Below are 44,117 nucleotides of genomic sequence, written 5' to 3' on the forward strand. Positions count from 1 at the left end.
GTTGACCGCCTTGGCCAGGTCGGCCCCGGGCAGGATGACGTTGGCGGACTTGCCGCCGAGTTCCAGGGCGACGCGCTTGACGGCCGCTCCGGCCGTCGCGCCGATCTGCTTGCCGACCGCCGTGGAGCCGGTGAAGGAGACCAGGTCGACGCCCTCGTGCTCGGCGAGCGCCTGCCCGGCGACCGGACCCAGGCCGGTGACCAGGTTGAACACCCCCGCGGGCACGCCCGCCTCGTGCACGGCCTCGGCGAAGAGCTGCGCCGTCAGCGGGGTGTCCTCGGCGGGCTTGAGGACGACCGTGCAGCCCGCGGCGAGTGCGGGTGCCACCTTGGCGACGATCTGGTGCAGCGGGTAGTTCCAGGGGGTGATCGCGCCGACCACACCGACCGGCTCCAGCAGCACGGTGGAGTTGCCGGCCTTCTCCTCGAAAGAGTAGGAGGCGGCGAGTTCGGCGTACGAACCGGCGACCGCGATCGGCACCCCCGCGTGCACCATCTGCGAGAAGCCGAGCGGCGACCCGAGTTCCGCGGTGACGGTTTCGGCGATCTCGTCCTTGCGCGCCACGAGTACGTCGCGCAGGGCGGCGATACGTGCGGCACGCTCGGCGGGCGGCGTGGCGGCCCAGCCGGGGAGTGCGGTACGGGCCGCGCGTACGGCCGCGTCGACGTCCTCGGCGGTGCCGGCCGGCACCTGGCCGATGACCTGTTCATCGGCCGGGTTCACCACCGCGATGGTGTCCTGACCGGCGGGGGGCCGCCAGTCCCCGTCGATGTACATCCCGTCATGGACCTTCATCGCATGCCTCCCGAGCCGCCGTGGTCGTCCGCGCTACAAACTAGCGCTGTTAGTTTTCCGGCGCCAGTGCCCCTTCCCCTGGGCACGCTCCCCTCTTCCTCTGGGCAAGCTCCCTCAGATGATGCCGAAGAGGATTCCGGCGCCGAGGACCACCAGCGAGGTGAGCGCCGCCCATTTCACGGTGAACCGCGTGTGGTCGCCGAACTCGACCTTGGCCATGCCGACCAGGACGTACACGGCGGGGACGAGGGGGCTGGACATGTGGAGCGCCTGCCCCACCAGGGAGGCGCGGGCGATCTCCAGCGAGGAGACGCCGTGCGCGGCGCCGGCCTCGGCCAGGACCGGCAGGACGCCGAAGTAGAAGCCGTCGTTCGACATGAAGTAGGTGAGCGGCAGGCTCAGCAGGCCGGTGATGATCGCCATGTGCGGGCCCATCCCCTCGGGGATGGCGCCGACCAGCCAGTCCGCCATGTGCTCGACCATGCCGGTGCCGGTGAGGACTCCGGTGAAGACCGCGGCGGCGAAGACCATGCCGGCGACGTTGAGGACGTTGTCGGCGTGAGCGGCGATACGGGCCTTCTGGTCCGGCATGTGCGGGAAGTTGACCGTGAGGGCGAGGGCCGCGCCGATGAGGAACAGCACCGGGATGGGCAGCAGTTCCAGGATCATCGCGGTGAGCAGTGCGACGGTCAGACCGGCGTTGAACCAGTAGAGCTTGGGCCGCAGGGTGGCGCGGTGCGGGTCGAGGCCCTGGAAGCCCTCGTCATCGGCGGGTGCCGCGTCGGTGCCGGTGCCAGCACCCCCAGTGCTCTTCTTCGTACGGTCGTCGGACCCGCCGCCCGCACCGACCAGTACCTGCTCGGTGACCGGCTCCCGCTCGCTCTCCAGCGCCTCGTCGAGGGTGAGCACGCCGAGCCGCCTGCGCTCACGCAGGCCGAGGACATAGGCGAGGACGAAGACGAAGAGCAGCCCGACGGCGAGCGCGGGGATCATCGGGACGAAGATGTCGCCGGCGTCGAGCTTGAGGGCGGTGGCGGCGCGCGCGGTGGGGCCGCCCCAGGGCAGCGTGTTCATCACGCCGTTGGCCGTGGCGGCGACTCCTGTCATCACCACAAGGCTCATCTTCAGGCGCTTGTACAGCGGGTACATCGCCGAGACCGTGATCATGAAGGTGGTGGAGCCGTCCCCGTCCAGCGACACGATCGCGGCGAGGACGGCCGTGCCGACGACGACGCGCATCGGGTCGGCCTTGCAGAAGCGCAGGATGCCCCGGACGATCGGGTCGAACAGGCCGACGTCGATCATCACGCCGAAGTAGACGATGGCGAACATGAGCATCGCCGCGGTGGGCGCGAGGGTGCCCACGCCTTCCAGCACGTAGTCGCCGAGCTTGGCTCCTTGTCCCACGAACACGCAGAAGAGTGCGGGAATGAGCACGAGTGCCGCGATCGGCGACATCTTCTTCATCATGATCAGGACCAGGAAGGTCGCGATCATGGCAAAGCCGAGGATGGTCAGCAATTGGGGTACCTCACGTTCGCCGTTGAACCCTTGAACACCCACCAGGGCTGGCGGTTTCGACGACGTTAGGTCGGCGAAGTCGGCGTTAACAAGGTGTTGACGCGTGAGCAATAAGAGCAAAACCCCAGGTCAGGGCAGAGGTGTCACCTCGACGGGAAATCCGTTGAGGACGGCCGTGCCCGACAGGGGGTCCAGCCTGCTGCCGTCGAGCAGCTGGTTGACGTTGACGCCCGGACTCGCCGCGGCGACCTTCATCCGGGTCCCGGGCCGGCTGTGACCCCAGCCGTGCGGGAGGCTCACCACTCCGGTGCGTACGGTGTCCGTCACCTCCACCGGCACGTCGAGCGCGCCGCCGTCCGCCGTGATCCGCGCGGTCGCGCCGTCGGCGAGGCCGAGCCGGGCGGCGTCCTCGGGGTGCACCTGGAGGGTGCAGCGGTTGGTGCCGCTGTTGAGGGTGGGGACGTTGTGCAGCCAGCTGTTGTTGGAGCGCAGATGGCGGCGGCCGACGAGAACGAGCGCGGCGGCCCGCTCGTCCAGGGCGCGCCGCAGCCTGGGCAGGTCGGCGGCGATCGGCTCGGGGAAGAGTTCGATCCGCCCGCTGCGGGTCTTGAGGACCTGTGGGACGCGCGGCATGAGCGGGCCCAGGTCGATGCCGTGGGGGTGGGCCAGGACCCGGTCGAGGGTGAGGCCCTGGGGGTCCCCGCCGAAGCCGTCGCCGTACGGCCCGAGGCGCAGCATCAGGTCGAGCCGGCGCTCGGGGCCGGTGCGGCCGGTGAGCTGCCCGGCGAGTTCCTTCGGATCCCGGCCGTGCACGGGCGAGAGCGGGTCGGCGACTGCCTTGGCGAGCGTGCTGTCGATCACCATCGCATCGACGGTGGACGGCTCGGCGCCGTGCATGCCGCCGACGGCGAGCACCAGCCGCGCCAGGATCTCGCTCTCGTCGAGCCTGCCCTCCTCCAGGGGGACCGCGGGCCGGCTGAAGCGGACCTGGTTGCGTACGGCGAACGCGCTGAAGGCGAAGTCGTAGTGCGCGCTCTGCGAGGGCGGCGGCGGGGGCAGCACGACATCCGCTCGGCACGAGGTCTCGTTGAGGTAGGGATCGACGCTGACCATGAAGTCGAGCCGGGCGAGCGCCGCGTCGAGGCGGTCGCCGTCGGGCGCGGACAGCACCGGGTTGGCCGCCAGCGAAATGACCGCGCGGATCCGGCCCTCCCCCGGGGTCTCGATCTCCTCGGCGAGGGCGGCCATGGGCAGTTCGCCCTTGGCCTCGGGGTGGCCGCTGACGCGGCTGTGCCAGCGGCCGAGGGCGAAGCCCTTGCCGGGACCGGCGGGGCGCGGGGCGCGGTCGGTGGCGGCGAGGGGGAAGAGGGCGCCGCCGGGGCGGTCGAGATTGCCGGTGAGGACGTTGAGGACGTCCACCAGCCAGTTGGCGAGGGTGCCGTACTCGACGGTGGAACTGCCGATCCGGCCGTACACGGCGGCGGTCGGGGCGGCCGCGAGTTCGCGGGCGAGCGTACGGATCTCGCCGGCCGGGATGTCGCAGGCCTCGGCGACGGCCTCGGGGGTGAAGGGCTGTATCGCTTCCCGGAGTGCGTCCAGGCCCTCGATGTGCTGTTCGAGGTGCTCACCGGGATCGGTGAGCTTCTCGACGAAGAGCACCTGGGCCAGGGCGGCCAGCAGCAGGGCGTCGGCGCCGGGCCGGATGGCCAGGTGCTGGTCGGCCAGTTTCGCCGTCCGGGTGCGGCGCGGATCGACGACGACCAGTTTGCCGCCGCGGCGGCGCAGCGCCTTGAGCTTGCCAGGGAAGTCGGCGGCGGTGCACAGGCTGCCGTTGGACTCCATCGGGTTGGCTCCGAGGAGGAGGAGATGGTCCGTACGGTCCAGGTCGGGCACCGGGATGGCGACGGGGCTGCCGAAGAGCAGCCCGCTGGAGACGTGCTTGGGCATCTGGTCGAGCGTGCTGGCGGTGAAGAGGTTGCGGGTGCGCAGCAGGGAGAGCAGCACGGGCGGGTACAGCGCGCCGGCCATGGTGTGGACATTGGGGTTGCCGAGCAGGACGCCGACGGCGTTCGGCCCGTCCTGTTCGATCAGCGGCCGCAGTCCCGCGGCGACGGCGTCGAACGCCTCGTCCCAGGTCGCCTCCCGGAGCCTGCCGTCCTTGCGCACGAGCGGGGTGCGCAACCGGTCGGGGTCCCCGTCCAGCTCACCGAAGGAAGCACCCTTCGGGCAGATGAAGCCGCGGCTGAAGACGTCGTCCCGGTCCCCGCGGGCGCTGGTGATCCGCGTGCCCTCGATGGTGAGCGTGAGTCCGCAGGTCGCTTCGCAGAGCGGACAGACACGCAGGGCGGTGCGGGCTGGAGCGTGATCGGACATCGGGCCCTCCCGGGGCGGCGGCATCGGTGGCGCGCGAGCACTGCGCAGCATACCGACCGGTAGGCACGTTGGGGAGACCGGTGGCGCCCGCAGGTTGCGTGCCGCACCGGAACCCGGGCGCACCGGAACCCCGCGCGCACCGGAACCGTCACAGCGGCACGTCACCGTTGACGTGGCAGCCCAGGAATCCTACGGTCATTCATAGGATTTCTTCGAAAGCGGCAGGAGCACGCGATGGGCACTGGTGGCACGGGCACCGAGCAGGCGAGGAAGACGGCGGAGGGACTGGCGTACTCCTCCGGTTTCGGCAACGAACACAGCTCGGAAGCCGTACCCGGCGCCCTGCCGCACGGCCGTAATTCCCCCCAGCGCGCCCCCCTCGGGCTGTACGCCGAGCAGCTGAGCGGCTCGGCCTTCACCGAGCCCCGCGCGCACAACCGCCGCTCGTGGCTCTACCGGATCCGCCCCTCGGCGGCGCACCCGGCCTTCGTACGGACGGACAACGGCGCCCTGCGCACGGCGCCCTTCACCGAGACCGTCCCGGACCCGAACCGCCTGCGCTGGAACCCCATGCCCGAGCCCGCGCCCGGCACCGACTTCCTGGCCGGCCTGTGGACGCTCGGCGGCAACGGCGACGCCACCCAGCGCACCGGAATGGCGATTCACCTCTACTGCGCCAACACTTCCATGACGGAACGGGTGTTCAGCGACTCGGACGGAGAGCTGCTGATCGTCCCCGAGCGCGGCGGACTGCTGCTGCGCACCGAATTCGGGCTGCTGCGCGCCGAGCCCGGTCACATCGCGCTGATCCCGCGCGGCGTCCGCTTCCGCGTCGAACTGCTGGACGAGACGGCCCGCGGGTACGTCTGCGAGAACTACGGGCAGCCCTTCGCCCTCCCCGACCTGGGCCCGATCGGCGCCAACGGCCTCGCCCACGCCCGGGATTTCCTCGCGCCGGTCGCGGCGTACGAGGAGACCGAGGGACCGGTGGAGGTGGTCAACAAGTTCTGCGGCAACCTCTGGACCGCGACCTACGACCACTCGCCCCTCGACGTCGTCGCGTGGCACGGCAACCATCTGCCATACGTCTATGACCTGCGCCGCTTCAATGTGCTGGGCACCATCAGCTACGACCACCCGGACCCGTCGATCTTCACGGTCCTCACGTCGCCGTCCGACACCCCCGGCCTCGCGGGCGTCGACTTCGTCGTCTTCGCGCCCCGCTGGCTGGTCGGCGAGGACACCTTCCGGCCGCCGTACTTCCACCGCAATGTGATGAGCGAGTACATGGGCCTGATCGAGGGCGCGTACGACGCCAAGGCGGAGGGCTTCCTCCCGGGCGGCGGCTCGCTGCACAACATGATGTCGGCGCACGGGCCGGACCGTGAGACCTTCGACCGGGCGAGCGCGGCCGACCTCGTGCCGCAGAAGATCGACGACGGTCTCGCCTTCATGTTCGAGACGCGCTGGCCGGTGACGGCGACCGGGCAGGCGGCGACCGCGGCCCATCTGCAGCGGGGGTACGACGACGTGTGGCAGGGTCTCCAGCGCCACTTCCGCTCGTAAGCACATCAGCAGGTACGCACGTACGTACGGAGAAGACGCCGTGACCGCCTTTGCCCCGGACTCGCTGGTCCTGAACCGGAAGCTCCCCCTCTGGTATCAGGTCTCGCAGTCGCTGCGCGCCTCGATACTGGGCCGCACAGCGGACGCCTCGCTGCGCCTGCCCACCGAGGAGCAGCTCGCCGAGCACTACGGGGTCAGCGTGCTCACCATGCGCCAGGCCCTCAAGGAACTGGAGGCGGAGGGCCTGATCAGCCGGCACCGGCGGCGCGGCACCTTCATCGAGCCGGGCGCCCAGCGCGGCGCCCCGGTACGGCTGCTGGGCTCGGTGGACGCCATCGTGGCCCAGCAGTCGGGCGAGCACACCACCGTGCTGGACCACGGCCCGGTCCCGGTGCCGGGCGATCTCGCCGAGCACTTCCCCGGGCTGGCCGAGGTGGTCACGTACCGGCGGCTGCGCCGCGACGGTGACAGCGGCGAGCCGACCAACTGGGCCGAGAACGCGGTCCGCCCCGATCTGGCCGCCGCCATCGACCTCGCCGACCTGGAGCGCTGGCCGATGACGAAGGTACTGCGGGACGCGGTCGGCGTACGGATCAGCCGGATCACCGACACCGTCGAGGCGCGGCTGGCGGACCCGCAGACGGCGGAGTTGCTTCAGGTGCCGCTGCTGAGCCCGATCCTGCACTACACCGGCGTGACGTACGACGCGGAGGGGAAGGTCGTCGATGTCGCCCGCATCCGCTACCGGGGCGACCGGTTCTCCTTCACCGTCACCATGGACGCTCACTGACCTCGGGTCGGCTCGCGTGGATACGATGCGGGACGCCGGGGGGAAGGACCCGGTACGCGGCACCACGGGGAGGGCGGCACGGTGACGGCACGGCACGCAGCAGGTGACGGTGCCCCGCTGCTCGACGATCTGATGCCGTGGTCCGTGGCTCCCCTGCGCCTCGGCCGCTCCTGGCCCGTGGCCCCGGACGCCGCTTCCCTGCGGGCCCGGTGGGCCCGGCTCGTCCGCGCCGAAGGGGCGGACCGCGAGCGGCTCTTCGGCCCGAGCAGGGCGCGTACGCCGTACAGTGCCGTGGCGGCGCTGCCCGGACAGCCGACCTCCACCGGCCGGTTCGCCCGCGAGAGCGGACCCTGCCCGGAACCGGTCCGGGTGCTGCACATGCCGTTCGACGAGCAGTGGCTGCTCCCCGATCACCGGCTGATCGACGCCGCCCGGCCCGAGCTGTGGCGGGTCGCGGACGACCGGCAGCTCTTCGCCGTCGAGCCCGGATACCTGCCCCGGGCCGGCGGACCCGCGCTGCTGGCCACCGCGCTGCTGCCGCAGGGCCGCTCCCCCGCCGGCCGGCCGGGCCGCATCCGGCCGCTCCACCGCCGTCCCGGCGGCCTCGAACCGAATCTCGCGCCCGGCCTGCTGCCGCTGCTCAGCGGCCGGTACGGGCAGGAGGTCACCCCCGAGGACGTGTTCGCCTGGGCCCTCGCGGCGGCCCGGGCCACCCCCGAGGGCTGCGCCGTCCCGCTGCCGGCCGACGGCGAACTCTGGCTGCGCGGAGTCGGGCTGGGTCACCGGATGCTGGCGCTTCAGTTGCGCGGGGCGCGCGGCGGGGAGCGGCCGCGGATGCCGGGCGGCCGGCGGCCGTACGTACGGGCCGCGATCCCGGCGCGGCCGGTGGAGCTGCTGTACGACCGGGAGGAGGAGGTGCTCCGGCTGGGCGAGGGACGCATCTCTCCGGTGCCCGCGGGTGCCTGGGACTTCCATGTGTCCGGGGTACGGGTCCTCCAGGCGTGGTTCGAGCGCCGCACCGAGCGGGGCGAGCCGGGCACGCTGGAGGCGGTACGGCCCGCCGCCTGGCCCCAGGAGTGGACTTCCGAGCTGCTGGAGCTGATCACGGTGCTCGCGCTGCTGCACGAACTGAGGCCGCAGCAGGAGTCGTTGACGGATGGCCCGGGCATCAGCCGGGCGGAGCTGCGGCGCGCCGGCGTCCTGCCGGTACCGCCCGCCGCGCGGCGGCCCGCGTCCGTACTCGACCACCACGAGGAAGGCCCGGAAGGCCAGTGCGCGCTGCTGTGAGCGGGCGAGGTGACAAAGGTGCCCCTTACACGGTAGGCACGCTGTCATGAACAGCCAGTCCGCGCCGCAGCCCCTCCCGCTCGACGGGATCACCGTCGTCGCCGTCGAGCAGGCCGTCTCCGCGCCCTTCGCCACCCGCCAGCTCGCCGACCTCGGCGCTCGCGTCATCAAGATCGAGCGCCCGGACGGCGGCGATTTCGCCCGGGGCTACGACACGGCGGCCCGTGGACTGGCCTCGCACTTCGTCTGGGCCAACCGGGGCAAGGAGTCGCTCGCGGTGGACCTCAAGGATCCGCGCGGCCTCGACGTCGTCCGCCAACTCGTCGCGGACGCAGATGTGTTCGTACAGAATCTCGCGCAGGGCGCGGCCGCCCGGCTCGGTCTGGACGCCGCGACGCTGTGCGCCCGGCATCCCCGGCTGATCGCGGTGGACATCTCCGGCTACGGCGCGGGCGGCCCGTACGCCCACAAGCGCGCGTACGACATGCTCGTCCAGTGCGAGGCGGGCCTGGTGTCGGTGACCGGGACTCCGGAGCAGCCGGTGAAGGCCGGTATCCCGGCGGCCGACATCGCCGCCGCGATGTACGCGTTCTCCGGGGTGCTGGCCGCCCTGCTGCGGCGCGGGGTGACCGGCCTCGGCGGGCCGGTCGAGATCTCCATGCTGGACGCGCTCGCCGAGTGGATGGGGCACCCGCTGCACCATGTGATGCACGGGGGTGAACCACCGGCGCGCACCGGGGTCGCGCACGCCGTCATCGCGCCGTACGACGCCTACCCGACGAGCGACGGCGGACAGGTGCTGCTGTCGGTGCAGAACGACCGGGAGTGGCGCCGGCTCGCCGAACAGGTGCTGTCCCAGCCGGAGTTGGCGGTCGATCCGATATACGCGACCAACGCCGCCCGTACCGCGAACCGGGAGAAGACCGACGCGGCGGTGGGTCGGGCCCTGGCCACGATGAGCACGGAGGAGGCGATCATGCGGCTGGAGGGGGCGGGGATCGCCTGCGCCCGGCTGAACTCGGTCGCCGATCTGGCCGCGCATCCGCAGCTCGCGGCCCAGGACCGCTGGCGGGAGGTGGAGTCACCGGCCGGGCCGCTGCGGGCCCTGCTGCCGCCGATCGGACTGCCGGGCGGCGCGGCACCGCGCATGGGCGCGATTCCCGCGCTCGGCGAGCACACCGACGCGCTGCTGCACGCCCTGGGGATGACGGACGAGCGGATCGCAGCGCTGCGCCGGGACGGCGTGGTCGCCTGAGCGCGTGGCGGGTACGGAGCCTCCGGCCGGGGGCATCCGTACGCCGCTTACGCGGAACGGGTCAGCCGCGGCTGCCGAACAGCGAACGGCGCAGGCGCCGCAGCGGCGCGAAGAGCGAGACACGCGCACTCTTGCTCCGGCGGGTGTGCGCGATATCGCGCGTGGTGAGCTCCCGCATCAGCAGCGTCGCCTCCGCCGCCTCGCGCTGGGGTACGGCAGGGCCGCCCAGCACCGCGAGATGGCGGTCGAGACGCGAACTGGTCGCGCTGCTCCCACACGTGACAGCAGGCACACGCGGCCTGCTGCGCATTGCTATTTGTTCCATGTCACTCCCCACCCGTACGAGGGCACCCGGCCCGGGCAGGTTAACCCTATCGCCCCGCAGTGACACTCGTGTATCCCGGGACCCCGATTGACCACCTCTGTACGGAGGTTGACGTTCTGGCCGCGAATCCAGCTGATCCCAGGGCGAGTTGGACAGAAGATCCCTCCCGCAACACCAATCACAGAAATAGTCACCCGCATCACCAATCCGACCGCCCCTCAGCGTCGAATGCCTGGCATCGGAGCACGACCAGCACTCGCGCGAAGGACGTACGGGATGACAGCCATACCCAGGCGCCGACCGGGGCTCAGGAGCATCGCCGCGCTCACCTGTGGTGCGCTGGCCGCCGGAGGGCTCGTAGCCGCCGGAGTGGCCGCACTGGAACCGGGGGCCGCCGAGGCCTCCAGCCACCGGGAGGCGCCGCTGATCTCGGGGCAGCCGCAGTACGACAACACGGACGTGTACGCCTTTGTCAGCCCTGACAAGGCCGACACGACGACGATCGTCGCCAACTGGCTGCCGTTCCAGGAGCCGGCCGGCGGGCCGAACTTCTTCAAGTTCGCCGACGACGCCCAGTACGACGTGCACATCGACAGCGACGGCGACGCCCAGGGTGATCTGCTGTACCGGTGGACGTTCCGGGACCATGTGAAGAACGGCGACACGTTCCTCTTCAACACCGGCCCCGTCACCGCGCTCGACGACCCGGACCTCAACGTCACGCAGACCTACGACATCGATCTGGTGCGGCTGAAGAACCAGCATGTGATCTCCACCACGAAGATCGCCGACGACCTGCCGGTCGCCCCTTCGAATGTGGGCAAGGCGTCCATGCCGGACTATCGGACGCTGCGCGACCAGGCCGTGCGTGAACTCCCCAGCGGGGCAAAGGCGTTCGCGGGCCAGGCCGACGATCCCTTCTTCCTCGACCTGCGGGTCTTCGACCTGCTGTACGGCGCGGACCTCTCGGAGGTCGGCCGCGACACCCTGGCCGGCTACAACGTCAACACCATCGCCCTGCAGGTGCCGACCGAGCACATTCGCCAGTCGGCGGAGCAGCCCGTCGTCGGCATCTGGTCGACGACCCAGCGCAGGAACGCGCAGGGTGACTTCACCCAGGTGTCGCGGCTCGGCATGCCGCTGGTCAACGAAGTCGTGCTGCCGATCAGGGACAAGGACAAGTTCAACGCGTCCGTGCCGTTGAACGACGGCGACTTCCTGCCGTCGGTCACCAACCCCGAACTGCCGAAGCTGATCGAGGCCATCTACAAGATCGAGGCCCCGGCCGAGCCGCGGGACGACCTGGTCTCCGTCTTCCTGACCGGCGTCGACAAGCTCAACAAGCCGCCGCACGTCACGCCCGCGGAGATGCTGCGGCTCAACACCGCCATCACGCCGGCCTCGGAGCCCAAGCGGCTGGGTGTGCTGGACGGGGACAACGCCGGCTTCCCCAACGGGCGCCGGCTGACGGACGACGTGCTGGACATCGCGCTCCAGGCCGTGGAGGGCGAGCTGCTCGGCCAGAAGAACGACCTGGGCGACGCGGTGAACGAGAACGACCAGAAGTTCGAGCGGAGCTTCCCCTATGTGGCGCTCCCGACGTCGGGCTCCCGTGGCCCGCTGGCGAAGGAGAGCAAGGCGCAGGAGGGCGGACGCAACCTGCTCAACGGCGGTGCGTCGGTGGCCGGTTCCAGCCGCGACGACAGCAGCACGGTGCTGCTCGCCTCGGCGGGAGCGGGCGCGGGAGGTGTCCTGCTGGTGGGCCTCGGCCTCGCGTGGTGGCGAAACCGCCGCCGGAGCATGCACTACTGACGGCTCGCAGGGGGCCGGCCGGGGCGGCCGGCCCCCTCGCCGTACGTCCACACGAAAGGAAAGGGCAGTCGCATGTCCCTGCGAGGGGAACCACGAACAAACACGGCGGCACCGAATGAACACACGGCCGGCGAAGCCGGCGCGGGCGGGGCCAGCGGGACCGGCACAGCGAGCGGGGCCTGCGAAGCCCGCGCGGGCGGCGGACCGGGCGAGGCCCCCGGACCGGGGGGACCTGGCCGGGCCACCAGGACCACCGGGACTGGCAGAGCCGACGAGCCGGGCAGCGCAGACGGACCTGGCGAACCCGGCGGGACCGGCAGCACCGGCACAGCGAGCGGGGCCTGCGAAGCCCGCGCGGGCGGCGGACCGGTCGAGGCCCGCGAGCCCGGCGGGGCCGGCGGACCGGGGGAACCTCTCCCGGCCACCGGGACTGGCGGGGCCGGCGCGGGCGGCGGAGCGGGCGGGGCCCGCGGACCGGGGGGGCCTGTCCGGGCCACCACAACCACCGGAGCCGACGAGCCGGGCAGCGCAGACGGAACCGGCGAGCCCGGCGAGACCGGCGCGGCGAGCGGGGCCTCCGGAGCCCGCGCGGGCGGCGGACCAGGCGGGGGCCGCGGGGCTGGCGGGGCTGGCGAGCCCGGCGGGGACCGCGAGCCCGGCGCGGGCGGCGGACCGGGGGAACCTCTCCCGGCCACCGGGACTGGCGGGGCCGGCGGAACGCGCGCGCCTCGCGCAGCTGGGCGGGGGCGGCGGGTGGGTGGGGTGTTGTTGCTCGCCGGTGCGATCGCGCTCGCGCTCACCGCGACCGCCCTCGCGGTCGGCGGACCCGACCCCGCCCGGCCCCCCGCCCGCACCGCGCCCGCCGCCGACGCCCCGCTCGACCGGCTCGGCGCCGACGATCTGGCCCGGGGCGTCAGGGACCTCCAGGCGCATCTGCGGGCACAGCCCAAGGACGCCCGTGCGTGGGCCGCGCTCGGCACCGCGTATGTCGAGCAGGCCAGGACGGGTGGTGACCCGACCCGCTATCCGCAGGCGGAGCAGGCCCTCGCCCGCTCGCTGGAGCTTCAGCCGCGCGACAACGACGCGGCCTTCGCCGGGCGCGCCGCACTCGCCGCCGCCCGGCACGACTTCCGCGGCGCGCTGCGGGACGCCGGACGCGCGCTGGCGGTCAACCCGTACAGCGAGCGCGCGCTGGCCTCCCGGATCGACGCCCTCGTCGAACTGGGCAGCTACCCCAAGGCGCTGGCCGCCGCGAAGGAGGCCGACGGCCGCCGGCCGGGCATTCCCGTCTTCACGCGCTACGCGTACGCACTGGAGCTGAGCGGCGACACCAAGGGGGCTCGCGGGGTACTCACGCGGGCCCTCGACTCGGCCGCGACCCGCGCCGACACGGCGTATGTGGCATCTGCCCTCGGCCAGCTGGAGTGGAGCCAGGGCCAGTACGACACCGCCCTGCGGCACTTCGCGACCGCCCTGCGCGCGGACCCCGGCCACCTGCCCGCCCTGGAGGGCCGGGCGCGCGCACAGGCGGCGCGCGGTGACACCGGGGCCGCCCGCGAGGGCCTGGAGGCGGTCGTGGCCCGCCACCCGCTGCCCGGGCAGCTCGTGGCGCTGGGCGAGCTGTACGAGGCGGAGGGGCGTACGGCCGACGCGCGCGCCCAGTATGAACTGATCGGCACCTGGACCGCGCTGGCCCGTGCCAACGGCGTGAACACCGATCTCGACACCGCCCTCGCCCTGGCCGACCACGGCGACCGGGCCGAGGCGCTGCGCGCGGCCCGCGCGGAGTGGGGCAAGCGGCACACCGTCCACACGGCGGACGCGCTGGCCTGGGCGCTGCACGTCAACGGCCGTTCGGCGCAGGCGCTCGCGTACGTCGAGCGGTCCGCGCCGCCCGGCAGCCGCAACGCGGTGTTCCTCTACCACCGGGGGATGATCGAGCGGGCCGCCGGCCAGGACCGGGCCGCCGTCCGCTCGCTCACCGCGGCGCTGGACATCAACCCGGCCTTCTCGCCGACCGGTTCGCGCGCGGCCCGCGCCGCGCTCACCTCGCTGGAGGCGTCGTGAGGGGGTGGCGCGCGCGTGCCGTCGGCGCCGCCGTGCTGGTGGCCGGGGCGGCGCTCGCGGTGCTGCCCGCGGGGACGGCCGCCGCGCATCCGCTGGGGAACTTCACCGTCAACCGGTACGACGGACTGGTCGTCGCGCCCGGCGAGCTGAGGGTCGATCACGTCGAGGACCTGGCGGAGATCCCGGCGGCACAGGCGCGCACGCGGATCGACCGGGACGGGGACCAGGAGATGTCCCCGGCCGAGCTGTCCGTCTGGGCCGGCGAGCGGTGCCGGGACGCGGCGCGCGGCAGCCGGCTGACGGTGGACGGGCGCGGCACCGCGCTCACGCCCGGCACGGGCAGTGCCCGGGTGCGCCCCGGGCAGGCCGGTCTGCCGACGCTCCGGGTGGAGTGCCGGCTGACGGCCGTGTTGCCGGGGGGCCGGCACACGATCGGATTCCTGGCGGCGGACGACCTGGTTCCGGGGTGGCGGGAGATCACGGCGCGCGGCGACCGTATGACACTGGCGGACTCCGACGTCCCGCGGTCGTCGGTCTCGCGGCGGCTGTCTCAGTACCCGGAGGAGCAGCTGTCCTCACCGCCGGACCGCAAGACGGCCGGGCTGTCGGTGGCCCCGGGCGGCCCCGCGCTGGCGACGCAGGACAGCGGAACGGGTCCGGCCCCGGCGTCGGTACTCCCGCGTGGCGCGGACCGCTGGACACAGGCGCTGACCGGTCTGGTGGACCGGCACGAACTGACCGCCGGATTCGCCGCACTGGCGCTGGCGGCCGCGCTCCTGCTCGGCGCGCTGCACGCGCTCGCGCCGGGCCACGGCAAGACCCTGATGGCGGCGGCCGCGGCGGCCGGCGGCCGGAACTCGCTGCGCGACGTCCTCGCCCTGGGCGCCTCGGTGACGGTCACCCACACCCTCGGCGTCTTCGCCCTGGGCGCGCTCATCGCTGCGGGCTCGGCGGCGGCGCCGTCGGTGGTGGCCTGGCTGGGCGTGGCCAGCGGCGCGCTGGTGGCGGCGGCGGGCGGAGTCCTGGTCCGCAGGGCCTGGCACAACCGGTCCAGCGGCCACACCCACGACCACGCGCACGCCTTCGGCGGGGGCCACTCGCACGGCCTGGCCGCCTGGCGCGGCCACGCGCACCCGCACACCCACGGAACCCCGGCACCCCACGCCGCAGAGCCTGACCACGCCCGCGGCCCCGGGGCCGAGCACAACCGCAGGCCCGCAGACGACCCAGGGCACGAGCCTGGCCTCAGGCATACGCACGTCCTCACGCCCAGGCACGAACACCGCCTCGGCCTGGGGCCGGAGCACGGGGACGGGCCCGAGCGCGGGGCCGGGGAACAGCACAAGCACGGCTCCAAGCACCGGCCCGAGGCCGGGCACGAACACCGCGTCGGCCTCGAACAAGTACACGGGCACGAGCACGAGCACGAGCACCACCGCGGCGCGGAGCGCGGGCCCAGGGACGACCATGAGGACCGGCCCGAGCGCGGAGACGGGGAACAGCACAAGCACGGCTCCAAGCACCGGCCCGAGGCCGGGCACGAACACCGCCTCGGGCGGGTGCGCGGGCACGGCCACACTCACGGGCCGGAGGCCGGGCAGGAGCACCGGCTCGGGGACGAGCGCGCGCACAAGCCCGGGCACTCCCACGGGCCCTTGCCCAGGCAAGGGCACGGGCCGGAGGCCGGACACGAGGAGCCCGGACACGGGCCGGAGGCCGAGCAGGAGCCCGGGCCGGCGGCCGGGCGTGGGGCGCGCGGGCACCGCCAGCCGCACGCGCACCCCCGCCGCACGCCCCGCAGGGTCCGGCTTCGGGGGACCGTGTTGCTCGGGTTCGCCGGGGGGCTGGTGCCCAGCCCCTCCGCCGTCGTCGTGCTCGTCGGGGCCGCGGCCCTGGGGCGCGCCTGGTTCGGCTTCCTGCTCGTGATCGCGTACGGCGCCGGGCTCGCCCTCACCCTCTCCGCCGCCGGCTTCGCCGTCGTACGGCTCGGCGCCCGCGCGACCCGGCGTCTCACCGAGCGCAGGCGCCGTGACGGACGCCTGCTCGCGGTCGCCCACCGCCTCGCCCCGCTCGGCACCGCGTTCGTCGTGCTGGTTGTCGGGTGCGGTTTGGCGCTCAGGGGGGCGGCAACCGCCCTTGGGTGAGCTAGCTTGGGGTCATCGCGCTGTTGCGGATTGGGGGCTCGCCCGTGAGCGGACTGCCGGGCAATGAGCGTGTGGTGGCGGGCCGGTACCGATTGCTCACCCCACTCGGCCAGGGCGGCATGGGCGTCGTCTGGCGGGCCCGTGACGAGGTGCTGGGCCGCGAGGTCGCCGTCAAGGAGGTCCGTGCCCCGGCCGGCCTGGCGGCCTCCGACGAGCAGCGGATGTACGCCCGGCTGGAGCGCGAGGCGTGGGCCACGGCCCGTATCTCGCACCGCAACGTGGTCACCGTCTACGACGTGGCGACCGAGGACGGCCGCCCCTGGATCGTGATGGAGCTGGTGCGCGGGCTCGCGCTCTCCGAGGTGCTGGAGGCGGAGGGCCCCATGGCACCGCCGCGCGCCGCGCTCATCGGCGCCGAGGTGCTCGCCGCGCTGCGCGCCGCGCACGAGGCGGGCGTACTGCACCGGGACGTCAAGCCGGGCAATGTGCTGGTCGCCAACGACGGACGGGTGGTGCTCACCGACTTCGGCATCGCGACGGTGGAGGGCAGCTCCGCGCTCACGATGACCGGCGAGGTGGTCGGCTCTCCCGAGTTCCTCGCCCCGGAGCGCGCGCTGGGCCGCAGACCCGGCCCCGAGTCGGATCTGTGGTCGCTCGGTGTACTGCTGTACGCGGCGGTGGAGGGCAGTTCGCCGTTCCGTCACGACACCCCGCTGAGCACGCTGCGGGCCGTGGTCGACGACGAACTGCCGCCGCCGCGCCGGGCCGGGCCGCTCACCCCCGTACTCGAGGGACTGCTGCGCAAGGACCCGGCGGACCGGCTGCCGGCCGACGAGGCCGAGCGGATGCTGCGGGTCGTCGGGGCCGGCGGCGCCCCGCGGGCCACTCCCCCACCGCCCTCCCCTGGTCCGTACGGGCCGACGGTCACGGCCGCGACGCCTCCGGAGAACACCCCCCGGCTCCCGCCGCCCCTGCCGTACGGGGCCGGCGGACCGGCCACCACGCGCGCCACCACGAACAGCACCACCGCCGCGCAGGACCGCTCCCGGCGCGCCGCCCTCGTTCTCGCCGCCGGGGTGCTCGCGCTGCTCCTGGCGGTCGGCGGCATCGCCTGGGTGCTGGTCAACGGCATGGGCGGTGACGGCAACAGCGGTGGTACGACGGGGACTTCGGGCCGTACGACCGGCGGGACGCCCGGCGGCGCCGACACCGGGAGCACGACCGCGGGCACACCGAGCGATTCGGGCGACCCGGGCGGTACGGGCGGCACGCCCAGCGGCACCGGCACCCCCACGGACGGCGGCGGCCACACGTCCAGCCCGCCGCCCGCGCAGACGGTGGAGGTGCGTCTCCTGGCCGTACGCGGCAGTTACACGGGGGCCTGTCCACCGCCGGAGGCGGAGGCCCCGGCCTTCACGGCGACGATCACGGTGGGCCGTACGCCCGCCACGGTGGAGTACCGCTGGGCGACCAGAAGCGGTGAGACGTCGGACGGTGGCTGGAAGACACTCCCCTTCGCGGCGGGCGGTGGCCGGACGCAGCAGGTGAACTACACCGAGCTGACGTACAAGGAGGGGGAGGCGCACCGCGACGAGATCTGGGTGGAGACCCGGAAGCCGGTCAAGGCGAAGTCCGACGCGGTGGAGTTCACGGTGACCTGTGCGGAGGAGACCCCGACGGGCGGGGCCCCCTCGTCTTCCTACTCGCCGGACGCGGTCACCCCACAGCCGTGAGGACGGGCAGGTAGCCGCCCGACTGTCCGGCCGAGGTGGGGTGGTAGGACTCGGCGATGTTCAGCCAGTTGACGCTGTGCAGCCAGGCACTGCCGGAGCAGATCTCGTGCCCGGTGAAGGTGGGGACGACGTCGCCGAAGGTGAAGCCGTGGTCGGCGGCGCGCTTGGCGGTGGCGCTGTTGAGATGGTCGGCGGCGCTGTTGATGGCGGCGCGTTCCCTTTCGGTGAGCCCGGCGACGCAGGTGCCGCTGAGCTTGTAGAAGCGGGGGTATCCGAGGACGACGACGTGGGCCGCGGGTGCCTTGGACCGGATCGCCGAGTAGACCTGGTCGAGCTTGCCGGGCAGCGTCGTGTCGACGTACCGGCGGGCTTCGTTGATGCGGTTGATGCAGTTGGTCTCGGACTGCAGGACGCAGGTGGTCATCACGTCGGAGAATCCGGCGTCGTTGCCGCCGATGGTGATGCTGACGAGGTCGGTCGCGGCGCTGAGCGGGCCGAGTTGCCCGGCGAGAACATCACCCGTACGAGCGCCGGAGCAAGCGGTGAAGTGGAAGCTGGAGGGTGAGTGGGCGGCTGCCCAACGGGCCGGATAGGCCCGGGTGGTGCGCTTGCAGTTGCCGCTCGCGCTGTCGTAGTTTCCGGCGCCGAGACCGGAGGAGTACGAGTCGCCGAGCGCCACATAGGGCCCGGGAGCGGCCTGTTGAGCTGCTTGCGCCGGGCCCGCCCCAGTGAGGGCCGCAACGCCGGCGAGGAGGAGTGAGGATGAGAATGCCGCGAATCGGGACAGTTTCATGGAACCTCCCTTAGCAGGATCTCTGCCACATCTGTCGTACCAAGACCCATGCAGTACGGGAAGTGTCCATGCCAAAACACGCGGAGCCAGTAACCCTCGGAATGCCCCTCAGTGACGGGCCGATGACGTCTCGTCAACTCTCAGCGGGCTCCACATGTCGTTCACATCTTGACGACCGCTCACACTCTGCGCGACATTGAAGCCCGGCATCAGGCGCGTCGGGGGGCAAAGTCGCCAATGCAGACGATCAGTGGCAAGTCAGGGCCAGCAGGGCGTCACGCCCTGCCGCTGCCCGCGCTCCTGCTCGCGCTCGCCGGAGCCGGCACTCACCTCTTCTTCCTTCAGGCTCTTCTTCCTTCCGGCGCTTCACACGCCCATGAAGGAGGGGTCAAAAACACAGAAAAGACAGAAACGTGAGACCTCGGGGCAGGTCTTGCCATACAGTCCCAATCATCAATACCGTCGTACATCCACCCGCATCGGACCATCATGCAAAGCGGCTCAGGGGAGGGCTCTAGCGTCGCGATGGGATCCGGGGCGGGGCGGCAGGGGGGTGCCGTGTCCGGTCACCGACGTACGCCACGTCGTGGGCCGCGCGGCCGTTTTCGCCAGCTCACCCGAACCGTACGGTGTGCCATGCCGTCATGACCGGGGTGAGAAACCCCCCTTTCGAACCGGACACTCATCCGGACTGCCCGGGGGCGGGCAGTCCACCGGACGAGAGGGAAAAGACTCATGAGCTCATTCCTTCGCCCTGCGGTTCCGGGGCCAGATCCGTTCGTCCTGACGTCGCCGCTGGGCGGCCGCTCCTCCGAGACCGTGATCGGCCGAATACCCGGCCAGTACCGCCCGGTCTCCTCCCACCTCGCCATCACGCCACCGGTGAGCGTCGTGATTCCCGCCATGAACGAGGCGGAGAATCTTCCGTACGTGTTCAAGACCCTGCCCGACTGGATCCACGAAGTCGTCCTCGTCGACGGGAATTCGACGGACGACACAGTGCAGGTCGCAAGAGACCACTGGCCTGACGTCAAGGTCGTGAAGCAGCGCGGAAAAGGCAAGGGCGATGCGCTGATCAGCGGATTCGCCGCCTGCACGGGCGACATCATCGTGATGGTCGACGCGGACGGTTCGGCGGACGGCGGCGAGATCGTCTCCTACGTCTCCGCACTCGTCGGCGGAGCCGACTTCGCCAAGGGCTCCCGTTTCGCCAACGGCGGCGGTACGGACGACATGACACCGGTCCGCAAGCTGGGCAACCGGGTGCTGTGCGCGGTGGTCAACGCCAAGTTCGGCGCGCGCTACACCGATCTGTGCTACGGCTACAACGCGTTCTGGCGGCACTGCCTCGACAAGATCTCGCTCGACTGCACCGGGTTCGAGGTCGAGACGCTCATGAACATCCGCGTCGTCAAGGCCGGGCTGAGAGTCCAGGAGATCCCCAGCCACGAGTACCTGCGGATCCACGGCGTCAGCAACCTGCGCGCCGTACGCGACGGACTGCGCGTCCTCAGGGTCATCCTCAGGGAACAGGGGAACCGCCGCCGGCGCGGGCGGCTCACCCCGGCGATCGCCGTCAACGCGGGCAGCGCGGGCCGAGGAGAGCTGTCTTGACGGACGCCGGCGGTGCGGACATCTCCGTGGTGATCTGCGTCTACACCGAGGACCGCTGGGAGGACATCCTCGCGGCGGTCTCCTCGGTGCGGTGCCAGTCCCGGCCGGCGCTCGAGACGCTGGTGGTGGTGGACCACAATCCGGCACTGCTGGAGCGGCTCGGCAGGGAGTACGCCGGAGGGACGGTGCGGGTGCTCGCCAACGCCGGTCCGCGCGGCCTGTCCGCGGGCCGTAACACCGGTATCGCCGCCGCCAGGGGCTCGATCGTCGCGTTCCTCGACGACGACGCGGTCGCCGAGCGCGACTGGCTCCGCCACTTCGCCGCCGCGTACGCGGATCCCCGCGTGATGGCGGTCGGCGGCCGGACCGTGCCGGTCTGGGCCTCGCGCCGCAGACCGGCCTGGTTCCCCGAGGAGTTCGACTGGGTCGTCGGCTGTACGTACCGGGGGCTGCCGGAAGGCAAGGTGCGGGTCCGCAACGTACTCGGCGGGAACGCCTCCTTCCGGAAGGCGGCCTTCGACGCGGCCGGTGGCTTCGCGACGGGCATCGGCCGGGACGGCGACAGACGGCCGCTGGGCGGCGAGGAGACCGAGCTGTGCATCCGGCTCGGCAGGGCGCTCCCGCACGCGGTGCTGCTGATCGACGACCGGGCGGTCATCCACCACAAGGTGCCGCCGGCGCGGGAGCGGTTCGGCTACTTCCGCACCCGGGCCTACGCGGAAGGCCTGTCCAAGGCGCTCGTGACCCGCAGTGTGGGCGCGGACAAGGGACTCGAGTCCGAGCGCCGCTACACCACGCGGGTGCTCCCCGCGGGCGTGGCGCGCGGCCTGCGCGACGCCGTGCTCGGCCGCCCCGGCGGCGCGGGCCGGGCGGGCGCGATCGTCACGGGGGTGGCGGCCGCGGCGGCCGGCTATCTGCTGGGCAGCGCCCGCGCCCGCCGGGAAGGCACGACCTTCACGGCGGAGCCCATCGCACTGCGCGAGGCGCCGCACGGGGTGGCGCGGGAGCTCCCGGCACGGGAGCTCCGGTCTCCGGCCGGAGGGATCCGCGAGCGGGAGGGCGACGCCGCATGACGGTGCCCGTGCCGGTGCTGATGTATCACTCCGTCGCCCACGACCCCGCGCCCGCGACCCGCGGGCTCTCCGTCGCCCCGGAGGCGTTCGCCGAGCAGATGGACCTGCTCGGCGAACGGGGCTTCACCCCACTCACCACAGCCCAACTGGCCAACGCCTGGCGCTCCTTCGAAGCGCTGCCGCCGCGGCCCGTGCTGATCACCTTCGACGACGGCTACGAGGGCGTGCACCGGCACGCCCTCCCCGCCCTCGCCAAGCACGGCTTCGCCTCGACCCTCTTCGTCTCCACCGGCTGGCTGCGCGGCCCCGACGACTGCGGCGGCGCGCTCGACACCATGCTCGACTGGCACCAGGTACGCGAACTCGCCGCGGCCGGCGCGGAGATCGGCGGCCACAGCCACACCCATCCGCAGCTGGACCAGCTCGCGGACCACCGGCTGGACTTCGAGGTCCGGCGATGCCGGGAGATCATCGCCGAGCGGCTCGGCGAACCCCCGGCGTCGTTCGCCTACCCGTACGGCTACTCCAGCCGGCGGGTCCGGCGTACCGTACGCGCCGCCGGGTACGCCCAGGCGCTCGCAGTGGGCAACGCTCTCGCGCGGCGCCGCCAGGGCCCGTACGCGCTGGAGCGGCTGACGGTCCGGCGCCGCACCGGCATCGAGGAGTTCGAGCGGCTGGTCGAGGGCCGGGCGATCACCCGGAACTTCGCCCGCGACCGGGCCCTCACCAAGGGGTACGCCCTGGTCCGCGCGGTCCGCCGGGCCCGGCCGGCCCGCCCGCGGCCGGAGGAGTGATCCCACGAAACCTGGGTGCAAAGGATCACGCCGTGCCGGATCATGGGCGCCATGTCTGCCAACCCTCATGACGCGCTGCCGATCCGGCTCAACGTCGACGACAGCGATTCACCGTCCGATGTCGTCGACGCGCTGTTTCTCGGCCGCTTCGCGACGGGCGAGCAGCCGTACTCCCACAGCTCCTCGATCGACCGGGTCAGGTCCGGTGCGACGCTGCTGCCGCCGGCCGCGAAGGTGCTGCGTTCGGCGCGCGACGACGACCGCAGCGCCACCCTCGCCGAGGGCGAGGGCTGGACCCTGCTCGTCTCGCGCTGGAACCGCGGCGCCGATGTGACGGTGACCGCGGTCAGCGACATCCTGGCCGAGACGGTGCTGAAGCAGGCGACCGACGGCGCGCAGGACGAGCCCGAGCCGCAGCCCGAGAACGTCACCATGGGCTTCTGGTACGTCTCGCCGCGTCGCGGCCCGCACCGCACCACCCGGCAGATCGCCGCGGGTACCTGGGCCGAGGTCCGGCCCAACTACACCGCGCCGGTGGCCGAGGCGATGGACCGGCTGATGAAGGTCACCCCCGACGACATCGCGGGCCGGCTGCTCCTGCTGCACGGCCCGCCGGGCACCGGCAAGACCTCGGCGCTGCGCACGCTGGCGCGCTCGTGGCGCGACTGGTGCCAGGTCGACTGCGTACTGGACCCGGAACGGCTGTTCAACGACGTCGGCTATCTGATGGACATCGCGATCGGGGAGGACGACGGTACGGCGAAGGGCCGTTGGCGTCTGCTGCTCCTCGAGGACTGCGACGAACTGATCCGCGGCGAGGCCAAGCACACCGCGGGCCAGGCCCTGTCCCGGCTGCTGAACCTCACCGACGGGCTGCTCGGGCAGGGCCGCAACGTCCTGGTGGGGGTCACGACCAACGAGGACCTGGAACGTCTCCACCCGGCGGTCGTCCGCCCGGGCCGCTGCCTGGCCCGGATCGAGGTCGGCTCGCTGACGCACCGCGAGTCGGTGGACTGGCTCGGCACGGACGAGGGCATCGGCCGCGAAGGCGCGACCCTGGCGGAGCTGTACGCCCTCCGCCGCGGCACGGGCCCGGCCTCGGTCCCGTCCCAGAACCCGGGAGCGGACGCGGGCCTGTACCTCTGAGCCGCGCCGCCAGCAGCCCGCGACGCGAACCGCGCACCGCCCGCGGCCGAAAACCGCGGCCTGCCCCACGGTCCGAAGCGGCCCGCCCGAGTCCACGGCGCACGGCGCAACGCGCCGCCGACGGCGGTCCGGGGCCGGGCCCACGGTCCGGGGGCCGTAACGCGCGGCGGGCGCGGCCGGAGACCGGCGGTCTACCCCACGGTCCGAAGCGGGCCCGCCCGAGTCCGGACGCACCGCGCAACGCGCCGCGCAGCGGGCAGCCCGAGGGCCGGGCCCACGGTCCGGGCCCGAGTCCGGTACGCACGGCGCAACACGCCGCGCAGCGGACGCGCTGGGGGCCGGGGGCTTGGCCCCGGTTCGGGAAGGTTGGGGTCCCCCCGGACGGAGTCTGGGGGAAGGGTAGGGGAACTTCCCCCCGGCCCTCACCTCGCGTATGCCGCCCGCAGCGCGTCCTCCACCGCCGCCCGCGCCGCGTCCCGGTCGAGTCCGAGGCGTACCGCACGCTCCGCGTACGCCCGCGCCGCGGCCGCCGCCTCGCGGTCCGCCGCGTCGCCCGCCGCCGCGACGAACGTTCCGTTCCGGCCGCGCGTCTCGATCACCCCGTCCGCCTCCAGCGCGCGGTACGCCTTGGCCACCGTGTTGGCCGCGAGACCGAGTTCCTCGGCCAGCCCGCGCACGGTCGGCAGCTTGTAGCCGACGGGAAGCCTGCCCGAGCGCGCCTGCCCGGCGATCTGGGTACGCAGTTGCTCGTACGGAGCGGTCCCGGCGGCTGGGTCAATGGAGATCTTCAAGGTCACAGGCCGATTCTCCCCCACCTCCCGATAATGAGGGGCGACCTTGGCCGGCTCGCGCGTAACGTGCGGCCCATGACTGTGATCGTCCGTGACTTCCGCCCCGCCGACGCCGAAGGGGTGGTCCGGGTACGACGCGCCGCCCTCCCGTTCATGGTGACCACCCTCGAAGGCATCGCCTTCGACGTCGCGAGCGCCAACCCCGCCAAGCGGTACCGGCTCCTGGTCGCCGAGGAGGACGGCGAGGTGATCGGCACGGCGCAGGCCGGCATCGCGTACGACAGCAATGAGCCGGGCCAGTCCTTCGTCAATCCGTACGTCCATCCGGAGCGCCGCGGCCGGGGCGCGGGCTCGCTGATCCTGCGTACCGCCGAGGAGTACCTCGCAGCGGCCGGAGCCACCGCCGTGTACTCCTGGGTGCTGGACGAGCCGCCCTTCCGGGCCTTCGCCGAGCGCCGCGGCTACCGCCCGAGCCGCCCGGCCCACTTCCTGCGGCTCGACCTGGCGAACGGCACGCTGCCGCCGCTGCCCGAGCCGCCGCCGGGTGTGGAGCTGCGTACCGCCGCGGACTTCGCCGACGACCCGCGCCCCCTCTTCGAGGCCGACGCCGAGACCACCTCCGACGAGCCCAGCGACGTGGGCGCGGAGTTCACGGACTACGCGGACTGGCTCAGCCACACCTGGAACAACCCGTCCCTGGACCGCGAACTGACCTCGGTCGTCGTGGTGGACGGGGAGGTGGCCGCGTTCAGCGCCGCGGAGACCGACGGTCTCACCCGCTACTCGTCGGCCATGACCGGCACCCGCCGCGCCTTCCGCGGCCGGGGCCTGGCCAAGCTCGCCAAGAACACCTCCCTGCACCGGGCCAGGGCGGCCGGCTACACGGAGGCGTTCACCGGCAACGATGCGGACAACGGTCCGATGCTCGCGATCAACAAGTGGTTCGGCTACACGATCTCGGCGACCGAGGTCCGGCACGTCAAGCAGCTGGGCGGTGACAGCCGATGACCACTGGGCTGACCGTCGCTCTGGTCAAGGCCGGGCGTACGAAGATCCGTTACCCGGCCACCCTGATCGCGGACGACGGCGACCGCGTCACGGTCCGCGCCCCGTGGGCCGCCGAAGACACGCGGGACTTCGGCTTCGTCCGGTTCGAGCCGGGCGATGTGTTCACCGAGCACTTCTGGCGCGCGCGGTGGTACGCGGTGAAGGAGGTCCGCTCGGGGGACGGGACGCTGAAGGGCTGGTACTGCGACGTGACCCGGCCCGCCGTCGTCCGCGGCGACGAGCTGGTGGTCGAGGACCTGGACCTCGACCTGTGGGTGTCGGCGGACCGGTCGTCCGTCCTGCGCCTGGACGAGGACGAGTTCGAGGCGAGCGGCCTGACCGCCCGCGACCCGGAGGCGGCGGAGCAGGCCCGCCGCGCCCTCGACGCCCTCGAACTCCTGGCACGGCAGGACGGCTTCGACCAGCTGCTCAGCTGAGCCGGGCGGGCAGGGCTCAGATCACCTCGCCCTGCTCCCCCGCTCCGGGTCGTACGCGACGGCGTCCCCGTCCTCGTGCCAGTGCACCACGAACCGGTCACCGGCGCGGTACGCGTCGAGCCCCGCACGGCAGTACACGACGATGTCGTCCGGGACCAGGGCGATGACCCCGACCACGGGCGAGCCGGTGACGAACACCCGCCCACAGCCGCGTCGGTCACGGCCTGCACGGCGGTCACGTCTGCCGCGGTGGCGGGGCGGATGTCGTCGGTCATGCGGCTACGCTACGACGGCGTCGCAGGACCAGCTTCTTCAGCCAGGGCCAGGCCAGCAGGACCACGATCACCGCGTAGACGGTCACCGAGAAGGACGTGTTGACCAGGCCCGTCACGCTGCCGTCGCTGATCTGCAGCGCGCGCCGCAGCTGCTGTTCGGCGGCCGGGCCGAGGATGACGCCGATGACCGCCGGCAGCACCGGCAGTCCGTACCGCCGCATCCCGAACCCCAGCAGGCCGATGAGCAGCAGGATCACCAGGTCCAGGGCCTCGCCGCCGACCGCGTACGCGCCGACCGCCGCGAAGAAGAGGATGCCCGCGTAGAGGTAGGGGCGCGGGATGCGCAGCAGCTTCGCCCACAGGGGGGCCAGCGGCAGGTTGAGGGCAAGCAGCAGCACCATGCCGACGAAGAGGGAGGCGATCAGTCCCCACACCAGGTCGGGTTCGCGGGAGAAGAGCAGCGGGCCGGGCTGGATTCCGTACTGCTGGAAGGCGGCGAGCATGACCGCCGCGACCGCGGTGGTCGGCAGGCCCAGGGTCAGCATGGAGACGAGGGTTCCGGCGGCCGAGGCCGACGCCGCGGACTCCGGGCCCGCGACGCCTTCGATCGCTCCGCGCCCGAACTCGTCTTTGTGCTTGGACAGCCGCTTCTCGGTGACGTACGACAGGAAGGTCGGGATCTCCGCGCCGCCGGCCGGGATCGCGCCGAACGGGAAGCCGATGAAGGGGCCGCGGAGCCAGGACTTCCAGGTGCGCCGGACGTCGGACCTGCCGAGCCAGGGGCGGCCGACCGGGATCGCTTCCCCGGTCGAGCGGCGCAGGTGCGCGGCGACCCACAGCGCCTCGCCGATCGCGAAGAGGCCGACCGCGACGATCACCACGTCGATGCCGTCGGCGAGTTGGAGCGAGCCGAAGGTGAGGCGCTGCTGTCCGGTCATCTGGTCGAGGCCGACGAGGCCGATGGTGAGGCCGATGAGCAGGGAGGCGGCGCCGCGGATGCGGGAGGAGCCGAGGACGGAGGTGACGGCGATGAATGCCAGCACCATGATGGCGAAGTAGTCGGGCGCTCCGATGTCGACGGCGAGCGAGGCGACGGTGGGGGCGAGCGCGACCAGCAGGATGGTGCCGATCATGCCGCCCGCGAAGTGGCCGATGGCGGCGGCCGCGAGGGCTTGCGCGCCACGTCCGGCGCGGGCCATCGGATTGCCTTCGATGGCGGCGACGACGGCCGCGCTCTCGCCGGGGGTGTTGAGCAGGATGGAGGTGGTGGAGCCGCCGAACATGGCGCCGTAGTAGATGCCGGCGAACATGATGAACGCGCCGGTGGGTTCGAGACCGTACGTCACCGGCAGCAGCAGGGCCACCGCCATGGCGGGGCCGATGCCGGGCAGGACGCCGATGGCCGTACCGAGGAGGACGCCGAGCGCGGCCCAGAGCAGGTTGACGGGGGTGAGGGCGGTACCGAAGCCGTCGAGCAGGGAGTTCAAGGAGTCCATGTCACAGCGCTCCCATCAGCGGGCCGCCGGGGAGCGGGACACCGAGCAGGTTGTTGAAGACGACATAGGTGAGCAGGGAGAGCCCGGCCGCGATGAGCGGGTCGCGGTCCATGCGGCGACTGCCGAGGGCATACGCGGAGCCCCAGAAGAGCAGCGCCCCGGAGACCGGGAAGCCGAGCGGGCCGATGAGGACGGCGTTGCCGAGGAAGACTCCGGCGAGCAGCAGGACGGTCCGCCAGTCACCGGGCTCGGAGAGGTCGATGTCCTCGCCGCCCTCGGCCTCGCCGCGGCCGCCGCGCAGGACGTCGACGGCGAGCAGTGCGGCGACGAGCAGGAGCGCGACGGCGACGACGACCGGGACTGTCTTGGGGCCGACGGGGCCGCGCTGGGCGATGTCGACGGTCATGGTGAGGGCGTCGGTGAGGACGAGGACGCCGAGCACCAGCAGCAGGACGCTGACGCCGAGTTCGGAGTGTTCGCGCAGCCATGAGGTGTGGCGCGGGGCGGGGGTCTTGTCTGCGGTCGCGTCGATGGCGCCGGTGGGGCCGGTGGTGGCGCCGGCCGCGCCCGTCGCGTCGATGCCGCCGGTCGCGCCGGTCGCGCCGATGCCGCCGGTCGAGTCGGGGGTCACAGTCCCAGCTCCTTCAGTACCGTGTCGACACGCATGTCCTGGTCGGCCAGGAAGTCGCCGAACTCGTCTCCCGTGAGGAAGGCGTCGTCCCAGCCGTTCTTCTTCAGCGACTCCTTCCACTGCGGTGAGCCGTGGAGCTCTTCGACGAGCGCGATGAGCTTGTCCCGCTCCGCATCGGAGAGTCCGGGCGGCGCGACGATGCCGCGCCAGTTGGTGAACTCGGTGTCGAGCCCCGCCTCGCGGAGGGTGGGGGCGTCGAGTCCGGGGACGCGTTCGGGCCCGGTGACCGCGAGCAGCCGCAGCTCCCCCGACCTGATCTGGTCGAGGTACTCGCCGACGCCCGAAACGCCGAAGGCGACCTTGTTGCCGAGGATGGAGGCGAGGAGTTCACCGCCGCCGTCGAAGGGGATGTAGTTGACGGTCTTGGGGGCGATCCCGGCCGCCTGCGCCATCAGCATGGGGGCGAGGTGGTCGGGTCCGCCGGGTGAGGACCCGCCGCCGACGGGGAGCTTGCCGGGGTTCTTCTTCCAGGCGTCGAGCAGCTGCCCGATGGTCCGGTAGGGGGAGTCCTTCGAGACCACCACGATGTCCTGCTCCTCGGTGAGCCGGGCGATCGGGGTGGTGTCCGACAGGGTCTTGGGCGCCTTGTTGGTGTGGACGGCGCCGACGACACCGAGCCCCATGGACATGGCGAGCTTGCCGTTGCCGTGCTCGCCGACGAGGCGGGCCAGTCCGACGGTGCCGCCGGCGCCGGGCAGGTTGAACACCTCGATGTTGTGGGTGAGGCCGGCGTCCTCGGCGTTCTTGGCGGCGGTACGGGCCGTGATGTCGTACCCGCCGCCGGGAGTGTTCGGGACCATGAAACGCAGGCCGGGGATCTGCGTGCCGGTGCCGGCGCCGCTGCCTGTGGTGAGCAGCGGTGGTCCGACGAGCACGAGCAGCGCCGCCCCGAGCAGGGCGAGGGGAGTGCGCAGGCGCACGTGTGCCACCACCTGTTCGTACGGGAGAGTGTGTGAGGTGGCCCACATGTTGCCTGGGTGTTGAGAAGCTGTCTCTCTTCCGCAATCAACGGACGTTGTGGTCGTTGTGGTCGCGCCTTAGCCTGTCGCGGTGACAAAGGTGCTGGTGGTGGACGACGACTTCATGGTCGCCAGGCTGCACAGCCGCTATGTGTCCGCGACGGAGGGGTTCACGGTCGTCGGGGTGGCCCACAGCGGCGGCGAAGCGCTGCGCGCGGCGGCCCAGGTGCGCCCCGATCTCGTACTCCTGGACGTCTATCTGCCCGATATGGACGGGATCGAGGTACTGCGCGAGCTGCGCGCGGCGGAAGAGCGGGAGGGCAGGCCCAGTGTCGACGCGCTGTTCATCACCGCCGCCCGGGACGCCGGGGTCATCCGGGCGGCGCTGCGGGCCGGGGCCCTGCACTACCTGATCAAGCCGTTCAACCAGGCCGCCCTCCAGGAGCAGCTGCGGCACGTCGCCTCACTGCGCTCGCGGCTGGACTCCCTGGGCGAAGCGCGCCAGGAGGACGTCGACCAGATCTTCGGGACGCGGCCGCCGGGCTCGCGTGAGCTGCCGAAGGGCCTCGCGGCGCACACGGCGGTCCTGGTAGAGCGCACGCTGCGCGAGCACGCGGACGGCCTCTCGGCTTCGGAGTGCGCGGAGGCGGGAGCGCTGTCGCGGGTGAGCGCGCGCCGCTACCTGGAGTACTTCGCGGACACGGGCCGGGCCGAGGTGCGGCTGCGGTACGGGGGGACGGGGCGCCCGGAGCGCCGCTACCGCTGGATCGGCTGAACGCCCGCCTGCCCGCCGCTCGCGCTACGGTTCCTGCCATGCCCCGATCCATGTCCCGATCCACGCAAGCCGAACGGTCCCCGGTCACCGCGGACGACGTCGGCCACGCCGTCCGGCTCGCTGTCACCACGCTCCGGGAGGCGCCTGCGGCGGCCTGGGACGACACGGCCGGCTCGTTGGAGTGGACGTGCTGGGAGACCGTCGAGCACCTCAGCGACGATCTCTTCGCGTACGCGGTGCAACTGGGCCCCCGTACCCCGCCGTTGACCGGCGAAGTCCCCTTCGTATGGGAGAGCCGGCGGCCCGGCGGCCCGGCGAACTCCATCCACGCGGACCGATCGGCGGGGCCGGAGGGGCTGTTGCAGGTCCTGGAGGCGAGCGGCGCGCTGCTGGTCGCGATGGTGCGTACGACACCGCCGCATGTCCGCGCGTACCACGGCCACGGCATCTCGGACCCGGAGGGCTTCGCCGCGATGGGGATCGTGGAGACCTTGGTGCACACGCACGACCTGGCCGAGGGACTCGGCCTGACCTGGACCCCGCCCGCCGGCCTGTGCGCGAGGGTGCTCGCCCGCCTGTTCCCGGACGCCCCGGCTGGCACACCCCCGTGGCCCACCCTGCTGTGGGCGACCGGCCGCACCGAACTGCCCGGCCACGCGCGCCTGACGACGTGGCGGTGGTACGGGGAACCTCGGCCGGACGGCGGTCCCCGATGACGTGAGGCCCGACGTCCTCGGGACCCGTGGCGGTGGGGCCGCGGGGCGGCCGTCCGTCACCGCGCCCGCTCGAACACCGATATGGTTCCGACCAGTTGTGTGCGAGGCAGCAGAGCGCTACGGGAGTCGGGAACGTGCAGACGGGTGCGGGGACGGGTGCGGGGATGTTCCAGCCGCTTCAGGACGACGATCCGCGCACCGCCGGGGAATACATCCTTCAGGCGCGGCTCGGCGCCGGGGGCATGGGACGTGTCTACCTCTCCCACACACCCGGCGGAAGGGCCGTCGCCGTGAAGGTGATCCGCCCCGAACTCGCCGACGACCGCGACTTCCGCGACCGGTTCCGGCAGGAGGTCGCCAACGCCCGCCGCGTCCAGGGCGTGTGCACCGTACCCGTCCTCGACAGCGACGTCGAAGGGCCCATGCCCTGGCTCGCCACCGCCTATATTCCGGGCCCCTCCCTGGCTGAGGCCGTCAAGGAGAACGGGCCGCTGCCCAAGGAGACGGTACTGCTGCTGACAGCGGGTGTGGCCGAGGCGCTCCAGGACATCCACCGCGCCGGGATCGTGCACCGCGACCTCAAGCCGTCGAATGTGCTGCTCGCTCTCGACGGGCCCCGCGTCATCGACTTCGGGGTGGCGCGCGCCGTGGACGCCACCTCCCTCACCCACACCGGATCCGCCATCGGGACACCCGCCTTCATGGCGCCCGAGCAGGCACTCGGCGGGGAGATCACCGGAGCGGCCGACGTGTTCGCGCTCGGCCAGATCACCGCCTTCGCCGCCACCGGCGTGGGCGCCTTCGGCGACGGGCCCTCACACGGGGTGCTGTACCGCATCGTGCACGAGGAGCCGCAGCTCGGCGAACTCCCGGATTATCTCGTCGAGTTGGTGGCCGGATGTCTGCCCAAGGAGCCGGCCCGGCGGCTGACCCCGGCCGACGTCATACGCCTGTGCGCTGCCGCCGACCCGAAGGGGCTGCGCCGCGTCGAGAGCTGGCTGCCCGCGTCGGTGGCGGGGCAGCTCGCGCAGCACGCGGTGCGCGAGCCGCAGCCACGGCCGTCCGTGCCGCAGCCGTCCGGGGCGCAGACGATGGCCCTGCGAGTCCCCCGCCAGGGCGCCGTGAGTCAGCGAGACGCTTCCCGTGGGCCGGGCGTAACCGGCGGTGAGTTCGGTGCACCGGCCCCTCCCGCTCCCGCCGCCCCGGGCGTCGGCGGCCACCCCGGCGGCGCGTTCGCCGGAACGGCCGCGCCCGGTGCTGCGGCCCCCCACGCGGGCGTCGCAGGCGCCGCGCTCTACTCCGCGCCGACCGGTCCCGCCGCCGCGCGGCCTGCACCGCGGCGTCGTACCAAGCAGTGGGGGCTGGTCGCCGGTGGGGCGGTCGTCCTGACCGCGGTCACCGTGACCGGCGCCCTGTTCCTGTCCGGCGTCCTGCGCCCCAGTGAGCCGGCGGATGGCGCGAGTGGACCGGCCGGCCAGCCCTCGAGCCCCACGGCGGAGCCGCAACCGACCGGTTCCGGCCGGCCGTCCGCATCGCCGTCGAAGAAGCCCACGGCGAAGGCGCGCCCTTCCTCATCCCCGACCCGCACTGCCCCGCCCGCCTCCGCCGAACCGGCCACGTCCCAGACGTCGGACGCCTCCCGCAAGCCGACCGCGCCGGCCGCCGCCCAGCCGACGAGCGTCACCTACACCGGCATTCGCATGACGGCGAGCCGCGACCTGTACCTGGGAGACCGCCCCGTACGCGCCAAGGCCGACACGGGCACCACCGACGAGGACTTCACCTACAGCGTCTACTCCTCCGGCGCCGTGGTGGCGCCCGGCTCCACCAGCCGGAGCCAGCTGACCCGCTTGGCTCCCCGCGCCGCGGGGACGTCGGATGCGTGCCTCGCACAGACCGGCAGTGAGAAGTACGTGTGGGTGAGAGACCTCGCTGTCGGCGACCGGATGTGCGTGATCAGCGGAACCGGCCACGTGGGCCTCATCACCTTCCGCGGCACGGCACCCTCGCCGGACACCACGGACCACATCACGGTCGACGTCAAGATCTGGCGCAACGCGGTGGACCCGGTGGGCGGCTGAACCAGCCGGTCCCCGATCAGCCGTACCCCTCACCCCTGAGACAGTGCGGTGGCCCGTGGAACGGTGAGAAAGGCGTGGGCAGCGACGTACGGCTACGGTGTACGCCGCACCTGGTCCCACTCTCGGCGACATGCCATGATCCCGCCACCAGGGAAGGGGGAGGCATGCTTCCGTACGTCGGCATTGCTGTCGGCTTGATTGCGCTGCATGCGGGTTTCTTTGGATCGGCAGCACTCCGCTGGGGATGGCTGCTGCCCTGGGAGCGTCGGCACATCCTCCGCACGCGTCTGTACGGCTGGGGAGAGCTGACGATTGCTGCCGCGCTTATCGTCTATTGGTTCGGCGGCGTGCTCCCCAGGAACACAGCCATTCGCGACGGGGCCATCGCGGTCGCGTTGCTTGGCTTTCTACTGACCATGCAAGCGCGCCGCGCGCCGCACAGCCGCGAGAGGCGGGCGGGCGGTGACATCAACGGCTGACACCAACAGCGGCGGATCGGTACGGCCCTCGGCGACCTGTCACCTCCCACGCACAGCGAGTTGCCGCGGGCCCCTGCGGGAGCTAGGGGCTGTCCCGTTCGGCCAGCAAGCCGTCAGGGCCCATCGTGTAGAACTGGGGCGGCCCCATCGCTTCCCCGGCCCTCCGCAACTCCACTTCCTTCTCGGCGGGGTCGGGACCGTTCGGGTCCCGCACGCGAAAACCATGGAGCTCGATGCTGTCCGCGTCAACGTCCCCGGGCTCCGGCATGCCCTCCTGGACGAAGCCGCAGAGTGCCCGCAGCGCGTCTTCGCCAAGCTCCAGAGGATGGAAGGGCAGGGCGTACGGCTCCTCTTCCTCACCCGGCCACGGAATGACGTCCGGCGGACGGTCCCCGGCCCAGTAGGGAAGTTCGAAAGGGAGCGGTTCCCCGATGTTCTCGATGATCCCGTAATCCGGTGACAGGCTCAGAGACCGGATGAGACGTCCGTCCTCCCATACAGCGAACGCCAACCAGTCGACCACGCTGTGCATGGCGTGCAGGACCAACCGTCGGCCGGCACTCGCCGCGACGAGGTGCCCGGGGAGCTGTGACGGGGAATCGATCATCAGGCGCCGATCGCAGACGATCTCTACGCCGGGCCAGCTCGCCGCATAGGCCGTTCCATCCGGTGGATACACGCCCTCGTACAGGTCCGAGCCATCACTCTCCTCGATCTCGCAGCTCGGATTAAGACGCCGCATCATGACGGACGTCTGCTCCAAGTCCGCCGCTCCCACCTGCCGCAGTAGGCCGGGCACATCGCCGTCGGCGTACACGAGCAGACCGGTCTTGGCTCCCAAGGCCCCTCCCCAAAAGCAATGCTCAATTCGTCGCTGCACCGTCGTTCGACCTGCGAAACCCAGGTCGCCAAGATTCCCGGCAACGCCGAGGCCGGACCGTACCGCTGTCCCTGCTGCGGGTTTATCACCTTGGCTGAGCGTGGGGCGAGGACGAGCACGATGCCGACGAGGTCCGCGGCGGTCCGAACCACGACCTGAGCTTGCGGCAGGCCCGCCAGAACTTCAAGGCGATCGGGGCGTGCAACGAGTACTGCGCGCAGTTCGTACGCGACCCGTCGCCCGAGGAGCACCCTGACAGCGGAACGCCGTTCGGAACGGGCACCCTCTACTCGTGGTCGTGACATCAACGGCTGACATGTCATCTCGGGGTGAAACGACGGGCTATATGCGCTTCCAGGAGATGCACCGCCATCTCGTGACGCCGCTGGAAGGCCAGGTGGAGTGGGTTAGACCGTCTCGGGACGGCTGTTCGGGGTCTGCACCGTAAGCGAGGAGGACTGCGGTACACGCAGCTTCCAGGGGCTGACCGGACAGCGAGCAGCCGGCCCGCACGTTGGCGGGCAACAGGGGAGCCACACGGGGAGCCACCCGAGGCGACAACCGGCGGATTCTCCTGGACGACTACGGACGACCGCATGCCTGAAGTCCGAGGTCCGGGGCGGGCGATCGGCGCCCTACCTACCTGAGGGCCGTCTTACCGTCGTCTTAAAGGGACCATAAGGATCTCCTTCACCCCGTTCCAGCAGGCTGTTTCGGGGTTTCGGGCGGCTAGCTTGCTGATCGTCGGGGCGGGTTCCGGTCCGTCGGTGCCGTTCTTCGGGGGGCGGCGCCGGCGGAGCGGATTCCGTCCCGCCTCACCGCACTTGTGCCGCCGTTGAAGGAGAACCCCCATGACCGCTCGCCGCACGGCCACCGGCATCGCCGCTCTCGGCTTCGCGCCGCTCGCGCTCGCCGGCCTCGCTGCCGGGCCCGCCGCCGCCCACGGGTCGATGACCGACCCGGTCAGCCGGGTGTCGGCCTGTTTCGCGGAGGGGCCGGAGAGCCCGAAGTCGGCGGCGTGCAAGGCGGCCGTCGCGGCGAGCGGAGCGCAGGCGTTCTACGACTGGAACGAGGTCAACATCGCCAATGCCGCGGGCAGTCACAAGTCGCTGATTCCGGACGGCAAGCTCTGCTCCGCGGGCCGGGACAAGTACAAGGGGCTGGATCTGCCGCGGGCCGACTGGCCGTCGAGCAAGCTGTCCTCGGGCGCGCACACCTTCCGCTACAAGGCGACCGCCCCGCACAAGGGGTCCTTCGAGCTGTACGTCACGAAGGACGGCTACGACCCGTCGAAGCCGCTGAAGTGGTCCGACCTGGAGTCGCAGCCCTTCGCGAAGGCCACCAACCCGAAGCTGGAGAACGGTGCGTACGTCTTCGACGGGACCGTTCCGGCGAAGTCCGGCCGGCACCTGATCTACAGCATCTGGCAGCGGTCGGACAGCCCGGAGGCCTTCTACACCTGCTCCGACGTGGTGTTCGGCAAGGACACCGGCGGGTCGGGTTCCGGGGGTGGCTCCGGTGAGAGCGGTGAGGCCGCCCCGGCGCCGGTGCCGACTGCCTCCGCCCCCACCGAGGAGCAGATCGAGGACGGCACCGACGACTCCACCGTGGACCACGGCGGCCACGGCGGCGACGAGCACGGCAACAGTGCCGAGCCGAGCGCTCCCGCCACGGACGCGACCGAGAAGGCGGCGACCGGCAACCAGCCGGCCGCCAACGGTCCCGCCACCCCGGCCGCCGACGGCGAGAACCTCGCCAAGACCGGCGGCGACAGCACCACCCCCGTACTCGCGATCGGTGGCGCGGCCGCCCTCGCCGTCGGGGCCGCGGTGCTGTTCGCCTCGGTCCGCCGGAAGGCCGTCACGGGCGGGCGTCACACCCGCTGAGGCACCGGCCTTCCGGCTCCGGACCGCCTGCGCGTCAGTCGAAGACCGACGCGCAGGTGGTCCGCTTCGCGTGCGCGGGATCCAGGGCGTTGGCCGTCTCGTGGAAGGCGATCCGGTCCATCAGCCCGATCGCGACGTGTTCCGAGAAGTCGACCGGGCACAGGTCCTGCAGCAGGACGTTGCGTACGCCGGGGCCGTCGAGGAACTGGCTGCGGTACGGGGTGACGACCTGGTCGTACTTCGTCGCGATGACGGTGTAGCGCACGCCGGGTACGGTGTCGCCGCCCTCGTTGAGCTTGGTGAGGAAGGCGGAGCCCGCCACCTGGTCGGCGAGTGCGGGGGTGGCGGTGCTGAGGAGATCCTCCGCGCCGGGGAAGTACGGGAGCAGTTTCGTCAGGCCCATCAGGGTGGTGCCGTGGTTGTCGGGGGCCAGGCCGATGAGCGCGTTGACCTCGTCGGCACCCCCCAGGAACTTGAGGTAGTAGCGCGGCATCATGCCGCCCTGGGAGTGGCCGACGAGGTCCGCCTCGGCAGCGCCGGTGGCGGCGAGCACTCTGTCCACGAACGCGTCGAGCTCCTCGGCAGACTTGTCGATGGGGCCGAGGCCGTGGAAGAACGGCACGCCGGGCAGTTGACCGTAGTCGAGGGAGTAGACGCAGTACCCGCGGTGCACGAGGTACGGGGCGAGGCCGAGCCAGTTGTCGATGGAGTTGCCGAAGGTGCCGTGCACCAGGACGACGGGCCGGGGATGGGCGGCGGAGGGCTTGCAGGAGTAGTTGTTCCAGCCGCTGCTGGGCGCGGCGGCGGCCCCTGCGGTCGCGGGGGCGGCGGTGACGGCGGCGAAGGCCAGGAGCAGGGCGGCCAGGGGTCTGAGCACTCGTTTCCAGGGCAGCATCGTGTGATCTCCTTGCGGCTCAAGGGGAATTGCGATGGGGGATTCGCCCTGTGATCCGGATCACAAGAATGCTGTGCACACGTCAAATTACGCGCGAGTAGTAAAAGTGTGAAGTTACGCGTCGGTAAAAATCCTGCCGCCCCGCCGGACCGTCACCAGCTGGGCCGCACAGGCCCGTTGGGGGCGACCCGCAGCAGGTCGTCGCACAGTGCGCGCGCCCGCCGCTCACCGAGCAGCTCGACCCACGGCCGTACGGCATCGGCCGCCGCGGCCTCCGCCGCCCGGGTGCACTCGCGGCCGAGGTCGGTGAGGACGACCAGCCGGGCGCGCGCGTCGTCCGGGTGCGGGCGGCGCTCCACGTACCCCTTGCGCACGAGCTCGTCAACGAGCTGTCCCGCTGCCTGCTTGGTCACCCCGAGGTGCTCGGCCAGGGCGGTTGCGGTCGCACCGGCGGGGGCGAGCAGCGCGAAGGCGAAGCCGTGGGCCGGGCGAAGGCCTTCGTGGCCACGGGCTACGACGCCTTCGTGGATCCGCCGGGTGAGTTCGCCCGCGGCGGCGAGCAGGGCGGCGGAGAGGTCCATGGAGTCGTGATCGTTCACGGGTACAGCTTGACACCAAGGTCAAGTAGCTTGAGCATGTAGTCAAGCTACTTGTCTACATCAGGAGAGACCTTGCCCGTTGTCCGCACATCCGATGCCGTCGTCCATGAGGTCCACGGCGCCCGGTTCCTCTCGTACGCCACACCCGCCGCCGGCAGCAAGGAGCTGTGCGCCTGGCGGGGCGAGATCCCGGCGGGGACCTCCTCGCCGGTGCACACCGTTACACGCGAGGAGATCTTCCACGTGCTCAGCGGCGTGGTGGAGGTCACCCTCGCGGGCCGCACCGAACCGCTCACTCCCGGCGACACCGCCGTCATCAACGCGGGCGTGCCGGTGCAGATCCACAACCGCGGTACGGAGACGGCCGTTACCTGGGTCACCACCTCCATCGGCATGGAAGTCGACCTGGCGGACGGCACCCACCTCGCTCCCCCGTGGGCCGGGCAGGGCGACCGGGCCGAGGCCGATCGGGCCTGCTAGACCGTCTCTCGGGGCACGCGTGCGCGGAGGCGGCGCAGCATGCGGGGGTCCTCGAAACCCACCGTGCGGGCCGCGGCCTCGACCGTCGCGCCGTGGCTGATGACGTGTTCGGCGCGTTCGAGGCGGAGCGTCTGCTGGTAGCGCAGAGGGGTCAGGCCGCCGGTGGCGCGGCTGAAGAGGCGGGTGAGGGTGCGTTCACTCACGCCCACCGCCGCCGCCAGGGCGGGCAGCCGCAGCGGCTCGTCGAAGCGGGCGTCGATCAGGTCCTGAGCGCGGTGTACGGCGTCGTCGAGATGGGACCGGTACCGGAGCATCGCGCTCGCCTGCGGCTCGCTGCCGTTGCGCCGGGCGTAGACGACCATGTCACGCGCCACTTGGGCGGCGACGGCGGGGCCGTGCCGGGTCGCGATCAGATGCAGGGCCAGATCGATGCCGCTGGCGATGCCGGCCGAGGTGACCACCCGGTCGTCGGTGGTGAACAGGACGTCCCGGACGACCACCGCCCGGGGGTGGCGCAGGGCCAGCTCGTCCTGCACATCGTGGTGGGTGGTGCAGCGGCGGCCGTCGAGCAGGCCGGCCCGCCCCAGCGCCTCGGCTCCGGCGCAGACGCTGGCCACGGTCCCGCCCCTGGCGTGGTGGCCCCGGACGACCCGCAGGGAGGCCGCCCCGATGGCGGGGCTGTCGGCCAGGGTGACCGCCCGCCAGCCGGGCACCACGATCACGTCTTCGGGGCCGAGCTCGGGCCAGTCGGTCGAGGCCACCAGCGGCAGCCCCTGGGCGGTGGGGACCTGCGGCTGCTCGGCGATGTAGCTGAGCGTGTACGGGTGCCCGAAGTCCGCGGCCGTGGAGAAGACCTGCGCGGGGCCGGCCAGGTCCAGCAGATGGACTCCGGGCACCAGGAAGAAGGCGATGTGGTTCACGATCCGGTCATCATGCCCGAGGTCCGGCCGCGGCCTCCAGCTGGTCGACCGTGGCGATGGTGGCGAAGCGCCCGGCGAGGGCGTACTCGGTGCGCCTGATGATCTCCTCGGCGTCCAGGGTCCGGGGGTCGGCCAGCATTTCGGCGACGCTCCGGCCGGCGGGAGCGTCCCGGTGCGGGATGGGGTTGGTCGCGGTGGCGTCGACGACGAAGGTGACCTGGTAGCCGAGGTCGCTCGCGACGCGGGTGGTGGTCTCCACACACTGCTCGGTGCGGATACCGCAGACGGTGAGCTCGCGAATACCGCGCTCCGTGAGGAGTTGTTGCAGGTTGGTGGTGGTGAAGGCGTTGTGGGAGGTCTTGTGGATCAGGGGTTCCCCGTCCCGGAGCGCCAGCTCCTCCATCAGCCGGACATGGCCGAGCGCGGGGTCGAAGACATCACCGCTGCCGGGCTCGGAGTGCAGTACCCACACCACCAGGTCCCCGGCCTGGCGGGCGAGCCGGACCAGGCGGTCCACCTGGTGGGCGATCTTGGGGTCGGAGATGGTCTCCCACAGCGGCCGGGCGCGGAAGGATTCCTGGACGTCGATGACGATCAGTGCTCGGGTCATGTCGCCGAGTCTGGCTGACCGGGACGGGCCGGCGGCAGGCCGTATCGGGTCCGGCTGCGGACCGATCCGGTCATCCACCCCGCGTTCGGTTGTGGACCGATCCGGTCATCCACTCCGTGTCCGGTTGTGGACCGATCCGGTCATCCGACCCGGCCCCGCCCCCCGCCGGCGGCGCGTCCGCCGGTCAGGCCGCCAGCGAGCCCGGCAGGACCGCCCGGGGGCCGAACTTCGCCCGGGCCAGGTCGGCGACCTTCTCGATCCTGCGGGCCTTGTCGTCCGCCGGGTCGAAGCTGAGCTGATGGGCGGCGAGTCCGGCGGGGCCCAGTCCCTCCGCGCGCAGCGCGAGGCCGCGGACCCTGGCCCGTTGCAGGCCGAGCGACTCGTAGATCCCGTACGCGGTCCCGGTGAGCGCGGCGGAGTGTCCCGTCGGCTCCCGCAGCGTACGGCTCCGGGTGACCGTGGACCGGTCGGCGCAGCGCACGGTGAGGGTCAGGGAGCGGCACACCTGGCCCTCGCCGCGCAGCCGGGCGCCCAGTTCCTCGGTGAGGGAGAGCAGGGCGCGCCGGTGCCGTACCGGATCCAGCTCGTCGCGGTCGAAGGGCCGTTCGGCGGCCATCGAGCGGGCGGCGGCGTTCGGGACGACCGGCGTACGGTCGATGCCGCGCGCCCTCTCGTGCAGTTCGCGCCCGGCCCGCGCGCCGACGATCCGCTGCAGGGTGGGCAGGGGTGCCGCGGCGATCCTGCCGACGGAGTCGAGCCCGTACGAGCAGAGGGTGCGGGCGGTCGAGGCGCCGACCCCGTCCAGCGCGGCGGCCGGCTTCCGGGCGAGGAACTCCCGTACCGCGTCCGGCTCGTCGGGCAGGACCAGCGTCGTCCCGGGCGCGGCCTCCCGCGCGGCCATCCGGGCCAGCATCGGGTTCCCGGCCACGCCGATCGTGCAGCCGACGCCCCAGTGCGCGAGCGCACGCACCCGTAGCAGCGCCGCGACTCCGGCCGCGTCCCGGCCGAAGTACCGCTCGGCGCCCCGGACATCGGCGAGCGCGGCATCGGGCGGCAGGGCCTGGACGGTGGGAGTGAGCCCCTCGGTCAGCGCGAGCAGCGCGGGAAGGGCCGTATCGGCGCCGAAAACCCCGGTACCCAAAACCCCGGCGCCCGTTCCGGCGCCGCTCGCCTCGGCCCCCGGCTCCAGATGGAAACGTACACAGAGGATCATCCCGCGCTCCCCGGACTCGAATGCCACAGCTTCCGTCCCGTGGCCGCCATATCGCCGGCCGGCTGGAGGTCCGCCCACGGGTTCAGCTCGTAGCCCGTGGGCAGCCGGATCCGGCGGCCGCTGTCGCTGGAGGAAGCCGCCTCCACCGGCGCATCCACCGGCGCCGCCAGCCGGGCGGCGACCGCGTCCAGGCCGCCCGCGCGCCGTAGTTCGGCCAGCTCCGCCAGGTCCCAGGCCGCCGCGCCGACCACGCTGAGGCTCTGCGGACCGCGCCGCTGGACCACTCCGCGCACCAGCAGCAGCCAGGAGTGGAAGACCGTGTGCGCGCAGGTCTCGTGGCTGTCGTCGAAGAAGGCGAGGTCGACCAGGCCCGTCCCGTCGTCCAGGGTGGTGAAGATGACCCGGCGGCCGGAGCGGATCGGCGGGGTCTGGGTGGCCGCCTTGGCGCCCGCGACCAGCACGGTCTGCCCGTGCGCGGTGTCCCGGAGCCGCTTCGCCGGGATCGCGCCCAGCTCGTCGAGGAAGGCGTGGTGGTCGCTCATCAGGTGCCGGGAGGCGTCCATGCCGAGGACGCCCAGCTCGGCGCTGAGACGCTCGGCCTCGTTGAGGTCCGGCAGTCCGACGGGCGCGGTCTCCCGGCCGCCGCCGAGGGGGAGTTGGCCACCCGCCTGCGGCAGCTTTCGCTGCACACGGTGGAGTTCGGCCAGGTGCAGCAGCAGGTCCCGGCGGTTCGTGCCGAACGTGTCCAACGCGCCCACCTGCGCGAGCCGTTCGGCGACCGGCCGGCTGGGACGGGACCGTTCCCAGAAGTCCAGCAGGGAGGAGTAGGGCTGCCCGGCCTCGATCCGGGCGGCCTCGGCCTCGCTGATGCCGTGAACGTCGGACAGCGCGAGCCGCAGCCCCCACATCCTCGACTCGGGAACATCCGCCGCCGCATCCGTATTAGACACCAGTTCGATTCGATGAGTGGCGGCGGACCGGTTCACATCCAGCGGCAGCACCGGCACCCCGCGCCGCCGCGCGTCCGCGAGCAGCAGCCGCTTCGGGTACATCCCGGGATCGTGCGTGAGCAGCCCGGCATAGAAGGCCGCCGGGTGGTGCGCCTTGAGCCACGCCGACTGGTAGGTGGGTACGGCGAAGGCGACGGCGTGCGCCTTGCAGAAGCCGTACGACCCGAAGGCCTCGATGATCTCCCAGGTACGGGCGATGACCTCGGCCGTGTACCCGTTCCGCTCCGCCTGCCGCGCGAACCAGACCTTGATCTTCCCCTGCGACTCGGGGTGGGAGAGCCCGCGCCGTACCCGGTCGGCCTCGTCCCGGCCGCAGCCGGTCATGATGTGCACCATCTCGATGATCTGCTCGTGGAAGACCACGACCCCGTACGTCTCGCGCAGCGGCTCCTCCAGGTCGCGGTGCGGATAGCGGACCGGCGCGCGCCCGTGCCGGGCCTCGATGAACGGCCGCACCATGTCCGCCGCGACCGGCCCCGGCCGGAACAGCGAGATGTCGACCACCAGGTCGTGGAAGGTGGCCGGCTGCAGCCTGCCGACCAGGTCACGCTGTCCGGGCGACTCGATCTGGAAGCAGCCCAGCGTCTCGGCGGAGCGGATCAGTTCGTACGTCGCCGGGTCGCCGTCCGGCACCTGCGCCGGGTCGTCCAGGTCGAGCCGCCGTCCCGTCGCGCGCCCGATCTCGGCGACCGCGTGCGCCATCGCCGACTGCATCCGTACCCCCAGGACGTCGAGCTTGAGCAGGCCGAGCTCCTCCACGTCGTCCTTGTCGAACTGCGACATGGGGAAGCCCTCGCCACTGGTGGGCACGACGGGGGTGCGGTGCAGCAGGGTGGCGTCCGAGAGCAGCACCCCGCACGGATGCATGGCGATCCCGCGCGGCAGCGCGTCCAGCGCCTCGACCAGCTCCCACAGCCGCCCGTACTTCTTCCCGTCGGGGTCGACGCCGCGCAGCTCGGGCAGCTCCGCCAGCGCGGCGCGCGCGTCACGGGCCCTGATGTGCGGGAAGGACTTGGCGAGCCGGTCCACTTCGGCGGGGTCCATGGAGAGCGCGGCGCCCACGTCCCGTACCGCGTGGCGCACCCGGTACGTCTCGGGCATGGAGACGGTCGCGACCCGCTCGGTGCCGAAGCGGCCGATGATCGCGCGGTAGACCTCCAGCCGGCGGGCGGACTCGACGTCGATGTCGATGTCGGGCAGCTCCTTGCGGCGCTTGGACAGGAAGCGCTCCATCAGCAGCCCCTGCTCGACGGGGTCGGCGTGCGCGATACCGAGCAGGTGGTTGACGAGGGAGCCGGCGCCGGATCCCCGGGCGGCTACCCGGATGCCCATCTCCCTTACGTCGTCCACGACTTGAGCCACCGTCAGGAAGTACGAGGCGAAGCCGTGGTGGTCGATGATGTCCAGCTCGTGGTCCATCCGCTCCCAGTAGGCGTGCGCCTCGGCACCGCGGTCGTACCCGCGCAGCACCATGCCCGCGGCGACGCGCGAACGCAGCACCCGCGCCGCGGTGCGGCGGTCGGCGCCGACGAGCCGCGCCTCGGGGAAGTGGGCGAAGCCGATGCCCAGGTCGTCGGCGGGGTCGACCAGGCACTCGGCGGCGGTACGCCACGTCTCCTCCAGCAGCCGGTGCGCGGCGTCGCGCCGCCATCCGGCCGCCTCCACGATCCGCTCGGCGGTCGCGGCCATGGCCCGGGAGCCCTTGAGCCAGCGCTCGCCGCTGTCGAGGGTCCCCCGCGGATCGATGGGTACGAGACGGCGGGCCGCGTCGAGCACGTCGGCGACCGGGCCCTGCCCCGGGTCGGCGTAGCGGACGGCGTTGGTCAGTACGGCGCGTACGCCCTGCTCGGCGGCGAAGCCGACGGTACGGGCGGCGAGCCGCAGCGAGCCGGGGCCGGTGCCGGTCCTGCCGTGGTGCACGGCCTCCAGCCGCAGCGCGTCGCCGTAGACCTCCCGCCAGGGGGCGAGCAGTTTCGCGGCGCGGTCGGGGCGGCCGGCGGCCAGCGCGCGGCCGATGCCGGAGCCGGGGCCGAGGAGCACGGTGAGGCCGTCGCCGTGGTTCGCCGCCCAGGGCAGCAGAGGACGCTCGGCCCCGTCGGCGTGGGCGGCGCTGACCAGCCGGCACAGCGCGGCCCAGCCGGTGGCGCCGTGCCGGGCGAGGAAGGCGGCGCGGGGGGCGGACTCGTCGAGGAACGCCCCGCCGCGGACCGGCGTGCGCGCCCGCTGCCTGTGCCCCGCCGGGCCTGCCGTCTCCGTCCCGGACTCCCCCACCGCCAGCTCCACCCCGAAGAGCGGCCGCACTCCCGCCTCCGCGCACGCCTTGGCGAAGCGGACCGTGCCCGCGAGGGTGTCCCGGTCGGTGAGGGCGAGGGCGTCCATGCCCCGCTCGGAGGCGCGCGCGGCCAGCTGCTCCGGGTGAGAGCCTCCGTACCGCATGGAGAACCCGGAAACGGTGTGCAGATGGGTAAACCCTGGCACCCGCGCCTCCCGCTTCCCTCTGTGACCGCCCCCCTCTCGCTCCACCATAGACCAAGTTTCGAACGTACGTACGACACGTGGTGGGCGTCGCCCAGGCGTCGCCCAGGCGTCCGCCCGGGCGTCACTCAGGCATCCGCTCAGGCATCCGCTCGGCAGGGTCTTCAACCTTTGGGTGATTCACTTAGGGATCCGTGTGAATGCTGCTTAGCAGAGCCTGTATGAGTCTGTAGCCAATTCCGCACGCTTTCCTGCGATTGTTTGATGTTCATGCCGATTTGATGGTGTGGGTGGTGGCGGGGTCTTAGGTTCCT

The 44,117-nt window shown here is 72.4% G+C and carries 37 protein-coding genes and 1 pseudogene (1 of these 38 only partly in view); 21 read left to right on the forward strand and 17 right to left on the reverse strand.

Annotated features, from left to right (window positions below):
* From ACWV17_RS01365 to ACWV17_RS01375, 3 genes are all read right to left on the reverse strand, one after another.
* On the reverse strand, positions 1-795 hold the 5' portion of the coding sequence (locus ACWV17_RS01365; RefSeq protein WP_455358103.1) for an aldehyde dehydrogenase family protein. The gene continues 618 nt to the left of window position 1, outside the view; only the first 795 of its 1,413 coding nucleotides appear in the window; the start codon lies at positions 793-795; the stop codon falls past the left edge of the window.
* Positions 796-909: 114 nt separating this feature from the next.
* Positions 910-2,316 (reverse strand): CitMHS family transporter, encoded by a 1,407-nt coding sequence (locus ACWV17_RS01370; RefSeq protein ID WP_455358104.1) that lies wholly within the window; start codon positions 2,314-2,316, stop codon positions 910-912.
* 129 nt (positions 2,317-2,445) lie between these two features.
* Positions 2,446-4,689, reverse strand: a complete 2,244-nt coding sequence (locus ACWV17_RS01375) for a molybdopterin oxidoreductase family protein (protein WP_455358105.1) — start codon at positions 4,687-4,689, stop codon at positions 2,446-2,448.
* 234 nt (positions 4,690-4,923) lie between these two features.
* On the opposite strand from ACWV17_RS01375, the gene hmgA reads away from it, so the two are divergent.
* The 4 genes from hmgA to ACWV17_RS01395 all read left to right on the forward strand — a co-directional run bounded on the left by hmgA (position 4,924) and on the right by ACWV17_RS01395 (position 9,587).
* Positions 4,924-6,255, forward strand: coding sequence for a homogentisate 1,2-dioxygenase (hmgA, locus tag ACWV17_RS01380; protein ID WP_455354684.1), 1,332 nt, complete (start codon positions 4,924-4,926; stop codon positions 6,253-6,255).
* 4 nt (positions 6,256-6,259) lie between these two features.
* The gene (locus ACWV17_RS01385) at positions 6,260-7,045 is read left to right on the forward strand and encodes a GntR family transcriptional regulator (RefSeq protein ID WP_455358145.1); all 786 of its coding nucleotides are present in this window, start codon (positions 6,260-6,262) and stop codon (positions 7,043-7,045) included.
* A gap of 81 nt (positions 7,046-7,126) precedes the next feature.
* Positions 7,127-8,332 carry a type ISP restriction/modification enzyme gene (locus tag ACWV17_RS01390; RefSeq protein ID WP_455358106.1) on the forward strand — a complete coding sequence of 402 codons (1,206 nt, stop codon included), beginning with the start codon at positions 7,127-7,129 and terminating at the stop codon, positions 8,330-8,332.
* Between the two features lie 46 nt (positions 8,333-8,378).
* Positions 8,379-9,587 (forward strand): CaiB/BaiF CoA transferase family protein, encoded by a 1,209-nt coding sequence (locus tag ACWV17_RS01395; RefSeq protein ID WP_455358107.1) that lies wholly within the window; start codon positions 8,379-8,381, stop codon positions 9,585-9,587.
* Between the two features lie 61 nt (positions 9,588-9,648).
* On the opposite strand, the gene ACWV17_RS01400 is transcribed toward ACWV17_RS01395, so the two are convergent.
* Entirely contained in the window at positions 9,649-9,912 is a 264-nt protein-coding gene (locus ACWV17_RS01400) for a hypothetical protein (RefSeq protein ID WP_455354681.1), read from the reverse strand.
* Positions 9,913-10,188: 276 nt separating this feature from the next.
* Here ACWV17_RS01400 and ACWV17_RS01405 point away from each other — a divergent pair, with 276 nt between their 5' ends.
* From ACWV17_RS01405 to ACWV17_RS01420, 4 genes are all read left to right on the forward strand, one after another.
* Positions 10,189-11,724, forward strand: coding sequence for a DUF4331 domain-containing protein (locus tag ACWV17_RS01405; protein ID WP_455358108.1), 1,536 nt, complete (start codon positions 10,189-10,191; stop codon positions 11,722-11,724).
* Positions 11,725-12,486: 762 nt separating this feature from the next.
* Positions 12,487-13,791, forward strand: a complete 1,305-nt coding sequence (locus ACWV17_RS01410; protein WP_455358109.1) for a tetratricopeptide repeat protein — start codon at positions 12,487-12,489, stop codon at positions 13,789-13,791.
* Positions 13,788-15,935 carry an urease accessory protein UreH domain-containing protein gene (locus tag ACWV17_RS01415; RefSeq protein WP_455358110.1) on the forward strand — a complete coding sequence of 716 codons (2,148 nt, stop codon included), beginning with the start codon at positions 13,788-13,790 and terminating at the stop codon, positions 15,933-15,935. Before ACWV17_RS01410 ends, ACWV17_RS01415 begins: the two co-directional genes overlap by 4 nt.
* 44 nt (positions 15,936-15,979) lie before the next feature.
* The gene (locus tag ACWV17_RS01420; RefSeq protein ID WP_455358111.1) at positions 15,980-17,668 is read left to right on the forward strand and encodes a serine/threonine-protein kinase; all 1,689 of its coding nucleotides are present in this window, start codon (positions 15,980-15,982) and stop codon (positions 17,666-17,668) included.
* Here the strand turns inward: ACWV17_RS01420 and ACWV17_RS01425 are convergent.
* Entirely contained in the window at positions 17,652-18,461 is an 810-nt protein-coding gene (locus ACWV17_RS01425; RefSeq protein ID WP_455358112.1) for an SGNH/GDSL hydrolase family protein, read from the reverse strand. The genes ACWV17_RS01420 and ACWV17_RS01425 overlap by 17 nt on opposite strands.
* Before the next feature lie 735 nt (positions 18,462-19,196).
* Between ACWV17_RS01425 and ACWV17_RS01430 the strand changes: the two genes are divergently transcribed.
* The 4 genes from ACWV17_RS01430 to ACWV17_RS01445 are packed head-to-tail and all read left to right on the forward strand — an operon-like array spanning position 19,197 to position 23,088.
* On the forward strand, positions 19,197-20,075 hold the full coding sequence (locus ACWV17_RS01430) for a glycosyltransferase family 2 protein (RefSeq protein ID WP_455358113.1): 879 nt from the start codon (positions 19,197-19,199) through the stop codon (positions 20,073-20,075).
* On the forward strand, positions 20,072-21,148 hold the full coding sequence (locus tag ACWV17_RS01435) for a glycosyltransferase family 2 protein (RefSeq protein ID WP_455358114.1): 1,077 nt from the start codon (positions 20,072-20,074) through the stop codon (positions 21,146-21,148). Before ACWV17_RS01430 ends, ACWV17_RS01435 begins: the two co-directional genes overlap by 4 nt.
* On the forward strand, positions 21,145-21,942 hold the full coding sequence (locus tag ACWV17_RS01440; RefSeq protein ID WP_455358115.1) for a polysaccharide deacetylase family protein: 798 nt from the start codon (positions 21,145-21,147) through the stop codon (positions 21,940-21,942). The genes ACWV17_RS01435 and ACWV17_RS01440 overlap by 4 nt, the downstream gene beginning before the upstream one ends.
* 51 nt (positions 21,943-21,993) lie before the next feature.
* Positions 21,994-23,088 (forward strand): DUF5925 domain-containing protein, encoded by a 1,095-nt coding sequence (locus ACWV17_RS01445; protein ID WP_455358116.1) that lies wholly within the window; start codon positions 21,994-21,996, stop codon positions 23,086-23,088.
* Between the two features lie 422 nt (positions 23,089-23,510).
* On the opposite strand, the gene ACWV17_RS01450 is transcribed toward ACWV17_RS01445, so the two are convergent.
* Entirely contained in the window at positions 23,511-23,885 is a 375-nt protein-coding gene (locus ACWV17_RS01450) for a GntR family transcriptional regulator (RefSeq protein WP_455358117.1), read from the reverse strand.
* 69 nt (positions 23,886-23,954) lie between these two features.
* Here ACWV17_RS01450 and ACWV17_RS01455 point away from each other — a divergent pair, with 69 nt between their 5' ends.
* Together ACWV17_RS01455 and ACWV17_RS01460 are read left to right on the forward strand one after the other, a co-directional pair.
* Positions 23,955-24,887, forward strand: coding sequence for a GNAT family N-acetyltransferase (locus ACWV17_RS01455; RefSeq protein WP_455358118.1), 933 nt, complete (start codon positions 23,955-23,957; stop codon positions 24,885-24,887).
* A complete protein-coding gene (locus ACWV17_RS01460) occupies positions 24,884-25,363 on the forward strand; it encodes a DUF402 domain-containing protein (protein ID WP_455358119.1) in 480 nt (159 codons plus the stop codon). Before ACWV17_RS01455 ends, ACWV17_RS01460 begins: the two co-directional genes overlap by 4 nt.
* A 21-nt stretch (positions 25,364-25,384) precedes the next feature.
* Here ACWV17_RS01460 and ACWV17_RS01465 read toward each other — a convergent pair whose 3' ends face one another.
* From ACWV17_RS01465 to ACWV17_RS01480, 4 genes are all read right to left on the reverse strand, one after another.
* Positions 25,385-25,561 (reverse strand): hypothetical protein, encoded by a 177-nt coding sequence (locus ACWV17_RS01465; protein ID WP_455358120.1) that lies wholly within the window; start codon positions 25,559-25,561, stop codon positions 25,385-25,387.
* Positions 25,562-25,634: 73 nt separating this feature from the next.
* The gene (locus ACWV17_RS01470) at positions 25,635-27,134 is read right to left on the reverse strand and encodes a tripartite tricarboxylate transporter permease (RefSeq protein ID WP_455358121.1); all 1,500 of its coding nucleotides are present in this window, start codon (positions 27,132-27,134) and stop codon (positions 25,635-25,637) included.
* Between the two features lies 1 nt (position 27,135).
* A complete protein-coding gene (locus ACWV17_RS01475; RefSeq protein ID WP_455358146.1) occupies positions 27,136-27,666 on the reverse strand; it encodes a tripartite tricarboxylate transporter TctB family protein in 531 nt (176 codons plus the stop codon).
* A gap of 95 nt (positions 27,667-27,761) precedes the next feature.
* Positions 27,762-28,745 carry a Bug family tripartite tricarboxylate transporter substrate binding protein gene (locus ACWV17_RS01480; protein WP_455358147.1) on the reverse strand — a complete coding sequence of 328 codons (984 nt, stop codon included), beginning with the start codon at positions 28,743-28,745 and terminating at the stop codon, positions 27,762-27,764.
* Between the two features lie 130 nt (positions 28,746-28,875).
* Here ACWV17_RS01480 and ACWV17_RS01485 point away from each other — a divergent pair, with 130 nt between their 5' ends.
* The 4 genes from ACWV17_RS01485 to ACWV17_RS01500 all read left to right on the forward strand — a co-directional run bounded on the left by ACWV17_RS01485 (position 28,876) and on the right by ACWV17_RS01500 (position 32,835).
* Positions 28,876-29,559, forward strand: a complete 684-nt coding sequence (locus ACWV17_RS01485; protein ID WP_455358122.1) for a response regulator — start codon at positions 28,876-28,878, stop codon at positions 29,557-29,559.
* A gap of 50 nt (positions 29,560-29,609) precedes the next feature.
* Complete coding sequence (locus ACWV17_RS01490; RefSeq protein ID WP_455358123.1) at positions 29,610-30,275, forward strand: hypothetical protein; 666 nt, start codon at positions 29,610-29,612, stop codon at positions 30,273-30,275.
* 164 nt (positions 30,276-30,439) lie between these two features.
* Positions 30,440-32,356: a protein kinase domain-containing protein gene (locus tag ACWV17_RS01495; RefSeq protein ID WP_455358124.1), complete on the forward strand. Its 1,917-nt coding sequence runs from the start codon at positions 30,440-30,442 to the stop codon at positions 32,354-32,356.
* A gap of 164 nt (positions 32,357-32,520) precedes the next feature.
* Positions 32,521-32,835: a hypothetical protein gene (locus tag ACWV17_RS01500; RefSeq protein WP_455358125.1), complete on the forward strand. Its 315-nt coding sequence runs from the start codon at positions 32,521-32,523 to the stop codon at positions 32,833-32,835.
* Positions 32,836-32,917: 82 nt separating this feature from the next.
* Here ACWV17_RS01500 and ACWV17_RS01505 read toward each other — a convergent pair whose 3' ends face one another.
* Positions 32,918-33,652 carry a DUF6928 family protein gene (locus ACWV17_RS01505; RefSeq protein ID WP_455358126.1) on the reverse strand — a complete coding sequence of 245 codons (735 nt, stop codon included), beginning with the start codon at positions 33,650-33,652 and terminating at the stop codon, positions 32,918-32,920.
* 176 nt (positions 33,653-33,828) lie between these two features.
* On the opposite strand from ACWV17_RS01505, the pseudogene ACWV17_RS01510 reads away from it, so the two are divergent.
* Positions 33,829-34,017: pseudogene (locus ACWV17_RS01510) on the forward strand (CPCC family cysteine-rich protein); the annotation flags it as partial.
* A gap of 549 nt (positions 34,018-34,566) precedes the next feature.
* A complete protein-coding gene (locus ACWV17_RS01515; RefSeq protein ID WP_455358127.1) occupies positions 34,567-35,601 on the forward strand; it encodes a lytic polysaccharide monooxygenase auxiliary activity family 9 protein in 1,035 nt (344 codons plus the stop codon).
* Between the two features lie 34 nt (positions 35,602-35,635).
* Here the strand turns inward: ACWV17_RS01515 and ACWV17_RS01520 are convergent, their stop codons facing one another.
* A complete protein-coding gene (locus ACWV17_RS01520) occupies positions 35,636-36,496 on the reverse strand; it encodes an esterase/lipase family protein (protein ID WP_455358128.1) in 861 nt (286 codons plus the stop codon).
* 152 nt (positions 36,497-36,648) lie between these two features.
* On the reverse strand, positions 36,649-37,077 hold the full coding sequence (locus ACWV17_RS01525; protein WP_455358148.1) for a MarR family winged helix-turn-helix transcriptional regulator: 429 nt from the start codon (positions 37,075-37,077) through the stop codon (positions 36,649-36,651).
* A gap of 90 nt (positions 37,078-37,167) precedes the next feature.
* On the opposite strand from ACWV17_RS01525, the gene ACWV17_RS01530 reads away from it, so the two are divergent.
* A complete protein-coding gene (locus ACWV17_RS01530) occupies positions 37,168-37,575 on the forward strand; it encodes a cupin domain-containing protein (protein ID WP_455358129.1) in 408 nt (135 codons plus the stop codon).
* Here the strand turns inward: ACWV17_RS01530 and ACWV17_RS01535 are convergent.
* From ACWV17_RS01535 to ACWV17_RS01550, 4 genes are all read right to left on the reverse strand, one after another.
* A complete protein-coding gene (locus ACWV17_RS01535; protein ID WP_455358130.1) occupies positions 37,572-38,495 on the reverse strand; it encodes a GlxA family transcriptional regulator in 924 nt (307 codons plus the stop codon). The genes ACWV17_RS01530 and ACWV17_RS01535 overlap by 4 nt on opposite strands.
* Before the next feature lie 10 nt (positions 38,496-38,505).
* A complete protein-coding gene (locus ACWV17_RS01540; protein WP_455358131.1) occupies positions 38,506-39,105 on the reverse strand; it encodes an isochorismatase family protein in 600 nt (199 codons plus the stop codon).
* Positions 39,106-39,289: 184 nt separating this feature from the next.
* Positions 39,290-40,318, reverse strand: coding sequence for a DNA polymerase Y family protein (locus tag ACWV17_RS01545; RefSeq protein ID WP_455358132.1), 1,029 nt, complete (start codon positions 40,316-40,318; stop codon positions 39,290-39,292).
* Positions 40,315-43,806 (reverse strand): DNA polymerase III subunit alpha, encoded by a 3,492-nt coding sequence (locus tag ACWV17_RS01550; protein WP_455358133.1) that lies wholly within the window; start codon positions 43,804-43,806, stop codon positions 40,315-40,317. Before ACWV17_RS01550 ends, ACWV17_RS01545 begins: the two co-directional genes overlap by 4 nt.
* Positions 43,807-44,117 lie beyond the last annotated feature (311 nt).

It is taken from the genome of Streptomyces mabaensis (genome assembly GCF_053763515.1).

Bases quoted from the DNA above. Each gene is read 5' to 3' on its own strand.
- ACWV17_RS01375 (WP_455358105.1), bottom strand. From the start codon at position 4,689: ATGTCCGATCACGCTCCAGCCCGCACCGCCCTGCGTGTCTGTCCGCTC.
- hmgA (WP_455354684.1), top strand. From the start codon at position 4,924: ATGGGCACTGGTGGCACGGGCACCGAGCAGGCGAGGAAGACGGCGGAG.
- ACWV17_RS01395 (WP_455358107.1), top strand. From the start codon at position 8,379: ATGAACAGCCAGTCCGCGCCGCAGCCCCTCCCGCTCGACGGGATCACC.
- ACWV17_RS01400 (WP_455354681.1), bottom strand. From the start codon at position 9,912: ATGGAACAAATAGCAATGCGCAGCAGGCCGCGTGTGCCTGCTGTCACG.
- ACWV17_RS01405 (WP_455358108.1), top strand. From the start codon at position 10,189: ATGACAGCCATACCCAGGCGCCGACCGGGGCTCAGGAGCATCGCCGCG.
- ACWV17_RS01425 (WP_455358112.1), bottom strand. From the start codon at position 18,461: ATGAAACTGTCCCGATTCGCGGCATTCTCATCCTCACTCCTCCTCGCC.
- ACWV17_RS01430 (WP_455358113.1), top strand. From the start codon at position 19,197: ATGAGCTCATTCCTTCGCCCTGCGGTTCCGGGGCCAGATCCGTTCGTC.
- ACWV17_RS01440 (WP_455358115.1), top strand. From the start codon at position 21,145: ATGACGGTGCCCGTGCCGGTGCTGATGTATCACTCCGTCGCCCACGAC.
- ACWV17_RS01445 (WP_455358116.1), top strand. From the start codon at position 21,994: ATGTCTGCCAACCCTCATGACGCGCTGCCGATCCGGCTCAACGTCGAC.
- ACWV17_RS01455 (WP_455358118.1), top strand. From the start codon at position 23,955: ATGACTGTGATCGTCCGTGACTTCCGCCCCGCCGACGCCGAAGGGGTG.
- ACWV17_RS01460 (WP_455358119.1), top strand. From the start codon at position 24,884: ATGACCACTGGGCTGACCGTCGCTCTGGTCAAGGCCGGGCGTACGAAG.
- ACWV17_RS01470 (WP_455358121.1), bottom strand. From the start codon at position 27,134: ATGGACTCCTTGAACTCCCTGCTCGACGGCTTCGGTACCGCCCTCACC.
- ACWV17_RS01490 (WP_455358123.1), top strand. From the start codon at position 29,610: ATGTCCCGATCCACGCAAGCCGAACGGTCCCCGGTCACCGCGGACGAC.
- ACWV17_RS01495 (WP_455358124.1), top strand. From the start codon at position 30,440: ATGTTCCAGCCGCTTCAGGACGACGATCCGCGCACCGCCGGGGAATAC.
- ACWV17_RS01500 (WP_455358125.1), top strand. From the start codon at position 32,521: ATGCTTCCGTACGTCGGCATTGCTGTCGGCTTGATTGCGCTGCATGCG.
- ACWV17_RS01515 (WP_455358127.1), top strand. From the start codon at position 34,567: ATGACCGCTCGCCGCACGGCCACCGGCATCGCCGCTCTCGGCTTCGCG.
- ACWV17_RS01520 (WP_455358128.1), bottom strand. From the start codon at position 36,496: ATGCTGCCCTGGAAACGAGTGCTCAGACCCCTGGCCGCCCTGCTCCTG.
- ACWV17_RS01525 (WP_455358148.1), bottom strand. From the start codon at position 37,077: ATGGACCTCTCCGCCGCCCTGCTCGCCGCCGCGGGCGAACTCACCCGG.
- ACWV17_RS01540 (WP_455358131.1), bottom strand. From the start codon at position 39,105: ATGACCCGAGCACTGATCGTCATCGACGTCCAGGAATCCTTCCGCGCC.
- ACWV17_RS01545 (WP_455358132.1), bottom strand. From the start codon at position 40,318: ATGATCCTCTGTGTACGTTTCCATCTGGAGCCGGGGGCCGAGGCGAGC.